Source organism: Marinilactibacillus sp. XAAS-LB27, from assembly GCF_036039175.1.
GTDB lineage: Bacteria > Bacillota > Bacilli > Lactobacillales > Carnobacteriaceae_A > Marinilactibacillus.
The window spans coordinates 57,672-115,342 of sequence record NZ_JAYXKP010000006.1; the positions used below are offsets into that span (position 1 = coordinate 57,672).

General features: G+C 37.2%; 52 protein-coding genes (2 of these 52 cut by a window edge). 18 read left to right on the plus strand and 34 right to left on the minus strand.

Features of this window, described 5'->3' with window-relative positions; translation table 11 throughout:
• Positions 1-686, plus strand: partial view of a GntR family transcriptional regulator gene (locus VXN63_RS08600; protein WP_327757630.1) — the 3' portion only. The gene continues 19 nt to the left of window position 1, outside the view; only the last 686 of its 705 coding nucleotides appear in the window; its start codon lies beyond the left edge, outside the window; the stop codon is at positions 684-686.
• Positions 687-946: 260 nt separating this feature from the next.
• Here the strand turns inward: VXN63_RS08600 and VXN63_RS08605 are convergent, their stop codons facing one another.
• The 3 genes from VXN63_RS08605 to VXN63_RS08615 are packed head-to-tail and all read right to left on the minus strand — an operon-like array spanning position 947 to position 4,802.
• The gene (locus VXN63_RS08605) at positions 947-3,127 is read right to left on the minus strand and encodes a DUF3732 domain-containing protein (RefSeq protein WP_327757631.1); all 2,181 of its coding nucleotides are present in this window, start codon (positions 3,125-3,127) and stop codon (positions 947-949) included.
• A complete protein-coding gene (locus VXN63_RS08610) occupies positions 3,124-3,633 on the minus strand; it encodes a three component ABC system middle component (RefSeq protein ID WP_327757632.1) in 510 nt (169 codons plus the stop codon). The genes VXN63_RS08605 and VXN63_RS08610 overlap by 4 nt, the downstream gene beginning before the upstream one ends.
• The gene (locus VXN63_RS08615) at positions 3,630-4,802 is read right to left on the minus strand and encodes an ABC-three component system protein (RefSeq protein WP_327757633.1); all 1,173 of its coding nucleotides are present in this window, start codon (positions 4,800-4,802) and stop codon (positions 3,630-3,632) included. The genes VXN63_RS08610 and VXN63_RS08615 overlap by 4 nt, the downstream gene beginning before the upstream one ends.
• A gap of 640 nt (positions 4,803-5,442) precedes the next feature.
• On the opposite strand from VXN63_RS08615, the gene VXN63_RS08620 reads away from it, so the two are divergent.
• Entirely contained in the window at positions 5,443-7,182 is a 1,740-nt protein-coding gene (locus tag VXN63_RS08620) for a retron Ec67 family RNA-directed DNA polymerase/endonuclease (RefSeq protein ID WP_327757634.1), read from the plus strand.
• 350 nt (positions 7,183-7,532) lie between these two features.
• Here the strand turns inward: VXN63_RS08620 and coaA are convergent, their stop codons facing one another.
• On the minus strand, positions 7,533-8,456 hold the full coding sequence (gene coaA, locus VXN63_RS08625) for a type I pantothenate kinase (protein WP_327757635.1): 924 nt from the start codon (positions 8,454-8,456) through the stop codon (positions 7,533-7,535).
• Between the two features lie 289 nt (positions 8,457-8,745).
• Here coaA and mvk point away from each other — a divergent pair, with 289 nt between their 5' ends.
• From mvk to VXN63_RS08650, 5 genes are all read left to right on the plus strand, one after another.
• Complete coding sequence (gene mvk / locus VXN63_RS08630; protein ID WP_327757636.1) at positions 8,746-9,699, plus strand: mevalonate kinase; 954 nt, start codon at positions 8,746-8,748, stop codon at positions 9,697-9,699.
• Complete coding sequence (mvaD, locus tag VXN63_RS08635) at positions 9,692-10,663, plus strand: diphosphomevalonate decarboxylase (RefSeq protein ID WP_327757637.1); 972 nt, start codon at positions 9,692-9,694, stop codon at positions 10,661-10,663. Before mvk ends, mvaD begins: the two co-directional genes overlap by 8 nt.
• 84 nt (positions 10,664-10,747) lie before the next feature.
• On the plus strand, positions 10,748-11,824 hold the full coding sequence (locus VXN63_RS08640; RefSeq protein ID WP_327757638.1) for a phosphomevalonate kinase: 1,077 nt from the start codon (positions 10,748-10,750) through the stop codon (positions 11,822-11,824).
• 99 nt (positions 11,825-11,923) lie between these two features.
• On the plus strand, positions 11,924-12,976 hold the full coding sequence (gene fni, locus VXN63_RS08645; RefSeq protein ID WP_327757639.1) for a type 2 isopentenyl-diphosphate Delta-isomerase: 1,053 nt from the start codon (positions 11,924-11,926) through the stop codon (positions 12,974-12,976).
• A 43-nt stretch (positions 12,977-13,019) separates the two neighbouring features.
• Positions 13,020-13,520: a hypothetical protein gene (locus VXN63_RS08650; protein ID WP_327757640.1), complete on the plus strand. Its 501-nt coding sequence runs from the start codon at positions 13,020-13,022 to the stop codon at positions 13,518-13,520.
• On the opposite strand, the gene VXN63_RS08655 is transcribed toward VXN63_RS08650, so the two are convergent.
• From VXN63_RS08655 to opp3b, 7 genes are all read right to left on the minus strand, one after another.
• The gene (locus VXN63_RS08655) at positions 13,495-13,815 is read right to left on the minus strand and encodes an AzlD domain-containing protein (protein ID WP_327757641.1); all 321 of its coding nucleotides are present in this window, start codon (positions 13,813-13,815) and stop codon (positions 13,495-13,497) included. The genes VXN63_RS08650 and VXN63_RS08655 overlap by 26 nt on opposite strands.
• Complete coding sequence (locus tag VXN63_RS08660) at positions 13,808-14,527, minus strand: AzlC family ABC transporter permease (RefSeq protein WP_327757642.1); 720 nt, start codon at positions 14,525-14,527, stop codon at positions 13,808-13,810. Before VXN63_RS08660 ends, VXN63_RS08655 begins: the two co-directional genes overlap by 8 nt.
• A 122-nt stretch (positions 14,528-14,649) precedes the next feature.
• Positions 14,650-15,951 (minus strand): pyrimidine-nucleoside phosphorylase, encoded by a 1,302-nt coding sequence (locus VXN63_RS08665; RefSeq protein ID WP_327757643.1) that lies wholly within the window; start codon positions 15,949-15,951, stop codon positions 14,650-14,652.
• A 419-nt stretch (positions 15,952-16,370) separates the two neighbouring features.
• Positions 16,371-17,324, minus strand: coding sequence for an ABC transporter ATP-binding protein (locus VXN63_RS08670; protein WP_327757644.1), 954 nt, complete (start codon positions 17,322-17,324; stop codon positions 16,371-16,373).
• Positions 17,324-18,382 carry an ABC transporter ATP-binding protein gene (locus VXN63_RS08675; protein WP_327757645.1) on the minus strand — a complete coding sequence of 353 codons (1,059 nt, stop codon included), beginning with the start codon at positions 18,380-18,382 and terminating at the stop codon, positions 17,324-17,326. Before VXN63_RS08675 ends, VXN63_RS08670 begins: the two co-directional genes overlap by 1 nt.
• A 14-nt stretch (positions 18,383-18,396) precedes the next feature.
• A complete protein-coding gene (gene opp3C / locus VXN63_RS08680; RefSeq protein ID WP_442915304.1) occupies positions 18,397-19,449 on the minus strand; it encodes an oligopeptide ABC transporter permease in 1,053 nt (350 codons plus the stop codon).
• Between the two features lies 1 nt (position 19,450).
• A complete protein-coding gene (gene opp3b, locus VXN63_RS08685) occupies positions 19,451-20,395 on the minus strand; it encodes an oligopeptide ABC transporter permease (protein ID WP_327757646.1) in 945 nt (314 codons plus the stop codon).
• A 274-nt stretch (positions 20,396-20,669) separates the two neighbouring features.
• On the opposite strand from opp3b, the gene VXN63_RS08690 reads away from it, so the two are divergent.
• Complete coding sequence (locus VXN63_RS08690; protein WP_327757647.1) at positions 20,670-21,044, plus strand: DUF3899 domain-containing protein; 375 nt, start codon at positions 20,670-20,672, stop codon at positions 21,042-21,044.
• 113 nt (positions 21,045-21,157) lie between these two features.
• Here VXN63_RS08690 and VXN63_RS08695 read toward each other — a convergent pair whose 3' ends face one another.
• Positions 21,158-22,837: a peptide ABC transporter substrate-binding protein gene (locus tag VXN63_RS08695; RefSeq protein ID WP_327757648.1), complete on the minus strand. Its 1,680-nt coding sequence runs from the start codon at positions 22,835-22,837 to the stop codon at positions 21,158-21,160.
• Between the two features lie 304 nt (positions 22,838-23,141).
• Between VXN63_RS08695 and VXN63_RS08700 the strand changes: the two genes are divergently transcribed.
• Together VXN63_RS08700 and VXN63_RS08705 are read left to right on the plus strand one after the other, a co-directional pair.
• Positions 23,142-24,332, plus strand: coding sequence for a glycine C-acetyltransferase (locus VXN63_RS08700; protein ID WP_327757649.1), 1,191 nt, complete (start codon positions 23,142-23,144; stop codon positions 24,330-24,332).
• Positions 24,333-24,458: 126 nt separating this feature from the next.
• Entirely contained in the window at positions 24,459-25,412 is a 954-nt protein-coding gene (locus VXN63_RS08705; protein ID WP_327757650.1) for an L-threonine 3-dehydrogenase, read from the plus strand.
• 61 nt (positions 25,413-25,473) lie between these two features.
• Here the strand turns inward: VXN63_RS08705 and rpiA are convergent, their stop codons facing one another.
• From rpiA to murB, 7 genes are all read right to left on the minus strand, one after another.
• Positions 25,474-26,154: a ribose-5-phosphate isomerase RpiA gene (gene rpiA / locus VXN63_RS08710; RefSeq protein ID WP_327757651.1), complete on the minus strand. Its 681-nt coding sequence runs from the start codon at positions 26,152-26,154 to the stop codon at positions 25,474-25,476.
• A gap of 92 nt (positions 26,155-26,246) precedes the next feature.
• A complete protein-coding gene (locus VXN63_RS08715; protein ID WP_327757652.1) occupies positions 26,247-27,317 on the minus strand; it encodes an ABC transporter substrate-binding protein in 1,071 nt (356 codons plus the stop codon).
• The gene (locus VXN63_RS08720; RefSeq protein WP_327757653.1) at positions 27,317-28,156 is read right to left on the minus strand and encodes an ABC transporter permease; all 840 of its coding nucleotides are present in this window, start codon (positions 28,154-28,156) and stop codon (positions 27,317-27,319) included. Before VXN63_RS08720 ends, VXN63_RS08715 begins: the two co-directional genes overlap by 1 nt.
• Entirely contained in the window at positions 28,153-28,965 is an 813-nt protein-coding gene (locus VXN63_RS08725) for an ABC transporter permease (RefSeq protein WP_327757654.1), read from the minus strand. Before VXN63_RS08725 ends, VXN63_RS08720 begins: the two co-directional genes overlap by 4 nt.
• Positions 28,955-30,109: an ABC transporter ATP-binding protein gene (locus VXN63_RS08730; RefSeq protein ID WP_327757655.1), complete on the minus strand. Its 1,155-nt coding sequence runs from the start codon at positions 30,107-30,109 to the stop codon at positions 28,955-28,957. Before VXN63_RS08730 ends, VXN63_RS08725 begins: the two co-directional genes overlap by 11 nt.
• A 184-nt stretch (positions 30,110-30,293) precedes the next feature.
• Positions 30,294-31,208: a Gfo/Idh/MocA family protein gene (locus VXN63_RS08735; RefSeq protein WP_327757657.1), complete on the minus strand. Its 915-nt coding sequence runs from the start codon at positions 31,206-31,208 to the stop codon at positions 30,294-30,296.
• 105 nt (positions 31,209-31,313) lie between these two features.
• Positions 31,314-32,321: a UDP-N-acetylmuramate dehydrogenase gene (gene murB / locus VXN63_RS08740; RefSeq protein ID WP_327757658.1), complete on the minus strand. Its 1,008-nt coding sequence runs from the start codon at positions 32,319-32,321 to the stop codon at positions 31,314-31,316.
• A 284-nt stretch (positions 32,322-32,605) separates the two neighbouring features.
• On the opposite strand from murB, the gene VXN63_RS08745 reads away from it, so the two are divergent.
• The gene (locus tag VXN63_RS08745; RefSeq protein ID WP_327757659.1) at positions 32,606-33,361 is read left to right on the plus strand and encodes an exodeoxyribonuclease III; all 756 of its coding nucleotides are present in this window, start codon (positions 32,606-32,608) and stop codon (positions 33,359-33,361) included.
• Positions 33,362-33,433: 72 nt separating this feature from the next.
• Here VXN63_RS08745 and VXN63_RS08750 read toward each other — a convergent pair whose 3' ends face one another.
• The 4 genes from VXN63_RS08750 to VXN63_RS08765 all read right to left on the minus strand — a co-directional run bounded on the left by VXN63_RS08750 (position 33,434) and on the right by VXN63_RS08765 (position 37,592).
• Positions 33,434-34,078, minus strand: a complete 645-nt coding sequence (locus VXN63_RS08750) for a carbonic anhydrase (RefSeq protein ID WP_327757661.1) — start codon at positions 34,076-34,078, stop codon at positions 33,434-33,436.
• A gap of 111 nt (positions 34,079-34,189) precedes the next feature.
• Complete coding sequence (locus VXN63_RS08755) at positions 34,190-34,624, minus strand: GNAT family N-acetyltransferase (RefSeq protein ID WP_327757663.1); 435 nt, start codon at positions 34,622-34,624, stop codon at positions 34,190-34,192.
• A 188-nt stretch (positions 34,625-34,812) separates the two neighbouring features.
• The gene (locus VXN63_RS08760) at positions 34,813-35,796 is read right to left on the minus strand and encodes an aldo/keto reductase (protein WP_327757665.1); all 984 of its coding nucleotides are present in this window, start codon (positions 35,794-35,796) and stop codon (positions 34,813-34,815) included.
• Between the two features lie 194 nt (positions 35,797-35,990).
• Positions 35,991-37,592 (minus strand): SulP family inorganic anion transporter, encoded by a 1,602-nt coding sequence (locus VXN63_RS08765; protein ID WP_327757667.1) that lies wholly within the window; start codon positions 37,590-37,592, stop codon positions 35,991-35,993.
• Between the two features lie 202 nt (positions 37,593-37,794).
• Between VXN63_RS08765 and VXN63_RS08770 the strand changes: the two genes are divergently transcribed.
• Positions 37,795-38,088: a helix-turn-helix domain-containing protein gene (locus tag VXN63_RS08770; protein ID WP_327757668.1), complete on the plus strand. Its 294-nt coding sequence runs from the start codon at positions 37,795-37,797 to the stop codon at positions 38,086-38,088.
• Between the two features lie 235 nt (positions 38,089-38,323).
• Positions 38,324-40,960 (plus strand): cation-translocating P-type ATPase, encoded by a 2,637-nt coding sequence (locus VXN63_RS08775; protein ID WP_327757669.1) that lies wholly within the window; start codon positions 38,324-38,326, stop codon positions 40,958-40,960.
• Between the two features lie 169 nt (positions 40,961-41,129).
• On the opposite strand, the gene VXN63_RS08780 is transcribed toward VXN63_RS08775, so the two are convergent.
• Positions 41,130-41,381, minus strand: coding sequence for a hypothetical protein (locus VXN63_RS08780; RefSeq protein ID WP_327757670.1), 252 nt, complete (start codon positions 41,379-41,381; stop codon positions 41,130-41,132).
• A 223-nt stretch (positions 41,382-41,604) separates the two neighbouring features.
• On the opposite strand from VXN63_RS08780, the gene VXN63_RS08785 reads away from it, so the two are divergent.
• Complete coding sequence (locus tag VXN63_RS08785) at positions 41,605-42,402, plus strand: alpha/beta fold hydrolase (RefSeq protein ID WP_327757772.1); 798 nt, start codon at positions 41,605-41,607, stop codon at positions 42,400-42,402.
• A 222-nt stretch (positions 42,403-42,624) separates the two neighbouring features.
• Here VXN63_RS08785 and VXN63_RS08790 read toward each other — a convergent pair whose 3' ends face one another.
• From VXN63_RS08790 to glyA, 5 genes are all read right to left on the minus strand, one after another.
• Positions 42,625-43,554, minus strand: coding sequence for a glycosyltransferase family 2 protein (locus VXN63_RS08790; protein ID WP_327757671.1), 930 nt, complete (start codon positions 43,552-43,554; stop codon positions 42,625-42,627).
• A gap of 71 nt (positions 43,555-43,625) precedes the next feature.
• Positions 43,626-45,320, minus strand: a complete 1,695-nt coding sequence (locus VXN63_RS08795) for a hypothetical protein (RefSeq protein ID WP_327757672.1) — start codon at positions 45,318-45,320, stop codon at positions 43,626-43,628.
• Positions 45,321-45,829: 509 nt separating this feature from the next.
• Entirely contained in the window at positions 45,830-46,741 is a 912-nt protein-coding gene (locus VXN63_RS08800; protein ID WP_327757673.1) for a VOC family protein, read from the minus strand.
• 157 nt (positions 46,742-46,898) lie between these two features.
• A complete protein-coding gene (locus VXN63_RS08805; RefSeq protein ID WP_327757674.1) occupies positions 46,899-48,314 on the minus strand; it encodes a 6-phospho-beta-glucosidase in 1,416 nt (471 codons plus the stop codon).
• Between the two features lie 197 nt (positions 48,315-48,511).
• Positions 48,512-49,735 carry a serine hydroxymethyltransferase gene (gene glyA, locus VXN63_RS08810; protein WP_442915305.1) on the minus strand — a complete coding sequence of 408 codons (1,224 nt, stop codon included), beginning with the start codon at positions 49,733-49,735 and terminating at the stop codon, positions 48,512-48,514.
• Positions 49,736-50,009: 274 nt separating this feature from the next.
• Between glyA and VXN63_RS08815 the strand changes: the two genes are divergently transcribed.
• Positions 50,010-50,540, plus strand: coding sequence for a 3'-5' exonuclease (locus tag VXN63_RS08815; protein ID WP_327757676.1), 531 nt, complete (start codon positions 50,010-50,012; stop codon positions 50,538-50,540).
• Positions 50,541-50,583: 43 nt separating this feature from the next.
• Here the strand turns inward: VXN63_RS08815 and VXN63_RS08820 are convergent, their stop codons facing one another.
• Together VXN63_RS08820 and tsaE are read right to left on the minus strand one after the other, a co-directional pair.
• Positions 50,584-51,102, minus strand: a complete 519-nt coding sequence (locus VXN63_RS08820; RefSeq protein ID WP_327757677.1) for a GNAT family N-acetyltransferase — start codon at positions 51,100-51,102, stop codon at positions 50,584-50,586.
• Complete coding sequence (gene tsaE, locus VXN63_RS08825; protein ID WP_327757678.1) at positions 51,086-51,559, minus strand: tRNA (adenosine(37)-N6)-threonylcarbamoyltransferase complex ATPase subunit type 1 TsaE; 474 nt, start codon at positions 51,557-51,559, stop codon at positions 51,086-51,088. Before tsaE ends, VXN63_RS08820 begins: the two co-directional genes overlap by 17 nt.
• Positions 51,560-51,791: 232 nt before the next feature.
• Between tsaE and VXN63_RS08830 the strand changes: the two genes are divergently transcribed.
• On the plus strand, positions 51,792-53,258 hold the full coding sequence (locus VXN63_RS08830) for an amidase (protein ID WP_327757679.1): 1,467 nt from the start codon (positions 51,792-51,794) through the stop codon (positions 53,256-53,258).
• A gap of 47 nt (positions 53,259-53,305) precedes the next feature.
• Here VXN63_RS08830 and VXN63_RS08835 read toward each other — a convergent pair whose 3' ends face one another.
• Complete coding sequence (locus tag VXN63_RS08835) at positions 53,306-53,776, minus strand: Dps family protein (protein ID WP_225743197.1); 471 nt, start codon at positions 53,774-53,776, stop codon at positions 53,306-53,308.
• A 172-nt stretch (positions 53,777-53,948) separates the two neighbouring features.
• Between VXN63_RS08835 and VXN63_RS08840 the strand changes: the two genes are divergently transcribed.
• Positions 53,949-54,572: an MBL fold metallo-hydrolase gene (locus VXN63_RS08840; RefSeq protein WP_327757680.1), complete on the plus strand. Its 624-nt coding sequence runs from the start codon at positions 53,949-53,951 to the stop codon at positions 54,570-54,572.
• Positions 54,573-54,587: 15 nt separating this feature from the next.
• Positions 54,588-55,562, plus strand: coding sequence for an asparaginase (locus tag VXN63_RS08845; protein ID WP_327757681.1), 975 nt, complete (start codon positions 54,588-54,590; stop codon positions 55,560-55,562).
• 70 nt (positions 55,563-55,632) lie between these two features.
• Here VXN63_RS08845 and VXN63_RS08850 read toward each other — a convergent pair whose 3' ends face one another.
• Entirely contained in the window at positions 55,633-57,081 is a 1,449-nt protein-coding gene (locus tag VXN63_RS08850) for a glycoside hydrolase family 32 protein (RefSeq protein ID WP_327757682.1), read from the minus strand.
• Positions 57,082-57,119: 38 nt separating this feature from the next.
• Positions 57,120-57,671 carry the 3' portion of a PTS transporter subunit EIIC gene (locus VXN63_RS08855; RefSeq protein WP_327757683.1) on the minus strand. It continues 831 nt past the right edge of the window, so only the last 552 of its 1,383 coding nucleotides appear in the window; its start codon lies beyond the right edge, outside the window; the stop codon is at positions 57,120-57,122.

Here is a 57,671-nt window from a genome sequence, read left to right on the forward strand (position 1 = left end):
TTGCTCAGCAAATGAATCAGTTCATTCAACAAAATAACTTATCTCAAGGAGATAAGCTCCCTACATTGAATGATTTAGCCGAAGAATACCAAGTCAGTAAAAATACGATTATCAAAGCTGTTGAAATGCTTGAATCTCATGGTATTGTCTATCAAGTAAGAGGCAGTGGTACTTACGTGCGTGGTCGACATAGAAAAGGGTTTGTAAATTTAACAGATGTCCATGGGTTTCAAGGGATACTGAAGGAATTCAACTTAACTTCCGACGTGATTGAACTAAAGGAAATCGAACCCGATGAAAATATTGTAGAAATACTTAAATTAAAAGAGCACGAAACTGTCTACTACCTTAAAAGAGTTCGTCAAATTGAATCTCGTCCACTATGTATTGAAGAATCTTACTATAATAAGTCTTATGTTCCTTACTTGAATGAAGACATCGTTCAAAATTCTGTCTTTAGCTATTTGAGAAACGACTTGAAAATTGATATCAATTTTTCTGATTTTTTTATGCGTATTGGAAAATTAAACGAAGAACAAGCCGGTTATCTCAATTTAAAACCTCAAGACCCTTCTATTGATATTGAATCAATTTATTACTTGAATAATGGACATCCTTTTGATTATTCTTTAATCAAATATCATTACGAAGAAGCACAGTTCTATATGCAAGGGAATAAATTATAATTTTTTTACTACGTAAATATATGTAAAGTAGTATTCTTAAAAAAAAGCACAAACCACTTCTTATATGGGTTTGTGCTTTTAACTAATCTATTGTAATGCTGTTACATAAAAAATATTAATAGCCCTTAAAAAGATTACTTTTACAAGTAAAAATAATTAAAACTAAGATATATCTCTTACTCAAAAAACAAGTAAATTAGTACTATAATTTTATTGCTGTATTTCTTATCTTTGATAAGATTTTTTGTTTTACTATATATTTATAAAGCAATTTCAACTTTTAAGTTAAAATCAATAGTACCAGAGAAATATTCCCCTTTATTTGCATTGAAAATTTTAGCTTCAAAGAAAATACCTTCTTTTATGAAAATAGCGCTTTCTATTGTTATTTCTCCTTCTTGATATACCTCATACTCAGAAAGAGTAGATTGAATAATATTTATTAAATCTTCTGCTGCAAATTGCGCATTATTCTGATCTGCTAAAATCCTTTGAGGAATTTCGTCGTTCCAATGCCAAGGTATTAACTTTCTTCCGTAGCGCCATCTTTCAATAATATTTACTTTGGTTAGGTCATCCGTAATATCTTTTCCGGCATGTTCACTTACTATTACTTGAAGATTTCCGTTAGTTCTCTCAATAGCAGAAGATAGAGCTTTAAATACTTTTTTTACTGCTTTAAGTTCTTCATCCTTCGAATCAGGTTCAGTACTGTCTGGAAAGTGCGTTTGACTCGGCTGATCAACTACTAAGAGACTAGGTACATAAGGTATCTTTTGATTAATAAACATCTCATGCAAGGCTAATAAAGTCGCCATATGATAACCTAACCAATTAGCTCCACTACCAATTTCGCGAAGCCAGGCAGCTCGCCCATTTTCATCTATAACCCTAATAGTTAATTTGTTAGTATCTAGTTGAATTAAGTCATTTCCTGTTTCCAAATCTAACAGACTTCCATAATGACCTGCGATTCTCGAGAATTTAAATAAAGCCGTTTCTTTTTTTTCAGTTAATACCTCAAATTCTACATACTTTAGTAACTCTCTTTCTTCATCCTCTAGCGATACAATCTCACCAGCCAAGAGGCTTTCAGAATCTGGAGTCGCGTGTGCTTTAATAAATTCAGAAAGTTGACCAATAAACATAGCTTGCTGCTCTTTGTTAATTATAATTTCTTGAGTTTCATCTTGTATATATTTTCGCTCAGCCTTGATCTGTTTCAGCTTCATTTCTTTAGAAGATATTCCTTTTTTTAAATCTATTTCTTCTCTATCTAACATTGGTTGAACCAACGTTAGAGCTTTCCACTGCGCTTCTAAATTTCTAGATGTTTCTACTAATTTATCCAATTCATGATTGTGTAATTTAGATTCACTTCCACATAAAGGACAAGTATGGTGAGAATTTAAATCATTGATTAACCAAGATGTCGAAGACAGACGATCTTTTTTTCTCAATGAATTTTTCTCCGACGAATTTTTAGCTGACGATAAATCTTTAATTTGAATAAGTTTAATACGTAATGTTGCTATGTCAGTTTGAAGTATATTTTCTTCTTTTTTTAAATACGAGAGTCGATCAGTATTGATATCATTTCCATCAATTACCCAATTTCTACTTTCTTTCCAAGTTACTATTACATCCTTAAGTCTTTCTAATAGAACTATTGAATCAGTGTTTTCAATATTAATTTCCGAAACAAGCCCATACTGATTGGCTAAAACATACCTACCTTTTAAATCTCCCGAATAATTTTCTATATTATTTTTTAAATCTTCAAGTTGACGTTTTTTATGTGTAATCATTCTTCTAACTTCTTTGAGCCTATGTTGCTTTATTAAAGTTTCTGCATTCACAACCCCCAATACAAGCGGAAATATTTCTTTTAGTTTTCTAGCATGTTCCTCTTTGTCTGCTTCAAAAAACATAGTTTCGTTATTAGCAACTATTCTTTGAGGCTGAAACATAAAGGCCGTCATATCAGAAATAGAAGCTCTCCCTTTATAACCATTGCCTGTATCGTTAAAATCTGAATTCGTCTTAGGAATCTGGGCAAGTCTTTCTAAAATCCCTTTTGCAATATTGCGATTAGAGTTTTTTACAGGATTTTTAGGTATATTTATTTTTTTGCCTTCTTCGATGTAATAGTCACTAGTAGAATCTTTATCAAGAGGATCTTTCCTTATAAACAGTTTTTCTCCTTCTACGGTTTTAAATAAGATACCGTACCATGATGAATTCTTTCTAATTGGACCTATTTTCGGTATGGAACACCCATTTGAACCTAAACAGTAATCTATTATCTCAATTAGAGCTGATTTCCCACTACCGCTAGATCCTGTTATGTAATTGATAACACCTTCCTGAAATACTATTTCTCTAGGTTCTTTTTCTGGCTTTTTTGACCATATTATTAACTTTAATATAGAAAATTTCATTGTAACGGCTCCACTCCTAGTATAGTTAAGTACTCAAAATCAGATAAATTTCCGGCCCACTTCCCTAACTTGCTAGCTGCATCAAGAATTTCTTTAGTTTCTCCTGAAGTTTTCTGAGGAATATTATAAGGTAACGTGTAAATATATCCTTGTTCGATTTTTAATATTTTACAAGCAATTGCCATGTTTAAAGAACGGAACGTTCTGTGCTTCATGTTTTTTATACGACCGTTAATATTGAAAACAACTTCATTTTGTGCTAAAGAGCTCTGAGTATCTTTATCTAAAATCGAACGTAACCCAGAAGACACTCTCCTTTTAATAATTATCTTTCTACTTTTCTTTTGATACACAAGGGGTAAAACACAAATTAAATGCCATAATGTTATTGACTTATCAACATCTTTTGTTTCTGAGTAAAACCCATTGGCAAATGCATATAATGCATTTGCTCCTAAAGCTGTATTTTGCATTATTTCATACTCCATTACCATCTTTTCTCTCATTGCTCTAATAATCCTTTCAACAATATTTTGTAGTTTGGATGCCACCCGATAAGTGGTTCTTCCTTTGCCGTAAAATGTGCTAATGCATGAAAATTACCACTCGTTATAGATTTGGGCATGATTTCATTATGTATAAAGCTATCCTTTTCCAGTGTCAAATCTAAACACTCTAAACCGGTAAGCTCATCTGTTTCTAAGTTCATTCTACAAGCTCTTTTCATAGCAATTTTCCAAGTCTTTTCAAGATCTCTTTGATAAATAGATAGTGTTGTTTCAGATACTACACCATCGTCTGTCCAACTTAGTCTAGTTTCGTGGGCATGATTATAATCAATAATCGCTTCTCTTATCGTATTTTCATCTAAATTTATCCAGTCAAGTTGTTTTACAAATCCATGAGATTCATAATTACTGGTATCAACTTGTTGCTCGTAAGGTGCTACTAGTGCAGACAAACGAGCAACATTAATCCTTTTAACTTGTCCTTTTAGTTCTTTATCAAACTCTTCTCTCAATATTCTAGATGGTTGGTTAGAGGTTGCCGCTTCAATTATCTTTCTTTTGACCCATCCATTCATTTGATCAAATAGAGCAATCTTCGCATTTCTATCGAATGCTCTAAATATTTGTATTTTTTCAATATCTCCCCCAAATTCTGGACATACTTTATCAAAAACAGATATTTTCATTATCATATCAGTTAAAGCTCGTCTATTTAATTTTTCTATAGTTTTCCAATAAGGAATTAATTCTGTCCTCAACGTTTTACTCATATACTCAATATCATCAATAATCTTATCTGCAGTTTTTTCTTCTCTACTATCATTTATACGCTTTACTAAACTCTTATCACTAACTTGACCGCTCGTAACTAAGTGAAATTCTGCTTTTTCTAAAATTTCAGGTTCTAATAATATCATTTCAGACCAGATATGTAACGTTTTCCAAAGAGAAGTACTTCTGTCCGCTAAAGGAGAGCCTGAATTGATAGTCGATTTGTCTTGTTCGAAAACTTTATTTTGATTATTTTTGTGAATACTAACATCATCTAAATCTTCAATTCCAACAGCAATAACATCAATTTTTGATTGAAAAAGATTATATGTCGCACGATCGAATTGATACAAGTATCCCAACGCATTTCCTAGTGCTGAATGATCCGCAGCCATTCTTTCACTCTCCTAAATAAGAATTTATTAAATTAGTTCAATTTAAAGTGTTTTCTAGTAATAATTTGTTACCTTATATATTTTAATATGAAGAAATTTATAGTTATTATATGATCGATTTTAGATAGTTTATTAATTTACTATAGCGTATACATAAAACAATTTTATCATACTTTATCTAATGATAAGTTATTTCCTATAAATCGTTTAGATTAATACTGTTTTTAATTACGAATTAGGTTACCTTAATTTCTATATCTTCAATTCAATTAGTTACTGTTAAAATATATATTTAAGAAAATATAATGTGTTCAAAAGTCTTCTAAACCATTTATTAATTAAAATAATTTTTCTTTTATTTAATTCTATTGCCCTTTTTGATTAGAATCTACTCCTTTAATTTAAAATTCTAAAAATTTTTAAAACGTACGATAAGCTTTTAAGTTAATTTATAGAAAGACTTCCCTTCTACTTTTGTGCTATAATTTTCTTGCGTGTGGCTAGATTTTCCACTTGTGTTTCGCAAGTTTTGATAACATTGCTAGGGCTTATAGCTTTACGCAACTGATACGCTGACGCTTTTATAAGCAGATTGAGCCTAAGGAGTTGCCACACGCAATTTTTTTTAGGAAGTGATATTATGAGTTTTTTCTCTAGTATTCAAGATCGAAATGATTTCTTTAGACTTTTAGGTATCTCTAAGCAACAAATGACTTACTTATTATACAATAAAGAAAAGAAGGGTACCGAAAATTCCTACCATACTTTTGAAATAGAAAAGAAAAGTGGTGGTGTACGAGTGATAAACGCACCAAATGAGGAATTAAAATATATTCAAAAAAAATTAGCTGCTCTACTTTGGACGGCCCAAAAAGAAATCTGGAAAGTCAATGAAGTAAAACCTAATATATCTCATGCTTTTCAAAAAGAACAAAGCATTATAACCAATGCTAAAATACATAGAAATAAAAAGTATGTTTTAAATGTAGACTTAGAAGACTTTTTTAATAGTTTCCATTTCGGCAGAGTTAAAGGCTTCTTTGAGAAGAATAGAGAATTTAAAGTCCCGGAAGAAGTAGCATTAATTATTGCACAGTTAACGTGCTACCAAGGCACTTTACCTCAAGGTTCTCCTAGTTCTCCAATAATTACTAATTTAATATGTAAAATATTAGATTTTAGAATCTTAAAACTTTCAAAAAAATATAAGCTAGACTATACAAGATATGCAGATGACTTAACATTTTCAACAAATGACAAACCATTTTATAATCAAAGAGAGAATTTTTTATTAGAATTAGAAAAAGAAATTAAACGAGCTGGTTTTTCAATGAATGAAAAAAAGACTAGGTTTCAATTTAATACTTCACGCCAAGAAGTAACAGGGTTAGTCGTTAACAAAAAATTAAACGTTCCCAAAGAATACTACAAAAATACCAGAGCGATGGCTCACAGTTTTTATAAACACGGACAATTTTTTGTTCATGGCGAACAGGGCAGTATCAACCAACTAGAAGGCCGTTTTGCATTTATTAATCAATTAGATAGATATAATAATTCTATTGAATACAAAAAAGATCTCTTGTCCATTAGAAAAAGAGATAACAATCAGTATAATAATTTACTATCTTTGAATGCTAGAGAAAAACAATATCAACAGTTTTTATTTTGTAAATATTTCTTCGCTAACGAAAAACCGGCTATTGTGACCGAGGGAAAAACAGACATTCGCTACTTAAAAGCTGCTTTGAAAAAGTTTCATGCCGACTACCCTAATCTCGTAGAAAAAGTAGATTCCGAATATATTTTTAAAATAACGTTTTTGCGAAGAAGTAAGCGTTTGAGATACTTTTTCAACTTTTCATTAGATGGTGCTGATGCCATGAAAAATTTATACAATTTTTTCTGCGATAAAGATAATAAGATTTATCCTAATTATTTAAAATACTTCAATTCTATTAACCCTTCTATGTCGAAAAATCCAATTATATTTATTTTTGACAACGAAATTCCAAATGGGAAAAAAAGTAAACCTCTAAAAAGCTTTATTAATCATGTTGGAAAATCTACGCAACTTAATAAAGAACTAATTAAAGATAAGTTGTCTTTAAGAATTGAAAATAATTTGTACTTGTTAACAAATCAATTAATGCACTATAACAAGGAAAATGAGTTAGAAGACTTATTCGACGAAAAAACTTTATGTCATAAAATTGACGGCAAAATTTTTTCTAAAAACGGAGATAGTAAAATGAACTATGGTAAGGAAATATTTTCTAAATATATTTTAGATAATTATAATCAGATAAACTTAGATAATTTTAAAATCATTTTAAATAATTTGAGTGCGATAATTGATGACTACCAAAATTCCGTATAAATATTTTAAATATTGAGAAATTATTATTTTCAGTCTTATAAATTTCATTTTAAATTAGTTTAATTACATTATTGCATACTTTAATTTAATTAACTTTTCTAGCACATCATTCTGCTATATTTTTTTAAAGCTTAAATATTACTTTACGAAGTATTTATCAAAGACTATCATTCTCGATGTAGTATTAAAAAGTTTATTACAAGAGCTTATCGCTAATATCAGTAAAAGATATTAGTGATAAGCTCTTTATCTATCTTGACAATTTTATGGCACATTAAAGCTGCAAGACTAACCATCAAAAGAACTGATAATTAAATTAATTTTTCATATTGAAATATATTTATAGCCACCTAATGTTTTTTCAACAACAACTGATCGATAAAATGATCTGTTGTTTTATGGACGATCATATCCGCTCTAAACCTTGTTGGAAGAATATATTCTTCTAAGTTTGTAAGATTGATTGCCTTCCAAACTTTACGCGCCGTATCAAAAGCTTTTTCTCTATTTCCAGTCGCGAGTTCATAGTAATAGTTTGTCGGATCTTGAAAGGCAGTATCCAGCAGTAACCCGAAGCGTTCTAGATACCATTTTTCGATTCGTTCCGGTTCAGCATCTACATAGAAACTGAAATCAAAAAAGTCGCTGACAAAGATTTTTTCATTTGCCGGTAGTTGTAAGACATTGATCCCTTCCACGATTAGAATATCTGGCTGATCAATGACGGCATATTTGTCAGGAATAATGTCGTAGAATTTATGTGAATACACGGGTACTTCAATGTTTCGGTGACCACTTTTCACGTCTCCCATAAAACGAATCAAACGCTGCATATCGTAGCTTTCAGGGAATCCTTTACGGTTCAGACTATTCTTTTCTTTCAGAACTTCATTTGGATAAAGAAATCCGTCTGTCGTAATCAGATCTACTTTTCGATTTGGGTACGCTCGGTCCATCATCATCTGAAGAAGTCTCGCCAAGGTACTTTTCCCAACAGCCACGCTTCCAGCAATCCCTATAATGTAAGGATCTTTTCTAGCAGGTTGGTTCAATAGCGTTTTCATTTCGCGTTGACGTTCATCATAGTGCTTGATATGTGTATGCAGTATCTGCAAAATAGGCACGTAGATTTCTTTAACGTCTTTCATTGAAATCCGGTCATTCAGTGACCTCAATGATTCTAGTTCCTCATCGGTTAGGGTCAATCTAGTATGTTCATTGAGTTCTTTCCATTCATCTCTATCAATAATATAAAATGTATCGGATTCTTGCATGCGGTATAAACCTCCGCTTCTCTTAGTTTCTAGTCGTGTTCAAGTTTACCAAAATAAACAGATTTTGACTATCTAAATTCTAAACGCTTTAGTAGACCACTCTCTTTTATCCTGGAAAATTTTCATGTAAAATAGAATTCTTTGATTATAAAGGGGTTCTTTATGTATTTTTAAATTAATATTGATACGATATAGTGGAGTCTAACAGTCAAGTATAGTACGATTGTAGTACAGGAATCACAGAGTAACGCAAGTTTATAGATAACAGTATCAACGAGGAGTTGACAGGATGAAAACTCTCTCCGATCAGGCCATTGGAACGGCTCACGGAAAGATCATATTAATTGGAGAGCATTCCGTAGTGTATAATAACCCTGCGATTGCGCTCCCTTTCCCGGCGGCTCATGTTGAAGTCACCATCGAAGCCATTCAAGGACATAGCCAGATCCGCTCGAATTACTATGAGGGGTCTATTATGAATGCGCCTGCCTCACTAAACAATTTAACCAAAACGATTGAAGCCATTTGCGAGGACCTTGGTTATGAGCCATCAGGTATGCAGATTACCATTTCCAGTCTAATCCCTGCTGAACGCGGTATGGGATCTAGTGCGGCTGTGGCTTCAGCGCTTGTTCGAGCCTTGTTCAACTTTTTTGAACAACCATTAGAATATGATCTTCTGCTTCATTACATTGGTATCTCAGAGAAAATCGCTCACGGAAATCCTAGTGGGCTGGATGCACGTGTCACTAGTGGCAATCAGCCGCTGTTTTATATGAAGTCCAAACTTCCTGAACGATTTGATCTTCATTTAACAGGCTACCTCATTGCGGCAGATACCGGTTTGAAAGGTCAAACCAGAGAGGCCGTTCAAGACGTTGCCGATTTGTTAAAGAAATCTAGAAGAAAAACCAAACACTTGCTTAGTTCGCTTGGAAAACTGACCTATCAAGCAAAAGAAGCCATCGAGCAAGATAATATCACGGATCTAGGCAAAATTTTATCTAAAGCACACCACCACCTTTCCGACTTGACCGTCAGTAACGAAAAGCTGGACAAACTGGTTCAAGTGGCTTTGGAACAAGGTGCGCTCGGCGCTAAACTCACAGGAAGTGGCCGCGGTGGTTGTATGATCGCTTTAGCCAAAACCTTTGACCAAGCAAAACATATCGCAAATGAATTAATGAAAAATGGAGCCGTAGAAACTTGGATCCATTCACTAGGAGCAGATACAAATGAGTAAATGGGTTCGCGCACATACAAATATTGCACTAATCAAATATTGGGGAAAAGAAAATGAAGCTTTAATTATTCCAAAGAACAATTCCCTTTCTTTAACGTTAGATGCTTTCTATACAGATACTAAAGTGACTTTTGATCCTTCATTAAAAAAGGACGAACTGATTTTGGATGGCGAGAAACAAGCGTCAGGCGTATTGAACAAAGTCGTGACGGTTCTCGATTTAATTAGAGAAAAAGCGGGGATTACGGATCGTGCTCACGTTGAAAGTATCAACTATGTTCCAACAGCGGCGGGTCTCGCTTCTTCTGCATCGGGACTTGCAGCACTAGCTGGTGCAGCGAATGAGGCTGCAAGCTTGAATTTATCTCCTAAAGATTTATCGCGTCTAGCAAGACGCGGCTCAGGATCTGCTTCTAGAAGTGTTTTCGGTGGATTCGTTGAATGGGAAAAAGGCACAACAGATGAAGATTCTTTTGCTTCTCCAGTTGATGATGCGAACTGGGATATCGGCATGTTGTTTATTATCGTAAAACAGGCTCAAAAAGACGTTTCTAGTAGAGACGGTATGCGCCGAACCGTTGAAACCTCCCCTTTCTATGACGGCTGGCTAGCAACACTCGATCAGGACTTATCAGATATGAAAGAAGCTATAGAAGAACAAGATATTGAAAAAGTAGGCGCCATCGCAGAACGCAACGCTTTGAAAATGCATGCGACTACACTAGGTGCGAACCCACCTTTCACTTACTGGACAGCTGACAGTATGGTTGCCATGGATGCTGTACGTACACTAAGAAAGCAAGGATTCACAGCCTACTTTACTATGGACGCTGGCCCGAATGTAAAAGTGATCTGTCGACAATCTCAAATGGCAGAAATTAAACTGAAATTGGCTGAATATTTTGATGAAGAACAGATTATTTCTGCAAAACCTGGACCTGCAATTCATCTTCTAGAAAACTAAGTTATTGTTTTCTACTTACATATCACTAAAAATCCAAGGGATACTGATTCGATCGGAACAGATCCTAAAAAAGGAACGAATTGAATGAATCAAGTAGAAGCCTCGGCTCCTGGAAAATTATATATAGCTGGCGAGTACGCTGTTGTTGAACCTGGACATCCCGCTATTCTTGTCGCGGTCGACCAGTTTCTAACTGTTAAAGTCAGTCAATCAGAAACAGTTGGAACGATTCACTCATCTCATTATTCTAGTATTCCCCTTCAATGGACACGAGAAAACGGGAAACTGATGATTGATGAAAGAGAAAACCCATTTCACTACCTGCTCGCAGCGATCGACTACACAGAACGTTATGTAAAAGAATGTGGACAAGAGTTATCCATTTTTCATCTGGTTGTGGATAGTGAATTAGATAGTGCAAACGGATTGAAATATGGCCTTGGTTCTAGCGCGGCTGTTACCGTTGCTACTGTACGAGCGCTATTAAAATATTATGGGCTCACTGAAACTGATGAGCTGGTGTTCAAATTATCTGTTCTAGCACATCTATCCGTGAAAAGTAATGGATCGTTTGGAGATATTGCGGCGGCAACTTACACTGGATGGCTAGCTTATAGTAGTTTTGACCGTAAATGGGTTAAGGATCGTTTGAACACACACAGCATCAAATCCATTGTTGAACTCGATTGGCCCGCTTTTATGGTTGAAAAACTGACCCCTCCTTCAGAACTGAAGCTACTGATTGGATGGACTGGTTCCCCTGCTTCTACGACTGATCTAGTTGATCAAGTGAAAGAGAACCGAGAAGCCAAAGAACAAAACTATCAAGATTTTTTAAATAGAAGTAAAGCTTGTGTAGAGAATATGATTCAAGCCTTTAGAAAGGGTTCATTAGCGGACATTCAAACTGAAATCCGTAAGAATCGTCTGATTTTGAAAGAAATGAGTGAAAATACAGGCGTCTCTATTGAAACGGAAACACTCGAACAATTATGTGAAGACGCAGAAGCCTTTCATGGTGCCGCGAAAACTTCCGGTGCTGGTGGTGGTGACTGCGGCATTGCCTTGTTTGACCGTTCTTCGAGTTTAAACGACTTGGTTTCGAGATGGCAGACACACGACATCACCTTACTTCCTTTAAAGGTTTATGCTCGTTCGTAGTCCATTACACATCATTGTTTGCTATAATCATTTAATGAACTTAAAAAAGAATCTATCTATACAGGATTCTTCTAAAACTGACATACTGGAGACAACACTATGCCAAAACAAAATAACCGAAAAAATGAGCACGTATCTCTTTCTGAAAAATTTTATGATCACGGACAATCATCTTTTGACGATGTCCGATTTGTTCATCATTCTTTTCCACAGATGGACGTAAAAGATGTGGATATGTCTGTTCAACTAAATGGACTGACTTTTAATGTTCCCTTCTTTATCAATGCCATGTCTGGCGGAAGTCGCTGGACAGGAAAAGTAAACGAGAAATTAGCAACGATTGCGAGAGAAACTGGTCTCGCGATTGCAACGGGCTCTGTTAGCGCAGCACTAAAAGACCCCGAACAAGAAGGCACTTTTAAAATTGTCAGAGAAACAAATCCAAATGGTCTTGTCTTTGCCAACTTAGGTGCAGGACACGGTTTGGAAAACGCAAAGAAAGTCGTTGACTTACTTCAAGCGGACGCAATACAGATTCATATCAACGCTCCTCAAGAAATCGTTATGCCAGAAGGCGACCGGGAATTTTCCGGCTGGATTGAAAATATTCAAGAAATCGTTCAAGGCCTTGGCGTACCGGTCATCGCTAAAGAAGTCGGCTTCGGTATGAGTCGTGAGACTGTTCAATTGCTTGAATCCGTTGGGGTGCAATTGATTGATATCAGTGGTCGAGGTGGAACAAACTTTGCTCAAATCGAGAACTACAGAAGACCAGAACAAAAACTCGATGACTTAGAATCTTGGGGACAAACGACTGTGGAATCCTTGCTAGAAGCTCAGGAGGTCGTTCAATCGGCTCATATCATCGCTTCAGGCGGTATTCGTCGTCCTATGGAAATGGTTAAAGCTTTATCTATAGGTGCTTCCTTAACTGGTTTATCCAGCCAATTCATGCATATGGCTCTTGAAGATGTAGATCAGACAATCGAAACCGTTCATGCTTGGAAATCAGAAATCGCGAGTATCATGACACTTCTAGGTAAGAAAAGTATTGCTGATTTAACTAAAACGGATTTGATTTTATCAGGTCAAGCAGCTGACTGGTGTGCTGCTCGAAATATCTCTATACAAAAATACGCTTCTCGTCACTAACGAGAAACGTATTTTTTACTATCTATTTAAGGAGCCGGTTCTTATGTTTCAATCTAAAGGGTTTCTGATCTTACTGAACATTCTCTATTTTTTAATACAATGTACCTGGGGATTCATCCAGACACTTGTCGGATTCCTCTTATTTCTTAAATATTATAAGCAGCCTCATAGCTCTTTTCACGGTGCTATTCGGACAAAATGGAACCGCACAGATGGTGTCTCACTCGGCTTATTTATCTTCACACCTAATGAATCAGATCCTATACTTTTAAAACAGAGAAACGCTACAACTTTCACAGAGTCTTGTAGTAGAATGGCTGTGCATGAATACGGTCATACTTTTCAGTCACTGCTACTTGGACCTTTTTATCTTCCCATTATCGGTTTGATCTCTTTTACCTGGGCAAGACATCCTAGGTACAAGAAATTGAGAGCTAATTATCACGTTCCTTACTCTTTTTGCTGGGTCGAACAGTGGGCAGACCACCTTGGCGAAAGCATCCTTAAGGAAGTAACTGTTAAAATAAGAACCAGAGACAGGTAATTCCACCTATGCCAACAACCATAGACCACAACAAACTTTTTGTTTTATACGCAATTAAAAATACGATAACAGATGGAATCAGTTTGATATTGATTGTTGGCTGTAGGTTAAAAGAGCCCTCCCAGAAAAAGATATCTGAAGCAACAAGTGCCGCAAAGATGGATACCGGAATGTAGGTCATCCAGCGACTGAATGAAGGTGAAATCTCTTTCTTACTCAACAAGAGCATTGGCAAGAAGCGCGGAATATAAGTTACGACTGCCATTCCTAAAATCAGTACCCACACATTATTCATTGGCTTCACCCCTTTTGATGTCCGGTCTTGTATGACGATTTTTTCTAACTTCCAGATAATACCCTATAAAAGAAGCGATAACCGTCGCAATGACGAGCGCGATGTTATGTTTCAAGACAATTGTTAAGATAACCGTAAGCACGATGGAACAGATTCCTGCGATAAGATGTTCTTTTGAAACAAATTGCTGAACCATCATATATAAAAACATCGCAATCAACGCATAATTCATGATAATCGTATTAACTTGAATTTGACTACCAATTACCCCTCCAACGATTGTACTGACTACCCAAGTTGAATAGTTAGCCACGCTTGTTACCATAGCTTCCTCAGGAGACCAGTCTCCTTCTCTGAACTTAGTATAGTTGATCCCGTAAGATTCATCTGTCAATACGTGACTAAACAACGCAATAAATCCAAGAGATTTTTCTTTTACATAAGTAGACATACTGGCAGACATTAAAATATGCCTTAGGTTTAGGAAAAAGACCATAACGATAACCGATGGAATTGAAGCACCTAAAACGAGCATACTGGCTGCCAGAAACTGTCCAGCCCCTGCATAAACGAGTACACTCATGAAAGAAATCCCTATGATGGAAATACCGGCATCATATAAGACAATCCCACAAGCCATTCCTAGAGCTGCATATGTAATCATAATCGGCGCACTGGCCTTTAAACCACTTTTGATGTCTGTTAATTCCATTTCTTCACTTCCTTCATACTAAGTTCCTTAATGATTTCTCTAAATAAAAAAGAGCCTTTGAAGAGTTAGAACGGCCTTTTGAAGACCGCATCTGCATACTCTTCTGACTCTAATTTATACAACTATTTAATAATATCGTAGACCAGTGTTAGTGGTTCAGCTGTTTCCCTGATTTCCATACTTTGACGAATCGTTTGTTCTGTTTCTTCTGCGATTGGCTTATTCGAGTAAAGCGTTACTAGAGATTCTCCAACTTTCACTGAATCGCCTACTTTTTTATTCAAGTAGAGACCCGCTGCTAAGTCAATCGCGCTTTCTTTTGTTTCTCTACCGGCACCAAGTCTCATAGCTGCTAAACCAACTTGGTCAGCAACGATTTTAGAAATCACACCATCTTTTTCAGCCGTTACTTCTGTTTTAAATTCAGCAGAAGGAAGAACGTCATCTGTATGTTCAACAACTGAATCGTCTCCGCCTTGAGATTTCACAAAGACTTTAAAGGCTTCCAATGCTTTACCGTTGTGCAGGTTTTCTTCTAGTAACGTTCTTGCTTCTTCTAGCGAGTTGCCTACACCTCCTAAGAATGCCATTTGGCTTCCTAAGACAAGACAAAGTTCCGTTAAATCTTCCGGTCCATTACCTTTTAGTGTTTCGATTGCCTCTTTTACTTCTAGTCCGTTTCCGATCGCATTTCCTAGCGGCTGGCTCATATCTGAAATGACAGCCATCGTATTTCTACCAACTGAATTTCCGATTTCTACCATAGCTTCTGCTAATTTTCTAGCTTGATCCACACTCTTCATGAATGCACCCGCACCTGTTTTTACATCTAATACGATTGCGTCTGCTCCAGAAGCAATTTTCTTACTCATGATTGAACTCGCAATTAAAGGGATCGATTCAACTGTACTGGTTACGTCACGCAAAGCATAGAGTTTCTTGTCTGCAGGCGTCAGATTTCCTGATTGGCCAACAACAGCGACTTTGTTTTCATTAACCAGTTCCACAAATTGTTCTTTTGAAATTTCAACGTGAAATCCTGGTATGGCCTCGAGCTTATCGATCGTTCCACCCGTATGGCCTAATCCTCGTCCACTCATTTTCGCAACAGGTACACCTACGCTGGCTACTAATGGTGCAAGTATCAACGTCGTTGTGTCCCCTACGCCACCTGTTGAATGCTTATCAACTTTGACTCCTGCAATTGCAGAAAGGTCAATTTGATCTCCAGATTCAACCATAGCCATTGTCAATGCACTACGCTCTGCTTTTGTCATTCCTTTAAAATAAATAGCCATATTCATTGCACTCATTTGATAATCAGGAATGGTTCCTTCTGTATAGCCTTCAATCATCCATTTAATTTCTTGCTCAGTTAACTCTTGATCATGTTGTTTTTTTTCAATCAAATCGATCATTCTCATTATATATTCCTCCAAAAACTATTTTTCGTAGTGATTGCTTCTATTCCTTCATCTTATCACATTTCATGAATCAAGTTTGGACAAAATTGTAATCTCTTACAATTTTAATAAAAGATGACATTTGAGTTTATAATAGAAGCTAGAATTTTTAAGAGGTCCGTTTATTACAACATTAAACTAGTGCATACATTCGACTGTTGTCTATTTAAGGATGAAATCGAAATGCAAATGCTCGATTCGTTCGAATCTCTAGCTCTTTAACGTTGGTTTGAAACGCAAACGAGTGTGCTCAACAAATTTAGTGACCCAAACAAAAAAGCCCAGAGAGAATTGTAGATGAATACAATTCTCTCTGGATTTCATGCTATTTGAGCAGGATCTAAGACTACTATCTTAGATTTATTATGGTCAAATGCTTATTAATTGTTTTGGTTATCGTAAGCAGCACGTTTTTGTTTTAGACGAGGGACATCTGACTCTCGGCAATATACATAATGTCCTGGAACGATTTCACGAAGTTTTTCTTCTTCATCATTTGCAATTCTAGCTACATACGTTGTACGTTTACGAGAACGCTCATATTCTGGATCCGGTAATGGAACCGCAGACAATAAGCTCTCAGTGTATGCATGTAATGGTTTGTTATAGACATCTTCTGCTGGCGCTAACTCAAGCAATTTACCTGAGTTCATTACGCCGATACGATCACTGATATATTTAACCATTGATAAATCATGGGCAATGAATAGGAAAGTTAAATCTTGAGATTTTTGTAGATCCATTAGCAAATTGACAACTTGCGCTTGGATTGAAACATCTAATGCTGAGATAGGCTCATCGGCAACAATAAATTTAGGCTTAACGGCTAGCGCTCTAGCGATCCCGATACGCTGACGTTGTCCACCTGAAAACTCGTGTGGATAACGGCTTGCGTGGTCAGGGTTTAGTCCTACCAATTCAAGCAATTCGATTACACGTGCGTTACGTTCTTCTTTAGAATTCGCAAGGCTGTGGATATCGATTCCTTCAGCAATGATATCTCGAACTTTCATCTTAGGATTCAATGAAGCATACGGATCCTGAAAGATCATTTGCATATCGCGTCTGAATTGTAACAGGTCTTTTTTCTTAGAGATTTTGTGTACTTGCGTTCCCTGGAAATCAATTTCTCCAGCAGTCGGTTCGTACAAGCGGATGATTGAACGTCCAGTCGTTGATTTTCCTGAACCAGATTCTCCTACTAGTCCAAAAGTCTCACCTCTGAAAATATCAAAGGTAATATCATCTACTGCGCGTACTTCATTCTTTGAACCTTCGTTGAAGTATTGCTTCAGGTTTTTGACTTCTAAAATCTTTTCTTTTGAATTTTCCACTATTTCACGCCTCCATCATTGTGACGTTTAGCAAACTTCTCTTTGTAAAGCTGCTGACGGCCTTTGATTTCCGCAGGGGGATCAATAGCTGGAGCATCTTCGTGAAGTAACCATGTTGCTGCGTAATGTGATTTAGAAACTTTAAACATTGGCGGTTCTAGTTCTGTATCGATCTTCATTGCATACTCATTACGAGGTGCAAAGGCGTCTCCTTTTGGTGGATCCAGTAAATCTGGAGGCGTACCTGGAATCGCATATAAAGAATTTGTTGTATCTAAAGTCGGCATAGAAGCTAGTAATCCCCAAGTATACGGATGTTGTGGGTTATAAAAGACTTCATCAACGGTCCCTACTTCTACGAATTTCCCAGCATACATTACAGCTACTCGATCGGCTACATTCGCTACAACACCTAAATCGTGTGTAATGAAGATGATCGATGTATCGATTTTTTCTTGAAGTTCTTTCATCAATTCTAAAATCTGAGCTTGAATCGTTACATCAAGTGCTGTAGTCGGCTCATCCGCAATCAAGATATCTGGGTTACAAGCTAGCGCGATCGCAATAACGATACGTTGTCTTTGACCACCAGAAAATTGGTGAGGATACTGTTTCATTCTTTGTTCTGGATCTGGTAAACCAACTAGTTCCAGCAATTGTAAGGCTCTATCGCGTGCTTGACTTTTGTTCATCTTTTGATGAAGTTTTAGTGGCTCTGCGATTTGTTTTTCAATCGTCATTGTAGGGTTCAAAGACGTCATCGGATCCTGGAAGATCATTGCAATTCTTTTTCCTCGAATCGCCTGCATCTCTTTTTCTGATGCGTGAACTAAGTCTTTACCGTTAAATACGATTTGACCCTGTTCGATATTGGCGTTTTGAGACAATAGACGCATGATACTTCTGGAAGTAACGGATTTACCAGAGCCTGATTCCCCAACGATTGCTAGTGTTTCACCTTTTTTCAGGTCAAAACTGACACCACGAATGGCTTGTACTTTACCCGCGTAAGTGTCGAAAGTAATATTTAAATCTCTCACTTCTAAAATGTTACTCATCAATAATCACCTCGCTAATCTTTCATTTTTGGATCAAAAGCATCTCGTAGTCCATCGGCCAATAAGTTAAACGAAATCATCAAGACACATAAAACACCGGCTGGATACCACATAATATGCGGTAAGAACTGGAATGTTTTATATCCATCATTAATCAACGTACCTAAAGAAGCTAATGGAGCAGGTATACCGATACCAATAAAGCTCAAGAAGGCTTCAAAGAATATTGCAGATGGAATAGAGAACATCGTTTGAATAATGATGACTCCTGATAAGTTTGAAATTAAGTGTTTCAAAGCAATTTTAATAGAAGATTCGCCTAATGTTTGAGCAGCCAAGATGTATTCTTGGTTTTTCAGTTTCAACGTCTGTGCCCGCACAATTCGTGCCATTGGAATCCAACCCGTTATCGCAAGTGCAATAATGATTGCCTGAATACCAGGTTCCAATACTAACAGTGTCAAAATAACGACAACTAAGTTCGGAACACCAGACAAGATTTCTAGAATTCTTTGCATAACATTATCGACTCTGCCGCCTTTCCAGCCAGAAACTAGACCGTAGATGACTCCGAAAGTCAAATCAAAGAAGGCTGCCGCGAAAGCAATAATCAAGGAAACACGCGTCCCATATAAAATACGAGAAAGCAAATCACGTCCTAGACTGTCTGTTCCTAAAATATAGTAGGTACCTTCTTCAGCGCCTACTTGCGCATATTTATCGAAACGTTCTCCGCCACCGGCTGTAGTTGTTCCGTTTAGTCCATTAATATCAATACCTGGAATTTTTGGTGGTAAACTTGTTTGTCCGCTATATTGAGTGTATGGACTATGTGGTGAGATCAGTGGTGCAGAAAAAGCTAGAACCATAATGACAAGCAGTATACCCAAACTGATTACTGCTGCTTTGTTTTTCTTTAATCTTCTCCAAGAATCTTGAAGAAAGCTCAACGATGGTGCGCTGATCTTTTCATTATCTTCTGTACTCGCTCCGCTGGCTTTTTCAAACATATCAGGAGAAAATTTAGTTTTCTCATTTATTGTTGCATTATGATCATGAGTTTCCATATTAATTTCCTCCTTCAGATGATACACGAATTCGAGGATCGACAATACCATACATAATATCTACTACTAAAATGATGAGTACGAGCATCGCAGAGTAAAGAATCGTTACACCCATAATAGTCGGATAGTCATTAGATAAAATTGATTTAACGAACTGTTCCCCGATACCAGGAATCGCATAAATATTTTCTACAACCATCGAACCAGTCATTAAAGCAACTGCCATGGGTCCTAAAATGGTCAGCAATGGAATCAAGGCATTTCTAACCCCGTGTTTGAAGGCTACTATCCAACGGCTAAGACCTTTTGCTCTGGCAAGTTCAATGTAATCACTGCTGAGTACATCAACCATTTCTGTACGAATAAAACGAGCAGAATCTGCCAATGGCCCAATCGCTAAAGCGAGTGTTGGTAACACAGAAGATTCAAATCCACCGTTCCAAAGCGCAATTGGGAACCAACCTAATTTAACGGCAAATATCAGTTGTAATAATACAGCGAACACGAAGTTCGGAATTGATCGACCAAGAATGGCCACAAAGGTTGCCGATGTATCAATCCACGTATTTTGTTTCATTGCTGAAATCACTCCAAGAATGATTCCAAAGAATGTTCCTAATACAACTGCTTGAAATCCTAATTGAAGAGAAGGACCAATTCGAGTGGATAAAAGTTTCGTAACAGGCGTATTATCGTATTGAAAAGATGTTCCTAAATCTCCTGTAACGAGTCCGCCCATGTAAATACCATATTGGACAACAGTCGGTTCATTTAACCCATATTGTTCATTCATAATTTCAATTTGCTGATCAGACAATTTTTCTTGATTTGTATAGGGTGTTCCGGGCAGCAACTTGCTTAGAAAGAACGTAATCGATGCAATTAGAAATAAAGTTACAAACATGTAAAATACACGTTTTCCTAAATATTTCAAATAATGATTCATCGATTTTACACCTCCAGTATTATTATTTTTTATTGATTTTAAAAAAAAGCACAATATATAGAATATTCTCTCCACGCACTGATTGCAAATTTTTTTGTTATTATGTGACTATTAAACGGTTCCTATTAGAAAAATATAAGGAGTTATTTCATTCTATTATCATTTCCGTTTAATTTTCCCAATTTCTCTATTTACACTGATTCCCTTATTGAGGTTTTTCACCATATAAGGTACAGTATTAAATAGACTTTTTAAAACTTTAGGAGAATCTATTATGCGCATAAAATTAAATTTAGTCAGCTTTACTAGTGCTATCATTTTGTTGATTTTCATCCTTGAATGGATCCTTTATGGAGAAATCAGTTTCCTTCAAACAACTAACCTATTCTTTTATCCTGCAGGACTTTTTCTAATCCTTGGAGTTTTTGGTTTAGTGATTCGTTCTGGATCTTTTGACTTTTTCCATTACAGCGTTAATAGAGCTACCCGCCTTTTTCGTAAATCCAGTTCAGTAGATGACGAAGAGCGGCCAATCTCTCATTTATCTAGTCATTTCGGTAAAGGGTACATCGTATTACTCAAAATCGGTCTGATTTTATTGAGTATTTCTATACTATCTCTAGTAGGATTCTACTTATTCGAGCGGTAAACTCCGTATAAAAACGATAGAACTTTTATGCATAATTATATTATAGGGCTTAAAAAAAGAGTGGATATCCACTCTTTTTTTGTAGCCTTTAATCTTAGATGCTTTTCGAAAGATTATTTACCTTCGATGTAAGCCCATTTGTATGAGTATTCTGCACCTGTTAGGTGGTGAACTAGATCTTGAACATAATCTTTTTCAAGAACTGCATACGCACGTTGATAAATTGGTGCGATACCAGCAGAGTCCAGTAAAATTTGTTCAGCTTCTAGCATAGCTTCCCAACGACCTTCTAAATCACTTGCATCGTTTTGTGCTCTTTCAATTAAAGCGTCGTATTCAGGGTTGCTGAATCCAGATTTGTTGTTTCCATTTTCTGTTTCAAACAATTCCAAGAAGTTGATTGGATCAGCATAATCTGCTCCCCATCCAGCTAGTTGAATATCGTAATCTTGTTTTGAGTTAGCATCCAGACGAACTTTGAATGGTACGTTTCTCAAGTTGATTGTTAAGTTTGGTAAGTTTGATTGTAATTGTGATTGCATGAATTCTAATGAACGTTTAGAGTTTTCAGTGTCATCTCCAAGCATTTCAAGTGTTAATGAATCTACACCTAATTCATCAAGACCTGTTTCAAAGTACTCAACAGCTTGTTCTGCGTCGAAAGAAAGCAAGTCTCCATTTTCAGCACGGAAATCTTCGTTAGAAGCTGGTCCAACTGCTAATTCAGCAGGCACTAAACCATTTGCTGGAAGAGAACCATTTTGTAAAACTGTATCAGAGAAGCTTTGTTTGTCGAACGCCATTGCAATAGCTTTACGAATGTTTTCATTTGCTAATGGTGTTTCTTCTCCATTACGTTCTTGGTTGAACTTGAAGTAGAATACTGAAGAAGTCGCTTGTGATAATAAATCAGGAGCGCCTTGTTTTGTTTGAACATACTCTCCAGTTAGGATCATACGATCTGCTTCTCCGGCATTATATAAGTTCAATGCTGTTGAAGTTTCTTTAACTGCATCTACGTCGATACGGTCAAGTTTTACAACATCTGCATCCCAATAATCTTCATTTTTCTCTAATGACCAGCTAAGTCCAGCGCCATCCCAATCTGTTAATTCAAATGGTCCGTTATAAAGGATTGTATCACTGTTCGTTGCGTAGTCACTTCCTTGTTCAGTTACATATTCTTCGTTAAGTGGGAAGAACATCGAAAGTGTTAATAGATCTTTAAAGTAAGGAACTGGTTTTGCTAGTTCAACTACCAAAGTCGTTTCATCTTCAGCAGTAACTCCAAGTTCTGAAGGATCCATTTCACCAGTAAGGATTTCTGAAGCGTTTGTTACAATTCCATCGATCATGTAAGCATATTCTGCTGCTGTTTCAGGATTTGCTAGACGTTGCCAAGCATAGACAAAGTCACTTGCTGTAACGGGTTCACCGTTTGACCATTGTGCGTCTTCTCTAATTTTAAAAGTATATGTTAAGCCATCTTCGCTTACAGTTGGCTCTTCTGCTGCCATACCTAATTGTAGGTCGTTTTCAGGTCCTTGACGATAAAGGCCTTCGTTTACGTTGTTCAATACGTTATTACTTACGGAGTCTGTAGAAGTAGTAGAATCCATTGAAGGGATTTCAGCTGTTTCAATCAAGTGTAGGACTTGCTCATCGTTTGATCCTTCTGATCCTTCTGAACTTGATTCTCCAGTAGAATCGCTTCCACCATTACCACAAGCTGCTAATAGTAAAGCACTTGTTAATGTTAACCCTAGAGTACGTGCTAGTTTACTGTTCTTCATCTGTTGTTTCCTCCCAAAATATATAACTGATTTGTATAATAAATTATAATTTAGATTACTTGGAATACTTTATCAGCTTTCTATCATAATTACAACAGGTTATTTTAATTTTTACATTTTTTTCTCACTATTTTGATATTTTTAAGAAAGTGTTCATTTTTTGTTCGTTTAACTCGACTTCATTTCTTCATTCCTTTCAAACGCCCTACATTACATGTTATAATAAAAACGTGTGATAGAACGCTGTTTTGCTTATCTAATAGCGGTTCTATCTGTAATGAGCAACTATATAAGGAGAGATTAGATGACCAGTAAAACGTTGAACCAATATTTGGAAAGTAATCTAAACGAATTGAAAGAAATGGGCTTATATAATGAAATCGATACGCTAGAAGGTCCAAATGGAGCAGAAATCACGGTCAGAGGAAAACAACTGATCAATATGTCTTCAAACAATTACCTCGGGTTTTCTAATGATGAACGATTGAAAGCAAAAGCGAACGCCGCTACTGATAAATACGGTGTAGGTGCGGGTGCGGTTCGTTCCATTAATGGGACACAAAGTATTCATGATGAACTTGAAGCTAAAATCGCTGACTTCAAACAGACCGAAGCAGCTGTTGCTTTCCAGTCAGGTTTCAACTGTAACATGGGCGCTATTTCAGCTGTCATGAACAAAAAAGATGCCATTTTATCTGATGAATTAAACCATGCTTCTATTATTGACGGTTGTCGTTTGTCTGGTGCTAAAGTTATTCGAGTGAAACATCAGGATATGGAAGATCTGCGCGCTAAAGCAAAAGAAGCTACTGAAAGTGGACACTATGAAAAAGTCATGTATATTACGGACGGTGTCTTCTCAATGGACGGAGACGTAGCCAACTTACCGGATATTGTTAAAATCGCTGAAGAATTTGATTTAATCACTTATGTAGATGACGCTCACGGTTCAGGTGTTATGGGTAAAGGTGCCGGAACAGTTAAGCATTTCGGCTTACAAGACAAGATCGACTTCCAGATGGGGACACTTTCTAAAGCTGTTGGTGTTGTTGGTGGTTATGTAGCAGGAACTCAGAACTTAATCGACTGGTTAAAAGTACGTGCCCGTCCGTTTTTATTCTCTACTTCTTTAACACCAGGTGCTGCAGCTGCTTGTATTGAAGCCATTGATATCATGTCTGCTTCAACAAAAGAACACGACCGCCTGTGGGAAAATGGTCGTTACCTGAAAGCTGGACTAGATGCGTTAGGCTTCAACATTGGAAATTCTGAAACACCGATTACCCCTTGCATTATCGGTGATGAAAAACTGACTCAAACATTTTCAAAACGTTTAACAGAAGAAGGCGTTTATGCTAAATCTATTGTCTTCCCTACTGTTCCAAGAGGTACTGGACGTGTTAGAAACATGCCTAGCGCGGCACATACTAAAGAACAGTTAGATAAGGTTCTTTCGATTTATGAAAAAGTCGGAAACGAATTGAACGTTATATAAAACCTTTATAAAAAAGCAGTTAACTAGACTGAGTTCCTATCAAGAGTATTTGAGCGTATAACTCAGTCAACTGCTTTTTCTTTTGGAATAAACGATATGATTGAATCATTACTGGAGGAAAGAAACTTGAAAACCATCTTAATTACTGGCGCACTGGGACAGATTGGAACTGCTCTAACAGCACGCTTGAGAGAAAAATTTGGAGTAGATCACGTTATCGCAACAGATATTCAAAGACCAGAAAACTCTACTGTTGTCGAAAATGGTATTTTTGAATATCTAGATGTGACGGATCAATTAGCTGTAGAGCAATTAGTCGAAAAATATCAAATTGATACAATCATCCATCTAGCAGCTTTGCTATCTGCTGTAGCGGAAGAAAAGCCTCAGTTAGCTTGGGAATTGAATATGGGCGGATTAATGAATGCACTAGAAGTGGCGCGTATTCATGATTTGAAATTCTTCACACCTAGCTCCATCGGTGCTTTTGGTCCTCAAACACCTAAAGTACAAACACCGCAGGTAACCTTACAACGTCCAACGACAATGTATGGCGTAACAAAAGTAAGTGGAGAATTGCTTTGTGATTACTATTTCCAAAAATTTGGAGTAGATACAAGAAGCGTCCGTTTCCCAGGGCTCATTTCTTACGAAGCCCTTCCTGGTGGCGGAACGACTGATTATGCAGTAGATATCTACTATGAGGCACTCAAAAAACAAGCTTATACTTCTTTTATCGACAAAGGGACTTATATGGATATGATGTACATGCCGGATGCTGTAGACGCCATTATTCGTTTAATGGAAGCACCCTCAGAGAATCTTATTCATCGTAACGCATTCAATGTCAGTGCAATGAGTGTGCGTCCAGAAGACTTTGAAAAAGCGATTCAAGCTCATATACCCGAATTCTCTTTGGACTTTGAAGTTGATCCCATTCGTCAGGCAATTGCTGAGTCATGGCCGAATTCAATCGATACGATTCAAGCTCGTAAAGAATGGGATTTCAGCCCTGAATATACGCTTGAAAAAATGACAGCAGATATGCTAGAAAAATTAAAAGAAAAATCACTATCTTAACTTTTCCACTCTAAAAAACGATCAGATTCTACTATCCAAGTAGAATCTGATCGTTTTAATGTTATCCTCTGTCTACTTGCTCTACAACCGCACCTTCTTGCGTCCCTACGATAATCGTGTCCACGCAGTTCAAGAAAAGCCCATGCTCAACTACACCAGTTAAAGAATCCAGCCAAGTCGCTAGCGATTCAGGTTCTTTAATGATTCCCATATGAAGATCAATAATCAAGTTCCCTGAATCCGTAACTAATTTTTCGCCTTCTTCATCTAATCTCCATGAAGGTTTGTATCCTTTTTGATCAAACTTTTTGAACAATTGTCCTGATCCGAAATGAACCACTTCTACTGGTAATGGAAAAGCACCAAGCTCTTCTACTAGTTTACTTTCATCTACGATCCAGATATTTTTATCAGAAAGGTTGGCAACTGTTTTTTCAAATAAGTGAGCAGCTCCGCCACCTTTAATTCCTTGATACGTATTAGAGATTTCATCTGCTCCATCAATGGTTACATCAATTTTATCCACATCATCTATACTCTTTAATGGAATATTCAATTCAGTTGCTTGCGCTGTTGTCCGAATAGATGTGGTTACACCAACAATGTTCAAGCCTTCTTCATTCACTCTTTTACCAAGGGCTTCTACCATGTAGTAAGCAGTTGACCCTGTCCCAAGTCCTACTGTCATGCCGTCTTCAATAAACTCTGCTGCTTTATACCCTACTAACTTTTTAAGATTCATACCCATTTCCCTTCCAAATAAAGTTTATGTACCGCTATCATTTTCAACTGTATTGTAACATAAAAAAGAGCTGCATCAGCAGCTCCTTTTTCTTATCTAAGCATTTTAAATTCTAGAAACAAATCATTATATTTCTCAATGTATTCAGGTCCAAGGTCTTCGTACACTTCTAATTTTCCAACAGTTTCAGCAGACGGATAGAATTGCTCGTCTTCCGTTGTTTCTTCCGGAAGCAAGTCCATGGCTGCTTTATTTGGAGTACTGTACCCAATATAATCAGCGTTCTGAGCAGCCACTTCTGGCTGCAGCATGAAATTGATAAAAGCATAAGCCGCTTCTGTATTTTGAGCTGTTTTAGGAATGACCATATTATCAAACCATAAGTTGGATCCTTCTTCAGGTAGAATGTAATGTAGAGATTCATTCTCCCACATCATATCAGCCGCTTCTCCAGAAAATGTCACCGCAACGGGCGCTTCTTCTTGAATCATATACATCTTGATCTCATCCGCTACTAATGCCTTAGCATTGGGTGCCAGACCACGAAGTAATTCAAAGGCTTCATTCAATTCTTCATCGTTTTTCGAGTTCAATGAATAACCTTGAGTCTGCAAGCCAATTCCGATAACTTCTCGAGCCCCATCAATAAATAAAATACTTTCTTTAAATTCAGGATTCCATAGGTCACCCCAAGAAGTAATATCTTCTTCATTCACCATCTGATCATTGTAAACAATTCCCAAGGTTCCCCAGAAATAAGGGATCGAATACTGATTATCAGGATCGAATGGCTGATCGAGAAACTCTGAATCAATATTGTCTAAACCAGTAATTTTGGAATGGTCCATTGGTAAAACAAGATCTTCTTCAATCATTCTTTCAATCATATATTCACTTGGAATCGTCAGGTCATATGCTGTTCCGCCTTGCTGAACTTTTGTATACATGGACTCATTGGAGTCAAAGGTTTCATAAACAACTCGGTATCCCGATTCTTCTTCAAACTGTTCAAGCAATTCTGGATCGATATAATCTCCCCAGTTAAAGATATTCAGCGTATCTGTTCCGCTTGCACCTTGGGAATGTTCTATGAAAAAGCTACCCAAATAGAGTACACCCGATATCCCTAATACAGCAAAAGCTAATTGAATTAACTGCTTCATTAAGGTGTCACCGCCTTCTGATGATTCGTTGGATCCACATCTGTTAGTTTCCGTTTACGGTTACGTTGTTGCTGTTGAACAAAGTAATAGCCACTGACTAGTCCCAGAGCAACAATGAATAAAATCGTACTCAATGCATTGATTTCCAGACTGATTCCTTGTCGCGCTCTGGAATAAATTTCAACAGACAAGGTTGCAAAGCCGTTTCCGGTTACGAAAAAGGTAACAGCGAAATCGTCGATGGAATAGGTGAAAGCCATAAAATATCCAGCAAGTATGCCTGGTTTGATACTCGGAATAATGACACTTTTCAGCACTTGCCAGTTGTTTGCTCCTAAATCTTTTGCTGCAGTAATCATATTCGTATTCATTTCCTGCAGTTTAGGTAAGACCATTAAAACAACGATTGGAATACTGAATGCGATATGTGAAAACAAGACAGAATAAAACCCTAAGCGAAAACCAGCCATCGTAAATAAGAGCAAGAAACTTGCGCCAATAATAACATCTGGTGACACAAGTAGAACGTTATTCAGACCAAGTATGGTTGATTGTGTTCTCCTTTGCCTAACAAAAAAGATTCCAATCGCTCCCAAAGTACCGATAACAGTTGCTAGCAAGGAAGAGACCAAAGCGACTCTGAACGTATCTAGCGCAATACGAATTAGTCTCGTATCTCCTGCTAATGCTTCGTAATGTTCCGTTGTAAATCCCGTAAATTCATTCATCGTTCCCGCTTGATTGAAAGAATAAAAAATCAGATATAAAATCGGAACATATAACAAGACAAAGATAAAAATCAGATATAGATTTGCCCAACTAAATTTAGATTTAATCACAATTTGCGGACTCCTTTCTTACGTCCTGAAGTTAGAACCATCGTTAGAATCATCAATACAATTAAAACGATCCCAATGGTTGAGCCCATCCCCCAGTTTTGTGTCACTAAGAAGTGCTGTTCAATTGCTGTACCCAAAGTAATCACTCGGTTTCCACCAATCAATCTAGTCAGCATAAACAAGGATAGTGACGGGATAAAGACGACTTGTATGCCACTTCGAACACCTGACAAGGACAATGGGAAAATAACATTTTTAAAGGTTTCCCAAGTGTTTGCCCCAAGATCTCTACTTGCATGAATCACAGAAGGATGTATTTCTTCAATCGCATTGTAGATGGGTAGTAGCATAAAAGGGATCTCAATATAGGTAGCCACTAAAAGAAAACTAGCATTCGTAAACAAAAGCTGTTGACGTCCTACCCCTATCCAATCAAAGAACGAATTTACACTTCCTTGTTGACTCAGTAAGCCAATAAAAGCATAGGCCTTTAATAGCACATTGATCCAAGTCGGTAAAATTAATAAGAGCATCCACAAGTCTTTTCGTCTTGTTTGTGTTAAAAAGTAAGCTGTTGGATAACTAATACAAAGTGTAATTAAGGTAATAATAAATGCATAAAGAAAAGATTGTGCTGTCATTTTAAGATAGGTTGTTGAAGTAAAGTAAGTGACAAAATTAGATATCGTAAAGGTTCCATTCAAACCAATAAATGATTGGTAAATGAGTAGGCCGATTGGAATAAATACAAACAATCCTATCCAGATAAAATAAGGAAAAAAGAGCCATTTATTCTGTTTAGAGGTCATGATTCAGCTCCACTCCCTTTTCACTGTCGATTGCTTCTTGTACGCTCGTTCCATTATTTACAGCATAATCAGCCAAACGTTGGTTGAACGCTTCTTCTGTCTCTCCTAATCTCATAATATGAATATCTCTAGGCTCAAACGCCAAGCCAACTTCGTCTCCGACCTCTGCTTTACGCGTCGTATGAACCATCCATTCGTTTCCTTCTGTATCTTCTCCAATGATTTCGTAGTGTACGCCTCTAAACAACTGGGACTGTACAATTACTTTAAGGTTCCCAAGCGCCGGTCTTGTAACAACAAGGTCTTCTGGTCTAATTACGACTTCGATTTCTTCATTATCTGGCATCCCACCATCAACGCAATCAAAAACCTTACCAGCAAATTCTACTTTGTAGTCCTGGATCATCTTACCCCCAACAATGTTACTCTCCCCAATAAAATCAGCTACATAATTATTCAGTGGTTCATCATAGATATCAATTGGCGTACCGCTTTGAACGATTTCGCCTTCTTTCATAACAAAGATTTTATCACTCATAGCCAACGCTTCTTCTTGGTCATGTGTTACGAAAATAAAGGTAATACCTAGCCGTTGCTGTAGTTCTCTTAATTCGTACTGCATCTCTGTTCTCAATTTTAAATCTAGAGCAGATAATGGTTCATCTAAAAGTAAAATCTCTGGTTCATTCACAAGCGCTCTAGCGATGGCTACACGCTGACGTTGTCCGCCTGACATTTCAGAAATTTCTCTAGTCTCAAACCCCGTCAGTCTAACAGATCTTAGTGCTTCCGTTACTTTTTCTTTTATCTGATTTTTAGGCATCTTTTTTATTTTTAATCCAAACGCTACATTGTCAAACACATTCATATGAGGAAACAGAGCATAATCCTGAAAAACAGTGTTTACTTTACGTTTGTTTGGCGGTAATTCGTTCACTTTTTTACCATCCAATACAATCGAACCTGAAGTAGCTTGAGTGAAGCCGGCAATCAGATTCAAAATAGTGGATTTACCGCAGCCTGATGGACCCAATAGAGTATAAAATTTCCCTTTTTCTAAATCGAACGAAACACCTTTTAGTATCAAACTCTCATCATATTGTTTTTGAACGTCTTTAAACGAAATAATAGTCTTTTCCGTCACAGTCTTACACTCCCCTTACATCTTCTCTCAAATAAATTGAATCTTTTATATTATATCTTGCCCTATCTCAAAATCAATCTCTCTTTCGGTTTCACAAGACTGATCTACTTCTTATTGGATTAAAAACGACCGTTCAAAATGAACGATCGTCTACCTTTCTATTCTGCAGTGCTTTTACGTCACCTTATAAATCAACATTTCTTAAAATGGTCTCGCAAACTTCATGACTAATCAAAGAAGATTCAAGTGATACAGGATTCTCTCCATTTGTACGAACAGCTTCAAGAAAGGCTTCAATCATAGAAGAAAACCCTCTTTTATAAAGCGTATCATCCCAATCACCAAAAGATCGACTAACGGTTTTTTCTTCATCGTATATAGTCCACTCTGAAAGATTCTCTACCCGCGCTGTTTGCGATGGACTTTGAACTTCCATCGTTTCCAGTCTCGCGCCTGATTCAGCATTTATAGAGACCATAATATGCGTGGAATCAGATTCCAGTATGACCCATGCACGCTTAAAGTAATCGTCTGACCCTACAAGACCTGAATTGATGATTCTTACAGGTTCATCAATCATATGGAGCGCTGTATCTACAGGATGAATCATCATATCGTAAATTCTGTATCTAGAAGAATGTTTCGTGTAATTTCCTTGGTTCTTCTGGAAGTAAACCATATTTTTATCTTCAACTGATTTAAGTTCTTTGACTCTTGGAGCAAATCTTCTATTAAATCCAGCTGTCAATAAGACATTTGCTTTACGAGATCGTTCAATCAATGATTTTGTTTCTTCAAGATCAGCACTGATTGGTTTATCAACAAATACGTGAATCCCATTATCGATCATTTTTTCGATAATGTCAGCATGGGTTGGTGTCGGTGTATGGATAAAAACGGCGTCCAAACCTAGGTCTAGTAAGTCTTCCCAGCTTGTATGTAACTGATTTGAAGGGATTCGGTATTTCTGACCTATTTCATTTAGTTTCTCTTGATTTCTAGTAGAAAGATGCCATTCCACTTTTTGGTGTTCTGTCATCATAACTGGTAAATAAGCTTTTTGAGCGATGGTACCTAATCCGATTACCCCAATTTTCATCTATAATTCCTCCAAATTCATTTAGTAAATATGGAAATCTTTTTCTGATAAAAAGCGTACACCTAAGACTATACCTTATGTTTAGTCTTAAGTGTACACTCGCTTCTAACTTTTGTCTGCAAAACCTACAGATTGCTCCGTACCGATTTTCTGTTTGAATTGATCTGTAGCTTTCTGAATCAATTTTTTCGCTTTCTCTGTGTTACTTTTCACTGGGTCTTCTCCGATGATTCGAACTTCAGTTTCAAGTTGCACATCATTTTTCTCTAAAATTACTTCTTTGATGTGGTCGATTAACTCAATATAATCTGTCGCTGTTGCCTGATTGATGTTCACAATGAAGCCCGCATGTTTCGTTGAAATCTGAGCTCCGCCCCATTTTAATCCTTGCAAACCAGCTTCTTGGATTAATTTCCCAGTAAAGTAGCCTGTTGGTCTTTTGAAAACAGATCCACAAGAAGGATATTCTAGAGGCTGTCTTGTTGTACGCAGAATAGTTAATTCATCCATACGCTCTTTGATTGCATCTTGATCGCCTTCTGCTAGCTGGAAGGTCACGTCTATAACGATATCTCCTGTATTTTGAATCAAGCTATTACGATAAACAAATGCCATATCTTCATTACTAACTTCTTTAATTTCTCCCGTTAAGCTCAGTAACGTGACACTTTTAATAACATCTTTTACTTCTCCATCATACGCTCCAGCATTCATGTAAACTGCTCCGCCAATACTACCTGGAATACCGCAAGCAAATTCCAATCCTGTTAAGCTTGCGTGATGCGCTTTTTTGCTGACTTCGATTAATGCTGCTCCAGCTTGAGCTATAACCTGGTCTTTTTCCACCGTGATTTGATCCATTTCTGTCAAAATCATTGTGACGCCTCTGATTCCGCCATCTTTTACAATCAAGTTACTCGCGTTTCCTAAAATCGTCAAAGGCCATTGTCTTTCATTGATGTATGAAATCATTGCGGCGATTTCTTCTTTTCTTTTAGGGAAAACCAGTACATCAGCCGGTCCTCCGGTTTCGGTATACGTAAATTGTGATAGAGCTTCGTCGGTTTTTATAATTGATTCTTTAAAAATCGTTTTAAATTCTTTAATATCCATGTTTTCTGAATGTTCCTTTCAATTTTTCGGTTTATTCAATTCTGGTAGGCTGCCTAACGTATAAATGAAGATACGTCAATGCAAAATCATATTTATTCTAACACGAATGCAATAAGAGTAGTAGACTCAATTCGAAAACTCTCTATTCAATTAATCCCTATTATACACTAGCACAGTTCGAGTTAAATTCCCCGTGGAAAGACTTTTTGAAGCCCAGAACTTATTGTTTTGACTTTCTCGTGATATCAGATATGATTGTGACAAATATTTGAAGGGAGTCACCCATGAAACTGATCTCTTGGAACGTCAATGGATTATGTGCAATCACAAAAAAAGACTTCCTGACTCAGTTCAAAGAACTTGATGCTGACTTTTTTTGTCTACAAGATATTAAACTTCAAAAAAATCAAATGGACCTAGAATTTGATGGCTATTACTCTTATTGGAATTATGCGGAAAAGGATGGACATTCTGGTACAGTCATCTTTACAAAACACGAACCCTTAGATGTAACCTATGGTATCAATATTGATGAGTATAATACGAATGGCCGTGTGATTACTTTGGAGTATAAAGATTATATTGTTGTAACTTGTTACACGCCAACTTCACAGTTAGAACTGGACCGATTGGATTACCGAATGAAATGGGAAGTAGATTTTCAAGCCCATATCCAGTCTCTTGATTTGAGCAAACCAGTGATTCTCTGCGGCGATTTGAATGTGGCTCATAAAGATATCGACTTAACTGATCCTGAAAATCATCGTACGAGTGCAGGATTTTCAGATAAAGAACGTGCTCAATTTACACGTTTTTTAGATAGTGGTTTTATTGACACATTTCGATATTTCTACCCCGATCAAAAAGAGACATATTCTTGGTGGAAAGATCTCTATGATACGAGAAACGGTAAGACAGGTTGGCGTATTGATTACTTCCTCGTCTCAAAACGATTAATAGACCGGCTGGTAGATTCTAAACTCCATACTGATTACGCTGGTTCTGATCATTGTCCTATTGAACTGCAAGTTGCGTTGTAAAGTATTGCACACTAAAAATCTGCCCTCAGTTCTAAACTGAGGGCAGATTTTTATATTCTCTGAATAGGGTTATTACTGTTCGCTTTGATATTTTTCTGACTCGTGGAATGCATCAGTCGCTTCATCATAAACCAGTACACTACCCGTTTTGATATCGTAATGCCAACCTTCTATTCCTAATTCGCCATTTTCTACTTTTTGTTTTATCCAAGGATAAGTTTTTAGGTGCTCAACCTGTTCGATGATATTCAAATGCTCCATTAATCGAGCTTTGGCGTTATCATCTTCATGAGCATGGTTCTGTTCGATTTTTTCTTTTACACTTTCTAAGGGTTCTAGGTAATTTTGAGTGAAGGGAAGATGATCTAGTTTCTCTCGTCCTCCAAGTGCCGCAGCACACCCTCCGCAATTTGAATGTCCACAGACAATAATTTCTTTTACCCCTAGTACTTCTACTGCAAATTCAACAGAAGATACTGTTGTTAGGTCCCGCTGGCTTAATTCATAAGTTGGAATGGTGTTTGCAATATTTCGAATCATAAAGACTTCGCCCGGTTCACTATCAATCAGTCTTTCCGGATCCACTCGAGAGTCAGAGCAAGCGATAAATAATGTGTGCGGATTTTGTTTTTGTTCTAGATCTTGATAAAGTTGTTCATACTTTTTGTAGGTCACATCTTTAAAGTTGGTCAGTCCTTTTTTCAATCGTTCAAGCATAATTCTTCCTCCATTACATCAATTCTCGGCTTCAATTGTATCATAAGTAGCATATTCCAATAAACTGTGATTTCATCTAGATAATTTAAAAGCGCTTTTTTTAGTACAGTACTATTGAACGAACTGTTTTTCCAGTGTAACACAGGGTACGCTGTCTTCTAAGTATTCTTCTGAGCATTTTTTATATCCAAGTTTCTCATAAAAAGCGGCTGCTGTCAGTTCACCGTGGATAATCGATCGTTTGGCTCCACGTTCTAGACCCGCTTTCTCTAATTCTTCAATGATTTGTTGTCCAAGTCCACGATTTCGATAATCTTTTAGCACCGCAATCCTTCCAGGACGAATCGTTTCGGCGTCCATCTGTTTATATCGACCGGTAGCCACTGGTTTATTTTCATCGTAAATCACAACGTAATCTGTTTTGTCATGATCATCCAAATCAAACTCTTCTGTCAAACGAATACCACGTTCTAAAACAAACACTTGCATACGGACATATAAAGCCGCTGCTTGGTGCCATTTTTCATTCCCAAAAAGTACATTCATCACTTGACCTCCTTTTCTATTGACAAGTTTGCTCACTCAATAAGACCTAGAGTTTTATTCAAAAGACGTACTAGTCGTTTTATTCTATCTTTATACTAAAATAGCAGACATCAAGTCTCTTTCACAAGAGGTTTAATGTCTGCTAGTCTATTTAATTAGTTATTTAGAGAAAAAATAGATTTTCTTTTTTACCAAGCATAAGCTTCTGGAGCATGGCCACCCGGTCCTGGGAAAATTCTATCTAATTCTTTCATTGTATCTTCTGAAAGATTGATTTCAACGGCTCTAAGTGCTTGTTCTAATTGTTCCATTGTTCTTGGACCAATAATGGGTGCTGTCACTGCTGGATTAGCTAAAAGCCAAGCTAACGCAATATTTGGTTCAGATTCCCCAAGTTCTTTACAAAGCTTAGCGTAATCTTCTAACTGATTGCGCTCGTGGTCAGAGAGTTCTGCTGCACGACTTTCACTTCTTGAACCGGGCTCAGGATTGAGCATCTTACCACTAAGCATACCGCCTTCTAGCGGGCTCCATGGGATGATACCAATACCTAAATCTCCTGCGGCTGGAAGTACTTCTAATTCCGGTAGTCTACAAAGCAGATTATACTTGTGCTGTTCGGATACTAATCCAAGGAATTGTCTTTTCTCAGCTGCCGCTTGAGCTAAGGCAAGATGATAGCCTGCAAAGTTACTTGATCCAATGTAGTAGGCTTTTCCTTGATTAACAATCGACTCGAACACACCCCAAATTTCTTCCCACGGTGCGTGACGTTCAATATGGTGCATTTGATAAAGTTCTACGTGATCGGTTTGAAGTCGTTTCAATGACGCTTCTAAATGACGGCGGATTTTATAAGCAGAAAGTCCACTTTCTTTGTTTGGTCCATCTGCTTCATTTTCCATACCGCCGTACACTTTAGTAGCTAATACAACTTTCTCACGTCTGCCGCCACCTTGTGCGAACCAGCGTCCAATAATTTCTTCAGTTTGTCCTCTTTGACCTTTACTACCGTAAACATTGGCTGTATCAAAGAAGTTGATCCCCGCTTCCAATGCTCTATCCATAATTGCAAAAGCGTCTTCTTCACTTGTATATGAACCAAAATTCATTGTCCCCAAGCAAAGCTTGCTCACTTTAAGACCGGTTCGTCCTAAATAACTGTGTTCCATTATTCATTTCCTCCTCATAGCTTTTAAGTAATGCAGAACTTCTGATTGATTTAATTGATTATACGCCATAACAATCAAAGCATAGCACTATTCAGTTAGTACTACAACACATTTTGAATCCGTTATCATTCTTATTTTGATAGTAAAAGACTCTCAAGTCTGCTTGTAAAACAGTCTTGAGAGTCTTTGTAATTTTATACATATGGGTATTCGATAATCTCGTCTTCACCTTCATCAATAATGACAGAAGTAAAGGCATTCGCATTGTGGAACATTCGTTTACATTCATCACTTAATCTGATAATTTTAAAAGTCTTGCCTGATTCTTCATATCTTTTAGTAACGGAACTGATTGCTTCTACTGCAGAATAGTCTGTTACTTTTGCGTATTTCAGATCCAAGATAACTTCATTCGGGTCACTTTCTACATCAAATAATTCTTTGAAATTCAAGACTGAACCAAAGAACAGCGTTCCATTGATTTTATATGTTTTCGAACCATTATCAGATTCTTCTACATTGGCGTAAATCACTTTTCCTTTTTCCCATGCGAAAATCAATGCTGAAACAACTACTCCCGTGATAACAGCTGTTGCAAGGTCTGCAAAGATCGTGATTACTGATACAATAATGACCACTAAAATGTCTTGCATAGGTACTTTCCCTTTATAGCGTAAACTTTCCCATTTAAAGGTACCCACAACTACCATAAACATAACGCCTACTAGACCAGCTAATGGAATCGCATTGATAAATGCTGAGCCAAACATAATGAAGAACATGAGAGCTGAGGCCGCAACGAGTCCCGATAAACGGTGACGTCCGCCGGATTTGATATTGATGATCGATTGACCAATCATTGCATCTCCTCCCATACCGCCAAAAAAACCGTTGACTGTATTGGCAAGTCCTTGTGCAATAATTTCCTTGTTTGTTCTACCTCGAGTATTCGTCATTTCATCAATAACTTGAAGGGTCAATACCGCTTCAGTTAATCCAACTAGCCCACCTATAAAGGCATAAGGCGTAATGATTCTAAGTGTTTCAAAGTTTAACGGAACTTGAGGAATGTGGAATCCTGGTAGTCCACCAACAATTTCCATTCCGGCAAAGTCTTGTACATTTCTGAGGTGTATACCCGCACTACCGAGTCCAACAGCGATTAAAGTCATCACAACGATAGCAATTAGACTAGACGGAATCACTTTAGTGAATTTAGGAATGATATGAATCATAGCCATAGTAAATAGTACAAAGCCAATCATAACAGCTAAATCTGTCCACGGCATCCATACAGATTGTGTAACCATATTACCATTTACTTCTACTACTTGATTGATTTTGAACTGATCCAATTGTGCGATAAAAATCAAAATCGACAATCCATTCAAAAAGCCAAGCATTACTGGATAGGGGATGATTCTAGCATATTTCCCTAATTTTAATAATCCGATAATTATTTGTATAACGCCCATGAGAACAACCATTGCAAAAAGGTACTCTAGTCCATGAGTTGCGACCAATGATGCGATGACCACTGCAATTGCAGCCGTAGAGGAACTGATCATACCAGGTCTTCCTGTAAAAATTGCTGCCACTAATCCAATCATAAAGGCTGTTTGTAAACTCAGAATTGGACTAACACCCGCTACAAAAGCAAAAGCGATCGATTCTGGTATTAACGCTAACGCTACTGTTAACCCTGACAGTACGTCTCCTCTAATTGCGCCTTTATTGTCTTTCAATAATTGCATCGGTCGAAACTTCTCCTGTTTCGACTGTTCTTTATCTCTCATTCTATTCTCTCCTTCTTTAACCCGCCTATACTGGCAGTCACAATTAAATATATTAACACATAAATAATATATTACAATATAAAATTTACCTATAAGTTAATTTATGAACTTTAAAGTGTTTTCATTTTTAAAATTCTTCTTTTTTTTAATCAGTCAACATGCTATGATACTCTTGTAACAAAAAAATCACTGAGGTGCCGTTATGGAATTTGGTCCTAAAATCAAAGCTTTAAGAATCGCTGCAGGAATGACTGCTAAAGAACTTGCACAGAAAATAGATATCTCTCCTTCTTTTATTTCTGCGATTGAACATAATTCAACAAAACTATCTTTAAAAACACTTTCTCATATATGCGACGCACTTGATGTCTCTTTGTCTGAATTCTTTAATGATGACGCCAGCCCTATTGAAAAAAGGTTGATTACAATCATTCAGTCTCTACCTGAAGAAAAACAATACGATCTTCTCAAGTTTTTAGATGGATTGAATTGGTAAAGATAAAAAATGATTTTCTTGCAATCCTTTCATTACTTTTATATAATGAATTCGACAACAAAATAGCTTACGGGAGTAACTTGCAGCGAAAGCTGTTACAGTGCCACCAACCGTAGATACTTGTTTATCTGCTGGTGCTGTATTAAATAGTGAGACGTATGCGGAGCTTTTTGCCTCCGTATACGTCTCTTTTTTTCTATTGAGAGTTCCTTCATCTTAGAAAGGATGGAAAAAAATGCACCATTATCAGCAGAATACCGAAGAAGTGTTATCTTCGCTCAATACTACAGGAGATGGACTAACTTCCTCAGAAGTAAAAAAGAGGCAGGAAGAAAAAGGCTTTAATGAGCTTGAACAAAAAAATCGTCAGTCTACTCTATCTTTATTTTTAGAAAGCTTTAAAGATCCAATGGTTATTGTTCTTTTAATTGTAGCTGTCGTTCAAGTTCTACTAGGCGAGACCGTTGAGTCTATCATCATATTTACTGTACTTGTCATCAACTCGATCCTTAGTGTCGTACAAACAAGAAAAGCAGAAGATTCGCTGGCATCGCTTAGAAATATGGCTGCCCCAACCGCAACCGTTATCCGAAATAACAGTACACAAAGCATACCTGCTAGAGAGCTTGTTGTTGGAGATATTATTGTATTAGAAGCTGGAAATAATATACCAGCCGATGGCCGCTTACTTGAAGCAGAGTCTTTACAGGTTGAAGAAGGTGCTCTAACTGGAGAATCTGTTCCTTCCGATAAAAATGCTGAAACAATCTCAGAAGATACAGGGCTAGCTGACCGACTCAATATGGTTTACAGCGGAACTCTTGTAACTTATGGTCGAGCAAAATATGTTGTTACTGGAATCGGATCAGAAACTGAAATGGGTAAAGTGGCTAAATTGATCCAAAATGCAACATCTAAGCAAACTCCACTTCAACGTAAACTAGAAGTGTTCAGTAAAAAATTAGGATTTGTGATTCTTGGATTATCTATTTTGATTTTCGGTATACAAGCTGCACGGATCTTTTTAGGTGGAACGCAAGATATCCAGATTCCATTACTGAATGCTTTTATGTTCGCAGTTGCAGTTGCGGTTGCGGCCATTCCAGAAGCTTTGCAATCGATTGTAACGATTGTATTATCCGTTGGAACTAATAAAATGGCTAAACGTCACGCCATCATCCGTAAACTACCAGCCGTTGAAACGTTGGGCTCTACTAGTGTTATTTGTACGGATAAGACGGGTACATTGACACAAAACAAAATGACAGTCGTCGATACATTCTTAGCTGGTCAAAAAGAAAAAGCTTACGCTTCTCAACCAGATCAATGGTCTTTTGACGAGAATCGTCTGATGCAAATTGCTGTTCTTGCAAATGACTCTTCCATCAATGAAAAAGGAGAATCAAGTGGTGATCCTACTGAGATTGCGTTAATCGATCACAGTAATAAACAAGGCTTACCTTTTTCAACGCTACGCTCCACTTATCCTAGAATAGCAGAGTTACCCTTTGATTCCACTCGTAAACTGATGTCTACTCTTCACGAAATCGATGGTGAGCAAATGATTCTGACTAAAGGTGGACCCGATGTTCTCTTTAAACGTTGTTCTAAAATTTTAATTGATGGAAACGTTGAAGAGCTGACAGAAACATATTTAAAACAATTACACGACAAAAACGAACATTTTTCCGATCAAGCAATGCGCGTTTTAGCATTTGCCTACAAACCAATTACTAAATCTGATCTTGATTTAGATGATGAAAATGACTTGATCTTTGTAGGATTACTTGCAATGATTGATCCTCCAAGAGAAGAAGTCTACGCTGCGATTAAAGAAGCTGCAGAAGCGGGTATTCGTACGATCATGATCACAGGTGACCATAAAACCACGGCACGTGCAATCGCAAGAGACTTGAACATTTTTACAGAAGGCGATATTGCTTTAACTGGACAAGAACTAGACGCCCTTTCTGAAGAAGAACTAATGGAAAAACTTGAGCACATTACTGTTTACGCCCGAGTTACACCAGAAAATAAAATCCGTATTGTTGAAGCTTGGCAAAATAAAGACCAAATCACTGCCATGACTGGTGACGGTGTGAATGACGCCCCCGCATTAAAACAAGCCGATATTGGTGTGGCTATGGGTAGTGGGACAGACGTTTCAAAAGATGCCGCTGCTATGATCTTGACGGATGATAATTTCGTTTCTATTGTAAGTGCCGTTTCAGTAGGTAGAAATGTTTATAGTAATATCAAAAAAGCGATTGCTTATCTATTCTCAGGTAACTTAGGTGCTGTTACTGCGATTATCGCTGCTCTACTCATGAACTGGGTGAATCCATTTACTGCTTTACAATTACTATTCATCAACTTAGTAAACGATTCTATCCCTGCTATTGCATTAGGAATGGAACCAGGTGAACCGCACATTATGAAACAGAAACCAAGGGATCCTAATGAAGGAATATTCTCTGGTCAAACACTGCAGTCTGTTATCTTTAGAGGATTAACCATTGGTGTAGCTGTTATTATTTCTCAGTATATCGGTTTAGGATATTCTAATGAAATTAGTGTGGCTATGGCCTTCACAACATTGATTCTTGCTAGAACGTTACAGGTATTCCCTGCTCGTTCGAATTCTCAAACCGTTTTCCAAGCAGGATTCTTTACAAATAAATATGTTGTCGGTGCATTTGCTGTATGTATGATGCTTTATGCGATTACAATATTACCAATTGTGCGTCCCATATTTGATATCCCAGCAGAATTTGGACTAGAGCACTGGGGAATCGCTGCTGGACTAGCACTCGCTACAACAGCTATCCTAGAAATTAGAAAGCTAGTCTTCCCTTCAAAATTAGCGGATTAGATTAAGCCTTCAAGTGTTGGAATAATTTTTCAGATAATTAAAAAGAGATCAGGAGAAAAATTCCTGATCTCTTTTTTGTATGAGTGATAAGTGTTCATGATATTTACACTGTCTGATTTATAGCACTATAGAATAAAAATAAATCCCGCGAACTTAGATTAGCTGTTTTTCAATCTTGTCTAGGTTCTTTTATTTTGTCTACGATCTGCTTTGCCTCTACTAGGTCTAATGTATAATATTTTTCTCTAAGTAATTTAATGGTTTTCACTTCATTGCCTTCTTTAAGGTAAGTTTCTTCTGCAAATGTCTTAAGCTCTTTTTCATCATGCGTAATGAAACTTTTCAATTTTTTGATTTCTCTTTGTTGACTGAGATTGAGCAAAAGTAGCGTAACTAACATCATAAACAAAAAAATCGTCATTTTATATACCTCTTCCTCCATTAAAATAGTTAGATCTTTGGTTAAGAGACTGCATGTTTTAAGCTTAAAACTATTTTTCCTCTAGTATTATTTAAAGCATGTTACAGTCATTCTATTATATCAGATAACGAAATGCATGAGCATTATATTTCCAAAAGTTCAATTGAAGAGTTACTATGAATTCGTAGTTAATAGAACTTTAGGAGGAAGCAAGTTGAATAAAATGATAAAAGGTAAAAATGATGTATCAATCGCTGTAAAAGATATGGGTTCAGGTTCACCAGTTGTTTTTCTTCACGGCTGGCCACTAAATAACTTGATGTTTGAATATCAGTATAACCATCTTTTAGAGAATGGTTACCGTGTAATCGGAATTGATCTTAGAGGTTACGGAGATTCTGATTTAGGTATTGAAGGATATGGTTATGATACTTTCGCTGACGACGTTAGAGCTGTTATTGAAGAATTAAACATAACAGATGCAACACTTGTTGGGTTTTCTATGGGTGGAGCGACTGCTGTTAGATATATGGCCCGTCACAACGGATTTGGAGTCAACAAACTCGTTCTTCTTGGCGCTGCGGCTCCTAGGTTTACGCAAGGATCTGATTATCCTTATGGAATGGAAAAAGAAGGCGTAGATGAACTGATTGCACAAGCTAAAGTTGACCGTCCAAAAATGGTCACTGACTTTGGATCAAAATTGTTTAATAAGAAACCAAGTGATGCTTACGCAGACTGGGTTGCGAGTTTAGCGTTTAAAGCTTCTTCATATGGTACAATTCTTTCAGCAATTGCTTTAAGAGATGAAGATCTTTCTGAAGACTTAACTAAAATCACTGTCCCTACTTTGATTGGTCACGGTAAAGAAGATCAGGTATGTCCTTACGACTTTGCTGAGTTGATGAATAAAGCGATACCTGACAGTACACTTAAAACCTTCGAAGAAAGTGGGCATGGTATTTTCCATGACCAACCAGAAGATTTAAACAATGCTTTATTGGACTTCATCCAATTATAATCTCTACTTCAAAGAATGATTTCATTTTAAATAGCGAACTGTATATAAAAAAAGGTTTTGAGATACCTAATCAAAAGAGACCATTAAATTTAAGGTATTGAAACTGATAACCCCCTATTAAAGTAGACGTCAAGAATTTCTACTTTAATAGGGGGTTTTGATGACCTTAATATGAACTTTCAGTGCAGTAGTTCATCATGTCAAGATAGAACAACATTATTTCTAAGTTCTTTCTGTCTGTTTTACAATGTAAAGAGGTCTACGTTTAGTCTCCAAGTATGTTTGACTAACGTATTTTCCTAAAATCCCTAAAGAAAGCAGTTGGACGCCACCTAGTCCTAATATGATCACCATTAAAGAAGTCCAACCCTGTGTTGGGTTATCAAAGATAATGGTACGAATCATAAAGAAAATCATCATTAAAATAGAAATGACAAATGAAATCACGCCCATATATGAAGCGATTGATAAGGGAACGTCAGAATAAGCTACTATCCCTTGTAACGAATATTTAAATAAACTCCAAAATGACCAGGTTGTTTCCCCTTCCGCTCTTTCATGATTCTCATATTCTAAGTAAAGTGTGTTGAACCCTACCCAACTAAATATTCCTTTTGAAAATCGGTTGTATTCTTTTACTTCTAAGATAGAATCAACCATTTGGCGTCTCATCATTCTAAAATCTCTAGCTCCATCAACAATATCAATGTCCGATATTTTGTTGATTAATTTATAAAATGAACGTGCAAAATAAGAGCGAATAAAAGGCTCTCCTTTTCTGGTAACTCGCCGTGCTCCTATACAATGATAGGTTCCCTCTTCTATGTGAGCGTACATATCTATTAGCATTTCTGGAGGGTCTTGTAGATCAACATCCATCAAAACAACGTAATCTCCTTTAGATTCAGAAAGTCCAGCATATATGGCAGCTTCTTTTCCAAAATTACGAGAAAAGGAGATATATCGAATCTGTTCTTTAGTACCGTTGACGATCTTTTGTAATTCTAATAAAGTACTGTCTGAGGAACCATCATCTATAAAAATATATTCTTTCTTTAGTGGCAATTCAATATTCGATATTTTTTCAAAAAAGATAGGTATCATTTTCTCCTCATTAAAACAAGGCACAACAATCGATAAAATCTTATCCATGTAGTTCTCTCCCTCCTATAAAGTTGAACACTAATACTCATTTTGTAACCATTAAAAATAACTTATGATCATTAAACTTTTCGAATTCGTCCAATAAATTTAAAAAGTATCATAGAAATTGAAATCAACCACGTTAATACTGTAGTAGCTAATAGAATTGAGAATATTCTACTTTCTTTGTAAGTGACTTTCAGGGTGTTTTCGCCTTCTTTATCTACTAATTTTGGTGTTCCAATTCCAGATAACTGTATATCTTTTCCAGTAAGCTGTTCGCCGTTATGTGTAATTACTGTATCGCGATAAACAACAACAGGAATATTTCTTTCTTCAAGGGAATCACCTTCCCAAGTGACCACTAGAGAATGATTTTCTATTTTTTTATCAAATTGATTGGTTTCAGCCAGAATATATTCTTCATATAGCTCATATTTATTTGACTGGTCCTCATGGTAAGTAGGCAGATAATCTGGTGTAGACTTCTGAACGAGTTCGAGGCTTAGCAATTTATCCTTACTATAAAAGGATTGTTTTAAAACACTAGAATCATCAGTATATAAAAATTGATGCAGGGATGGTTTTATTGGCTCATTTGAGTTCCATTGAAGGCTCGCAAATATTATTAGACCGATTGTTTGAATTAAGGAAAAAGAAAGTAATAGCCTAAACCACTTTTTCTTCTTTGAAAACGTCGAATGATGGTTTAAATTTTTAGCAGTCGAAAATAAAAGGAGAACAGTAAACGGAACAAAAAAACGAAAAGGAAATTGAATGAAATTTACACCCAATAAATGATTAGTTGATAAGAATTTCCAAGGTACGATATTGGTCGTAAGTAGTAAAAAGAATAAGGTCAAAAGCGAAGTAACTTTATCAAAGCTACCATAATTCTTCCATGATTTAATATCATAATACAACTTGAGCCCGATGAGCAGGACTAAAGGGAAAGGGGTAGTTAGCCAATAAGAGCTATTTGATGTTATCGTATTTAAATACATTGTTTTATTAATAAAAGGAGGAACAATGTTATTCTCCTTGTAAATCGTTAAAAAACTATACCAAATATTCAAAGTAAGTAGTAAAAAGAACGATATTGAGTAGCAGAGAGAAACGAGTAGTCTTAGTTTATTTGTATTATTTCTAAAAAACAAATTAAGAAAATAGATAAAATAAATGATGACTAATAGCAACGCAGTAAACATATGTACTTGGGTCATTAAGGCAACAAGAAATCCTACTTGGAAAGCATTGAATTTGTTATTCTTTTCAAATTGAATTATCGGCAATAGACATATTGGAAGTAGAGCAGCTCCCCAACTTGTAAATCCTTGCCTAGTAATCCAGTATGTAATTGAAAAAGTCGTCATGAAAAAGACACTTGTATAAAAAGCAATATCCTTTTTGATAGAACTAGCTATTAATAATCCATACATACTCAAACCGGCAATTACATATAATATAAAGTTTGACAGTAGTTGATAAATGAACCAAGAAGGGCTAATCAGCACCAGTAATCCATGAAAATACGCCATGAAAGGTCCATAAAGAGCATTCACGATTCGTCCAGTTTGTTGAAATCCGTACATCTGGATAAAATATTGAAAATTTCCATTTTTTATTTGAGATGCGGTATCCCAAAACCTATTAAAATGAAACATCGAATCAGAACCAATTACCATTGATTTCATAACTAACTGGGGTAGAATTAATAATATTGCAATTAGGACGATCCTTCCTATGATACTTAAATTGTTTTTTTTCACCGTCAATTCTAGTTACCTCCACATATCTATATAATTTCTCAAGATATTTCTTTACTACTAAAAAATTGAATTTAAATTCGTTTTAATCAAAAAAGCAGCCTTATCTATTAGATGTTTGATCTAACATATAAGGACTAGCCAAGTTGACACTTACTTTTTATATTATCACCTCAAAGGACTATACACTTTTTTATGTAAAAAAACCTCTCAATAAGTATATCATCAATCAAATTCGTTAAAAATAAAAACTTACATTAAAGTTTTTTCTCTTGCGATTTTTTTAACTAATACCCTATTACTTAGAAAATCATATTTAACTCATTAGGTAGGTAAATCGTACTAAGTATCCTGTTTTAATTTTCAAAAAACAGATTCAAGATAGTATGAAGTATTGACACTGATGAAATTTGTAAATTTCATACTATCCTTCATTCGAAAAGATAATAAATACTAAGAACTATTTATGGACATGGAAAAAGGATGAGATTTATACCACATCCTTTTTATGCCCTATTTCACTCACCATTATAAGCTGACCACAATTTAGCGATATCTAGTTTTTTCATTTCTAATAGCACTTCCATATAGCGTTTGATTCGTTCCGGGCTACTAGTTTCAGACTCCATTTGATCGATATCTTTTGCGACAATTTGCCAAGATAAGCCAAATGGATCCTTCAGCCATCCACACTGTTCGAACTCTGGAAAAGCAGACAGCTTTTCCCAATAGTGATCCAATTCAGTTTGATCTTCACATTTGACCATAAACGAAATAGCTTCATTAAACTGAAACTCATGATCGTCTTCATCATCCATCACGGCAAACCATTGATCTTCAATCTTGAATTCAGTGAATACACCACTTGTTTTATCTGCCTTACCTTCAATTGGAAAACGAGAAACTTCTCCAATCTGTGCGTTCTTGAAAATAGAGGTATATAAGCGCATAGCTTCCTCTGCTTGCCCAAACTGTTTACCTGAAAATAAGATAGATGGCATGACAGCTGGTTTGTCATCTTCTTCATCAACAAGCATCAATTGCCAAGTAAATCCGTAACGGTCTTGAACTACGCCGTATTTCTCACTAAAAGAAGTCGTTTCTAGAGGGACTTCAACTTTTCCGGCTTTTTCTAATGCAGTCCAAAGTTTAGTGAGTTCTTCCCCTTTTGGATCCTCTATCAATTTAAAGCGAATCATAAATGAAATCAGTGGATTCACTTTGAAGTACGGTCCGCCACTTATCGCTGTGAAGTCATAGCCACATAATTGAAAAGATACTAGATCAGCGTCTCCCGAAGGTGTATCCGGTAAGGTCAATTTGTTTGTGATTCTTGAATCAGGAAATATAGACGTATAGAAATCAGCTGCTTCAAAAGCTTCAGTGTCAAACCATAGACTTGGAACAATTACTTGTGACGACTTTGTCATGTTAATCCCTCCATAATCAGTTCAAACGTTATAACAACGGTCATATCTTCTTGTTTGAGTATAGTTTAACACACGTTATTTCAAAGTATAGTCTTATTTCTTACGTAGAAAAAAGCCTAAAACCAAATGGTTCCAGACTTTTCTCTATTCATAATTTTTAGACCGTTTCTTTTACATTTGTTTTCATCAATTCATCTACATATTGGACCGTTTCTGGTTGGTTTTCTTCGATATCTTTGATTTTATCTGCAAATTGCGGTAGATATTCTTTATGAGCATATAACATTTCATCTAGAACCGTCTTCGCCAGAAGCCCACCTGGAATGAGTGGGTTAACCGTAAAGGCTTGAAGTGCAGCACCATAGTTTCCTTCAATCGCTGCGCGAATCACACTTTCTTCCATACCTTTCATGTTTTGAATGACGCCTCTAGCGCCATCATTTTCGAATGTTCCCCAGTTATAAGGTTCAAAACCATGAGCCGTAACGACGCCTGAAACTTCAACTGCACAATCGTATGGTAAATCAGTAATTGTTCCGTTATTTTTCGTTGAGACAACCATTTCTGTGTGTTTATCATTTTGAATAGAGGCAATAATCTCACAAGCTGCATCACTATAATGCGTACCGCCACGTTGAGATAGTTCTTCTGGTTTATGATCTAGATTCGGGTCTTTATACATTTCAAATAATCGTGCTTCTGTCTCTTTAACGACTTGTGCTCTCGTTTCACCGTTTTTGAATTCTTCAATAGAATGCTCAAGCATTTCATCTTCGATATAGTAGTAACGGTGATAACCACAAGGCAACATATGAAGATCTTGAATTTGTTCATAGTGGAATAAAGCGCTGTGGATATTTTTCAAATGATTATCGTCTTCGTTCTGGTTTGGTCCATAAATCAAGTCAATCAGTTCGTCTGTCCGTTCTTTCCCTGATTTATCCCAAACTCTATGCCAATGGAAATGGTTGATTCCTGCAAATTTGAAGAATAAGTCATCCGCTGGAAGCTTCAATTTTTCTGCAGCTGTTTTAACATGACCGATGGGTACATTACATAATCCAACAGTTCTTTCCCATCCACCATGCTTAATGGCAGCTTCTGTAACCATACCTGCTGGATTCGTAAAGTTGACTAGCCATGCATCTGGACAGGCTTCTTTCATGTCTTCAATAATATCTAAAATAACAGGAATGGTACGGAATGCTTTTAAGATTCCGCCAGCTCCATTGGTTTCTTGACCAAGAATGCCATGAGATAAAGGAATACGCTCATCTTTAACACGAGCATTCAACAAGCCGACACGGAATTGAGTCGTTACAAAGTCAGCGTCTTTTAAAGCCGTTTTGCGGTCAAGCGTTAACGTAACTTTCCAGTCAAGACCAGCAGCTTCGACCATTCGTTTAGCCATCGCCCCTACAATATCCAGTTTTTCTTTACCATCTTCAATATCGACTAGCACAATCTCACTGATTGGCAATTCATCTTTACGTAAAATGTACCCTTCAATCAATTCTGGTGTGTAACTCGAACCTCCACCAATTGTTACAATCTTCAATCCATCCTTTGACATGTTCATTTTCCTCCTTGGCTTTTTCTTAAGTATAACGCTTTCAATCCTTTACATTCTAACCTTATTCTATGTAATGGTTTACATGCAAGCGTTCTTATAAAAAGATTACTTTTTTTACGTAATTTTAATGTCCCTCTATTATTCTTTACAAAAAAGAGCCTACGTCTGATTAATTTCAGGCATAGGCTCTTCAGCTTTTATTTATACAATGGATACTGTTTTGTTAATTCACGTACCGCTTTTTTAATTTCACTTAATTGTTCTTCATCTTCTTTGTTTTCTAGCGTTTGGACGATCAGCTCAGCAACTTTTTTGCTGGCAGCTTCATCGAATCCTCTAGTTGTAATCGCCGGTGTTCCAATACGAATACCACTCGTTTTGAATGGGCTAAGCGTTTCAAAAGGAATCGTATTTTTGTTCACAGTAATGCCGACACTATCTAGTAAGGCTTCTGCTTGTTTGCCATTCATTTCAAAATCTGTTACTTCTAACAGTAATAAGTGATTATCTGTTCCACCACTGATTACGCGACCTTTAGATGGGTTAAATACTTCAGCCATTGCTTGTGCATTTTTTATAATCTGCTTTGTATAAGTTTTGAATTCTGGTTGCAAAGCTTCTTTGAAAGCTACGGCTTTTGCGGCAATAACATGCTCAAGTGGACCACCTTGGATACCTGGGAAAATAGCACTATTCAGGCGTTTTGCATATTCTGCTTTCGCCAAAATCAATCCACCACGTGGCCCTCTAAGTGTTTTATGTGTCGTACTTGTTACGACATCGGCATAAGGAACTGGATTTGGATGCTCACCTGTTGCGATCAATCCAGCAATATGTGCCATATCGACCATCAAAATTGCGCCTACTTCATCCGCAATTTCTCTAAATTTCTGGAAATCAATTTCTCTTGGATAGGCACTATACCCTGTAATGATTAATTTTGGTTTATGTTCAATTGCCAATGCGCGTACTTGATCAAAATCAATGGTTTCCGTTTCTTTATTCACACCGTAAGGAACAACATTATATAATTTCCCACTAAAGTTTACTTGTGATCCGTGTGTAAGATGCCCACCGTGATTTAAATCCATTCCCATATACGTATCGCCTGGTTCAAGGAATGTCTGGAAAATAGCCATATTTGCCTGTGAACCTGAATGTGGTTGTACATTTGCATACTCTGCGCCAAATAACTCTTTCACTCTATCAATTGCCAAATTTTCAACGATATCTACAAACTCGCATCCACCATAATATCTTTTTCCTGGATAACCTTCTGCATATTTATTTGTCAGTACGCTTCCTTGTGCCTGCATAACAGCTTCAGATACAAAGTTCTCAGAAGCGATCAGTTCAATGTTTTCTTCTTGTCTGTTCTTTTCTTGTTCAATAGCATCAAATACCTCTTGGTCAAAACTCAATGCGTACAACTCCTCTAACTACTTTGATATAGAAAGAGTATAGCATAGGTGGCACCGAACAAAAGAACGATTTTTGAAATTTCTTACATATCTTTCTAGATTATTCGGTTATCAGTGGACTCGTCAAATTTCTGCAACAAACACATTAAAATCGTATCAGATCTTACTCGAATAGTTGAATCCACTATAAATCATGGTATACTTTATAAGAATGCACGTTCGTTTTTGAAAGCACCTTTTAAAGATGACTCCTTCAAGAGAAAGTAGGCTTATAATGAATTTTACTGCACTGGATTTTGAAACAGCCAATCGTAAAACACATAGTGCTTGTTCTGTGGCACTGACTGTTGTCAAAAACAACCAAATCGTAGATGAATATTACACACTGATCAATCCGGATACTTGGTTTGATTCTGGGAATATCCGTGTTCATGGTATTCGAGAAACCGATGTTATTGATGCGCCTTATTTTCCAGAAGTATGGGAAAAAATGTCTGCTTATTTTACAGACGATCAGCTTGTTGTTGCACACAATATGTCGTTTGATAAAAGAATTCTTCTAGGCACACTAGATTATTATGGAATTCAGCATCCACGTTTTCAGACTTTATGTACGGTTCAGTCTTCTAGAAGATTATTGAAGCAACTGCCTAACCATAAGCTGAATACTGTAGCAGCTCATTACGCTATTCCTTTGAATCATCACCATGCATTGGATGATGCCAGAGCAAGTGCAAAAATTCTGATCAATCAAGAAAAAGAATACGGTACGGCTTCATTAAGAAGTCTCGTTAAGTTAGCATAAAAAAAGAACAATCGGAGAAGCTAAGCTTCTCCGATTGTTCTTTTTATACGAGTTTACCCATCATGCAGACCGGAAGAAATTCTCCGTTATCTTTTACGCCTCTTTGCATAACACCTTCCAGTTCGAACCCATATTTTTTATATAAATGGATTGCACGTTCATTTCTTTGTTGGACTTTTAATTCAACTCGTTTGATGACTTCAGACTCATCAGACCACTTCAGTACTTCTCTTAACAATTCTGTTCCGATTTTGAATCCCCAATACTCTTTATCTACGACAATGCCTAGTTCTCCAATATGTCTAATTTTAGGTTTATCTATAGCATGGACAGTTGCCATACCAATAATTTCATCTCCAAGTATCGCAACAATCAGACAATTGATATTAGATTCGTATATTTCAGCGATATGGTGACTTTCTTCTTCTATTGTTAGTCCAGAACCTTCTTCGCCCATTGTCATAAAACCAGTCTGTAGCGCTGTTTTTTCAAGGCAGTTCAGTAAAGATTCCGCGTCTGATGGAATGGCTTCTCTAATGGTGATTTCAATTTCTTCTCTCATGTTCCAACTCCTCTAATAAGCTTTCATAAGCTTGCCCCACAGCCGTCAGCTTCAGTTCTCTTTTATCTATATCGTCCAGTGATGTCTTTATCTGAATCAATAGGTGCTCTTCAGGCAAATCCTCTTTTACAACGGATCCCCATTCAATCACACAGACACCGTCACCCTCAAAATATTCATCTAGTCCCATTTCTTCTGCTCCTGTATCTTCTAAACGATACAGGTCCATATGGTACAAGGGTAATCGTCCTTGGGTATACTCTCTAATCAAAGTGTACGTCGGACTTTTGATGACACGGTCAATTCCCAAACCTTCTGCAAAGCCTTTTGTGAAGGTCGTTTTACCGGCCCCCAATTCACCTTCTAGCAAAATTGTCATACCTGGTTTCACGAGAGCAGCCAGTGTGGAAGCTAGTTTTTTTGTTTCCATTTCATTACTCGTTCTGACGGTCTCCATGTTTTCTCTTCTTCCTTTACATAATTTGAAATTATTTTACCATATCTATATCTGAAATCCTATCTTGTCTCCTATCCTAATATAAAGACAATGTTGTATTTGATTTTTGAATAATTGGCTTGACTACGTCACCTGTATTGATTCGTTACTAAAATATCGCAGGATTTCTTTAACAATTCCTATATGTACAGTATGCTAGACATACTTATAGACAAGAGAAAGAGGTTGACTTATGACGAAACCATTTGACCGTACGCAAGACGGATTGTACTTCGCAGATCTTGTAAGCAAAAGGCACGTTTCTCCAGAGGAACTTATTGAAGAAAGTTTCAAACAAATTGAACAACAGAATCCCCTTTTAAATGCTGTCATTTCAACTAGAAAAGAGGCAGCTCTTAAAGAAGCACGCTCTAGAAAGTTTGCTGGTTTACCTTTTGGAGGCGTACCGATTCTTTTGAAAGGACTGGGACAAAATCTTGAGGGAGAGCCAGCTACGTCTGGTGCGCGTATCCTAAAAGATGTCAAGGCGAAAAAAACAGCCCATTTCGTTACTGATCTAAAAAAGGCAGGCTTTATTCCAATCGGCCATACCAATATTCCGGAATTCGGATTTACAAATATCACAAATCCTGAATTGTATGGACCAGCTAAAAATCCTTGGTCTAAGGACCGAACTCCCGGCGGTTCTAGCGGTGGTGCAGCCGCAGCTGTTGCTTCCAACATGACCCCGGTCGCTGGTGCTAGTGATGGAGGTGGCTCGATTCGAATCCCAGCTTCTTTTACCGGACTAGTTGGTTTGAAGCCAACGCGTGGACGGACAGCTGTCGGTCCTGGTAACGGTCGTGGCTGGCAAGGCGCTTCTATTAGTTTTGCCTTAACCAAATCGGTCCGTGATACAGCTGCTTTACTAGATGCCGTTCAAGTCGTTCAACCACAAGCCGCCTTTCAAACCCCTTTATTTGAAGCAGGTTACCGTTCTATTTTGAACGACCCATTCGTACGTCCTTTAAAAATCGCTGTTAATTTAACGGCTCCAAGTCAACATCCAATTTCTGAAGAAGCCATAAAAGCTGTTAAAGATGCGGCAAACTGGTTCGAATCCAAAGGTTATCAGGTTGTTGAAGCTACGCCCGATATTGATACCCTTAGCCTGATGAAAAGTTATTATGCCATGAACGCTGGAGAAACAGCCGCCGTTTTTGAAGAATTGGAGCAAAGCTTTGGAACTTCTTTTTCTTTAACGGATATGGAATTAATGACTTGGACGTTACTGCAAGCCGGGAAGAAACTGCCTGCCGCAACTTACGCTCGTGCACTTGCTGAATGGGATCACGCTGCAGAAAGTTACCACTATTTCCATCAAGAGTACGATATCTTACTAGAGCCAGCCACAGCTGATGTTGCACCAAAGGTAGATCGTACCTACTGGTCTGACTCACTGAAACGTCAGATGGAACACACGCAAGACCATTCTTCTGACGAAGCTCAGCAGATTATATGGGATATGTTTACACAGAGCTGGGATGTCACGCCATTCACGCAGCATGCTAACCTAACCGGACAACCTGCAATCAGTCTGCCTACCCACTTGACACCAGAAGGTCTTCCTCTTGGGATTCAACTGACTGCACCAAAAGGTCAGGAGCATCTCCTTTTACAAATTGGTCAGCAAATGGAACTAGATGGACAATTTATCTAAAAATAGAGCCCTTCAAAGACAAACAGTCTTTGAAGGGCTCTCAATCTTTATTTTTTGTCGTCTAGTGCTGTGTGTCCTCTATAAGCTTGCATCATCCAGATTGTTTTATCCACTTCTGTTTTCTGAGCAATCAACATGTCGTTTGATACATCATCATGTTCTTCGTCCGTTAATTTAATACCGTTCGAAAGTTCATCTCTTAAAATCTCAAAGTCCGTAATCACATTATGGATCATTTCTTCTTCAGATAATTTTCTTTCTTCAACAGATTCAGAAATCAGTGAATGTTCAAGGAATTCTTGTAACGTTGAATAAGGTGTTCCACCTAAAGCCAATAATCGCTCTGCTGTTTCGTCCATTTGTTCCGTTAAATCATCATATAGTTCTTCCAGTTTAGGGTGAAGAGAGAAAAAGTTTGGTCCTTTGATATACCAATGTGCCTGATGTAATTTAATATAAAATAGTCCTTGTGTAGCGACCAGTGTATTTAAATACTCTTTTGATTTTTCGCTTACCATAAATTTTTCCTCCTATATTATAATCATTCTAATTAAAATTATAACCCTCAAAAATCTAGCTGTCCAATCTTTCGTCTTCCTTCGACAGCTCTCTTTTAATTCGTTATAATAAGAAAGCAACGTCGATCTTCTTCAAGAACGACGATTAGTTTACGATCTGGAGGATATCTGTATGATTCAAGTAAGACAAATCATCACCGGCACCATTGAAGAAAACTGTTATATCATCTACAAAGATGATCAGGCTCTAATTATTGATCCCGGTGACGAAACTAGTAAAATTAAAAACGAAATCGAAGAACTGGGTGTCCGTCCAGTTGCTGTTCTGCTTACCCACACCCATTTCGACCATATCGGTTCTTTGGAAGATATCCGAGTGGATTACGATATCCCTGTATACGTTAGCGAAGCGGAAAAAGACTGGCTAGGAAATCCTGCGAAAAACCTTTCCGTCAACAAGCCTTTCCCTATTGTCGCAAACCCTGCTGACTACCTATTTGATCCGGTGGAAACACTTGATATTGAAGGATTTACTTTTGATGTCGTCCCAACCCCTGGCCACTCACCAGGCAGTGTCAGCTTTATTTTTCATGAAGATCAGTTCGTGATTTCTGGCGACGCCTTATTTAGAGGCAGTGTAGGTAGAACGGATTTACCCGGCAGTGAACCCGCAATCCTTTTACCTGGTATTAAAACGTATCTTTTTACATTACCAGATGATTATATTGTCTACCCAGGTCACAGTAAAGATACAACGATCGGTTACGAGAAATATACAAATCCGTACTTTAGATGATTGCGAGGAAATAAAATGAAACATATTTTAATATTGCACACAGGTGGTACGATTTCTATGAGTACAGATCAGAGTACCGGAGTCGTTAAGCCAAGTTCTGAACATCCATTAAATGAATATAAATATGTATTTGATCAAGAGGTTAGATTAACCGAAGAAGATATCCTGCAACTGCCTTCTCCACACATGACGCCTGCCGATATGCTGATTGTTAAAAATCGCATTCTTGAAGCCATTCGTACAAATGATAATGATGGCGTTGTGATTACACACGGAACTGATACATTAGAAGAAACAGCTTATTTTCTAGATCTGACGGTGCCCTTTTCGATTCCGATCGTTATGACAGGGGCTATGAGACCCACTAATGAGATTGGATCTGATGGTGTAAGAAACTTACAGAATGCAGTCTGGACAGCTATGTCAGACGACGCAGCAGATAAAGGCGTCCTTGTTGTTATGAACGAAGAAATCCATGCAGCACGGTACGTCACTAAAACACATACCACTAATGTTGCAACATTCAGAACACCTACTTTTGGACCTATTGGAATCGTCTCTAAAAAAGAAGTGATGTTCTTTCAGAAACTTATCAAAAAAGAATGTTTCCCTATCAACAGTGTGAACAAAGTGGTTCCTTTACTGAAAGCTTATGCTGGTATGGACGGTTTCCTAATAGAATCTCTTGTCGAAAGTTCTATTGACGGTCTGGTTATTGAAGCACTTGGTGCTGGAAATATGCCTCCTGCTACATTAAAAGGGTTACACGCCTTGATTGAAAAAGGTGTCCCCATCGTTTTGACATCTCGAGCTTTTAATGGGATCGCTCAAGATATTTATGATTATGAAGGCGGCGGCAAGCAGCTGAAAAATGCTGGTGTCATTTTTGCTCCTGGTCTCAGTGGACCAAAAGCACGCCTGAAATTACTCGTGGTACTGGAACAGTCGACTGATCTTGATTATATAACAGAAGTATTTGAAAAAGTTTAAGTAATAATCCAACCATACGAAAAGCCCGAGCTGATCTGTACTTGTTGTACAATCCAACTCGGGCTTTTATTTAGGCTTTTTCTAAATCCCATTTACTGATTTGAACAGATGTATCACCACTGAATTCAATACTATTCAACTGACTTGTTGGATACAACCTAGTCGTTAGCACATACTCTCCATCATTTAGGAAAATTTCAAGAGACGATGTATCTAAAAACAAGTGAATACTGGTCAATTCTGATAGTTCGATTGTTCTTTTGGAACGCCCAAATCCAGAAGTTCCTAGTTTGAGTGTGAACACTTCTCCATTAAATTCTAAGATGACATCTTGAGAAAGCTTTACTTTCAAAGATTTTGTAGGTTGTACAACTTCAACGATCATTTCGTAGGTATCACTTGTTTCCTTTATCATTTCAATCGCTTCAGTTAGTTCCATACTCTTATGTTGCACTTCTTTTCGAAGTAGTTGATACTCGGGTAGAGGTCTTTGCTTCAGTTTCCCCTCTTCAATTGCAAGTTCTCTCGGAAGGGTCATAGCGTGTTGCCAACCTCTTTCGATTGTCGGGTTTGAATATTCAGGCTCAATATCTGGCAGCCCCATCCATCCCCAAAGAATTCTACGTCCTTGCTCATCCAAAAAAGTTTGCGGTGCGTAAAAATCGAAGCCTCTATCTAATTCCACAAACCCATCTGTCGGTTCAAACTTCAAAGTATCCCAATCTGTTCGACCAATGATTGAACCAGACTGATAGACATTTTCAAATTCATGTCCTGACTGCTCCACACCTTGGGGAGACATCAGTAAAATATCTTGTCCGTTCAATTCAAAAAAGTCTGGGCACTCCCACATGTACCCTAAATCATGTCTTTCTTCCAACAAGTTTCCTTTATACTCCCAAGTAGACAGATCCTTCGATACATATAGCAAAATTGCACCTTTATCTTCACTTGTACGGCCACCGAGAACCATATAGAATAAACCATCTTTTTCTAGAATTTTTGGATCTCTTATGTGTTGCGTAAATCCATCCGGGTATTCGCTTGAATCGATCACCACTTCTCGGCTGTCGATATGGAAACCATCTTGACTTGTCATATGAACGGTATTATGTTCTCTACCACTAGTAATATAGTCATGTGTGCCAGGGTGCTTCACATTGCCAGTATAAAAGAAATGGGTTACACCATCTTTTTCAAACGCACTACCTGAATAAACGCCATCTTTATCGAAGGTCTGATCCGGATACAAGAAAATCTCTTCTTCTTTGAAATGAACAAGGTCTGTCGACGTCTTATGTCCCCAGTATTTCACTCCACCTGTTGGGTCTAATGGAGAGTATTGATAGTATAAATGGTACAGACCATCTTTTTGGTAGACACCATTAGGATCATTGAGCCATCCAGTAGGTGGCTGCTGATGAAAATGAAGTCTCCATGGATCTGTTGCTACTTTTTCAACCAGATTCGGTTGCTTTGCTTTTATCTCTTTTTGTAAGGTTTCTTTTATATGATTCATTTGTCCATCCTTTTTGACTTATTTAACCTTTTAACCTATTACTTTGCATTCAATTCTGCTTGCACTGGTCGACTTTGAACTTTAACCAATACAAAACCTACAGCAAAGGACACAGCAATCACAAGTAAATATTGCAACATATTACTCACACTATTTGTATACAGTAACAGCCCTGGGATAAACGTGATGCCCATACCTGTTGCAGAAAGACCTAAAAGAGAAGTCACTAGTCCTCCAGCTGCTCCTCCGACCATGCCAGAACTAAATACACGCATGGATCTTAAGCTCACACCGAACAAGAGTGGTTCAGTAATTCCAAATAAGGTAGATGCACTTGCACTTAAGGCATTAGAGCGTTTCAATTTACTACTCATCAGTAAAGCTGCACTAACAGCTGCTCCAAATTGTCCAGCCATACTCGCTGTACCAAGCGTATTTAATACGTTTGTTCCACCATCATTCAATAAACTGATCTCAATAATACTGATGGAGTGGTGGAGACCTGTAATGGTAATGACTTGCTGGAAGCCAGCGTAGATAATATACCCTATTCCAAATGGTGCTTCTATCAGATAAATAATACTATTGAT

Excerpts from the sequence above, each read along its gene's own strand:
- VXN63_RS08605 (WP_327757631.1), bottom strand. The coding sequence starts at position 3,127 with ATGAAATTTTCTATATTAAAGTTAATAATATGGTCAAAAAAGCCAGAA.
- VXN63_RS08610 (WP_327757632.1), bottom strand. The coding sequence starts at position 3,633 with ATGAGAGAAAAGATGGTAATGGAGTATGAAATAATGCAAAATACAGCT.
- VXN63_RS08615 (WP_327757633.1), bottom strand. The coding sequence starts at position 4,802 with ATGGCTGCGGATCATTCAGCACTAGGAAATGCGTTGGGATACTTGTAT.
- VXN63_RS08620 (WP_327757634.1), top strand. The coding sequence starts at position 5,443 with ATGAGTTTTTTCTCTAGTATTCAAGATCGAAATGATTTCTTTAGACTT.
- coaA (WP_327757635.1), bottom strand. The coding sequence starts at position 8,456 with ATGCAAGAATCCGATACATTTTATATTATTGATAGAGATGAATGGAAA.
- mvk (WP_327757636.1), top strand. The coding sequence starts at position 8,746 with ATGAAAACTCTCTCCGATCAGGCCATTGGAACGGCTCACGGAAAGATC.
- mvaD (WP_327757637.1), top strand. The coding sequence starts at position 9,692 with ATGAGTAAATGGGTTCGCGCACATACAAATATTGCACTAATCAAATAT.
- VXN63_RS08640 (WP_327757638.1), top strand. The coding sequence starts at position 10,748 with ATGAATCAAGTAGAAGCCTCGGCTCCTGGAAAATTATATATAGCTGGC.
- fni (WP_327757639.1), top strand. The coding sequence starts at position 11,924 with ATGCCAAAACAAAATAACCGAAAAAATGAGCACGTATCTCTTTCTGAA.
- VXN63_RS08650 (WP_327757640.1), top strand. The coding sequence starts at position 13,020 with ATGTTTCAATCTAAAGGGTTTCTGATCTTACTGAACATTCTCTATTTT.
- VXN63_RS08655 (WP_327757641.1), bottom strand. The coding sequence starts at position 13,815 with ATGAATAATGTGTGGGTACTGATTTTAGGAATGGCAGTCGTAACTTAT.
- VXN63_RS08660 (WP_327757642.1), bottom strand. The coding sequence starts at position 14,527 with ATGGAATTAACAGACATCAAAAGTGGTTTAAAGGCCAGTGCGCCGATT.
- VXN63_RS08665 (WP_327757643.1), bottom strand. The coding sequence starts at position 15,951 with ATGAGAATGATCGATTTGATTGAAAAAAAACAACATGATCAAGAGTTA.
- VXN63_RS08675 (WP_327757645.1), bottom strand. The coding sequence starts at position 18,382 with ATGAGTAACATTTTAGAAGTGAGAGATTTAAATATTACTTTCGACACT.
- opp3C (WP_442915304.1), bottom strand. The coding sequence starts at position 19,449 with ATGGAAACTCATGATCATAATGCAACAATAAATGAGAAAACTAAATTT.
- opp3b (WP_327757646.1), bottom strand. The coding sequence starts at position 20,395 with ATGAATCATTATTTGAAATATTTAGGAAAACGTGTATTTTACATGTTT.
- VXN63_RS08690 (WP_327757647.1), top strand. The coding sequence starts at position 20,670 with ATGCGCATAAAATTAAATTTAGTCAGCTTTACTAGTGCTATCATTTTG.
- VXN63_RS08695 (WP_327757648.1), bottom strand. The coding sequence starts at position 22,837 with ATGAAGAACAGTAAACTAGCACGTACTCTAGGGTTAACATTAACAAGT.
- VXN63_RS08700 (WP_327757649.1), top strand. The coding sequence starts at position 23,142 with ATGACCAGTAAAACGTTGAACCAATATTTGGAAAGTAATCTAAACGAA.
- rpiA (WP_327757651.1), bottom strand. The coding sequence starts at position 26,154 with ATGAATCTTAAAAAGTTAGTAGGGTATAAAGCAGCAGAGTTTATTGAA.
- VXN63_RS08715 (WP_327757652.1), bottom strand. The coding sequence starts at position 27,317 with ATGAAGCAGTTAATTCAATTAGCTTTTGCTGTATTAGGGATATCGGGT.
- VXN63_RS08725 (WP_327757654.1), bottom strand. The coding sequence starts at position 28,965 with ATGACCTCTAAACAGAATAAATGGCTCTTTTTTCCTTATTTTATCTGG.
- VXN63_RS08735 (WP_327757657.1), bottom strand. The coding sequence starts at position 31,208 with ATGAAAATTGGGGTAATCGGATTAGGTACCATCGCTCAAAAAGCTTAT.
- murB (WP_327757658.1), bottom strand. The coding sequence starts at position 32,321 with ATGGATATTAAAGAATTTAAAACGATTTTTAAAGAATCAATTATAAAA.
- VXN63_RS08745 (WP_327757659.1), top strand. The coding sequence starts at position 32,606 with ATGAAACTGATCTCTTGGAACGTCAATGGATTATGTGCAATCACAAAA.
- VXN63_RS08750 (WP_327757661.1), bottom strand. The coding sequence starts at position 34,078 with ATGCTTGAACGATTGAAAAAAGGACTGACCAACTTTAAAGATGTGACC.
- VXN63_RS08755 (WP_327757663.1), bottom strand. The coding sequence starts at position 34,624 with ATGAATGTACTTTTTGGGAATGAAAAATGGCACCAAGCAGCGGCTTTA.
- VXN63_RS08760 (WP_327757665.1), bottom strand. The coding sequence starts at position 35,796 with ATGGAACACAGTTATTTAGGACGAACCGGTCTTAAAGTGAGCAAGCTT.
- VXN63_RS08765 (WP_327757667.1), bottom strand. The coding sequence starts at position 37,592 with ATGAGAGATAAAGAACAGTCGAAACAGGAGAAGTTTCGACCGATGCAA.
- VXN63_RS08770 (WP_327757668.1), top strand. The coding sequence starts at position 37,795 with ATGGAATTTGGTCCTAAAATCAAAGCTTTAAGAATCGCTGCAGGAATG.
- VXN63_RS08775 (WP_327757669.1), top strand. The coding sequence starts at position 38,324 with ATGCACCATTATCAGCAGAATACCGAAGAAGTGTTATCTTCGCTCAAT.
- VXN63_RS08780 (WP_327757670.1), bottom strand. The coding sequence starts at position 41,381 with ATGACGATTTTTTTGTTTATGATGTTAGTTACGCTACTTTTGCTCAAT.
- VXN63_RS08785 (WP_327757772.1), top strand. The coding sequence starts at position 41,605 with ATGATAAAAGGTAAAAATGATGTATCAATCGCTGTAAAAGATATGGGT.
- VXN63_RS08790 (WP_327757671.1), bottom strand. The coding sequence starts at position 43,554 with ATGGATAAGATTTTATCGATTGTTGTGCCTTGTTTTAATGAGGAGAAA.
- VXN63_RS08800 (WP_327757673.1), bottom strand. The coding sequence starts at position 46,741 with ATGACAAAGTCGTCACAAGTAATTGTTCCAAGTCTATGGTTTGACACT.
- VXN63_RS08805 (WP_327757674.1), bottom strand. The coding sequence starts at position 48,314 with ATGTCAAAGGATGGATTGAAGATTGTAACAATTGGTGGAGGTTCGAGT.
- VXN63_RS08815 (WP_327757676.1), top strand. The coding sequence starts at position 50,010 with ATGAATTTTACTGCACTGGATTTTGAAACAGCCAATCGTAAAACACAT.
- VXN63_RS08820 (WP_327757677.1), bottom strand. The coding sequence starts at position 51,102 with ATGAGAGAAGAAATTGAAATCACCATTAGAGAAGCCATTCCATCAGAC.
- tsaE (WP_327757678.1), bottom strand. The coding sequence starts at position 51,559 with ATGGAGACCGTCAGAACGAGTAATGAAATGGAAACAAAAAAACTAGCT.
- VXN63_RS08830 (WP_327757679.1), top strand. The coding sequence starts at position 51,792 with ATGACGAAACCATTTGACCGTACGCAAGACGGATTGTACTTCGCAGAT.
- VXN63_RS08835 (WP_225743197.1), bottom strand. The coding sequence starts at position 53,776 with ATGGTAAGCGAAAAATCAAAAGAGTATTTAAATACACTGGTCGCTACA.
- VXN63_RS08840 (WP_327757680.1), top strand. The coding sequence starts at position 53,949 with ATGATTCAAGTAAGACAAATCATCACCGGCACCATTGAAGAAAACTGT.
- VXN63_RS08845 (WP_327757681.1), top strand. The coding sequence starts at position 54,588 with ATGAAACATATTTTAATATTGCACACAGGTGGTACGATTTCTATGAGT.
- VXN63_RS08850 (WP_327757682.1), bottom strand. The coding sequence starts at position 57,081 with ATGAATCATATAAAAGAAACCTTACAAAAAGAGATAAAAGCAAAGCAA.